A 54,741-nucleotide genomic window follows, 5' to 3' on the forward strand; every position below is an offset into this window, starting at 1 on the left:
CACGACGGCGCGGGGCACGACGGCGCGGGGCACGACGGCGCGGGGCACGACGGCGCGGGGCACGACGGCGCGGGGCACGACGGCGCGGGGCACGACGGCGCGGGGCACGACGGCGCGGGGCACGACGGCGCGGGGCACGACGGCGCGGGGCACGACGGCGCGGGGCACGACGGCGCGGGGCACGAGAGCGCGAGAGCACGGAATGAGAGGTTCGGCCCGCTTGGGGCTCGTGGGCCCGGCAGGATGGCGATGTCGACTTAGACTCCCGCTGCGTCGATTTATGCGTCGATTCTTGGAGTGAGCGCGAATGTCCGGACGACGGGGCTTCGGCCGGGCCACGCTGGTCGCGGTGGTGGTCGTGCTGGCCTGGTTGGTGATCGGCGCGGTGGCCGGCCCGTACGCCGGGCGGCTTGGTGAGGTCTCCACCAACGACAATGCCGCCTTCCTGCCCACCGACGCCGAGGCGACCCGCGCCCAGGATCTCGCCGGTGGGTTCGTCGACCGGCAGACCACTCCGGCGCTGGTCGTCTACGAGCGGTCGTCGGGGATCACCGACGCCGACCGGCAGCGGGTCGCCGCCGACGCGGCCCGCTTCGCCCGGGTGCCGGGCGTCGTCACTCCGCTGCCGCCGCCGATTCCCAGCGAGGACGGTCAGGCATTACAGGTCGTCGTGCCGGTGGACGACGCCGAGGGTGAGCAGATCGGCGCGGTGGTCCGACAGGTGCGCGACATCGCCGGGGGCGACCGGGACGGGCTCACCGTGGACGTCGCGGGCCCGGCCGGTCTGCTCGCCGACCTGATCGAGGTGTTCTCGGCCATCGACGGGCCGCTGCTGCTCGTCACGCTTGTCGTGGTGCTGGTCATCCTGCTGATCGTCTACCGCAGCCCGGTCCTGTGGGTCTTCCCCCTGCTCGCCGCGGGGATGTCGTACGCCCTCGCCGCGGTCTTCGTCTACCTGCTCGCCGACGCCGACATCGTCAAGCTCAACGGGCAGGCGCAGGGCATCCTCACCGTGCTGGTCTTCGGCGCGGGCACCGACTACGCGCTGCTGCTGATCGCCCGTTATCGGGAGGAGTTGCACCGGCACGACCGGCCGTGGGGCGCGATGCGTGCCGCGTGGCGGGGTGCCGCGCCGGCCATCATCGCGTCCGGCGGCACGGTCATCGTCAGCCTGCTGTGCCTGCTGCTGTCCAGCCTGAACTCCAACCGGGCGCTCGGCCCGGTCGCCGCCATCGGCATCGCCGCCACGCTGCTGGTGATGCTCACCTTCCTGCCCGCGCTGCTGGTGCTGGGCGGTCGGTGGGCGTTCTGGCCCCGGCGTCCCCGGGTGGACCAGGCCGACCCGCAGGCCGAGCATGGCATCTGGAGTCGGATCGCCGGCTTCGTGGCCCGGCACGCCCGCCCGATCTGGTTGAGCACGGCTGTCGTGCTGGCGGTGCTCACGCTCGGCCTCACCCAGCTCGGCGCGACCATTCTCGGTCAGTCCGACCTGTTCACCCAGCGCACCGACTCGGTGGACGGTCAGGAGGTGATCGCCCGGCACTACCCGGCCGGTACCGGCAGCCCGGCCGCCGTCTTCACCACCGAGCAGTCCGCGCAGCGGGTGGCCGCAGTCGCGCAGGGTGTGCCCGGGGTGGCTGCCGTCCGCCCGTTCAGCGGCGGCCAGCAGGGCGGGCCGCCGGACGGCAACGCCGCCCCGAAGGTCGTCGACGGTCGGGTGCAACTGGAGGCGACCCTGACCGACCCACCGGACAGTGACGGCGCCGAGCGGACCATCCGTGACCTGCGGGAGGCCGTACACCGGGTGCCCGACGCGGACGCCGTGGTGGGCGGCTTCACCGCGATCAACGTGGACACCTCGGACGCCGCGAAGCGCGACCAGAACGTCATCATCCCGGTGGTGCTGGTGGTCATCGCGGTGATCCTGGCCCTGCTGCTGCGTGCCCTCCTCGCGCCGCTGCTGCTCATCGGCACGGTGCTGCTCAGCTTCGCGGCCACCCTCGGCCTGTGCGCGCTGCTGTTCCGCCACGTCTTCGGCTTTCCTGGCGTGGACTCGTCGTTTCCGCTGTTCGCGTTCGTCTTCCTGGTCGCGCTCGGCATCGACTACAACATCTTCCTGACGAGCCGGGTGCGCGAGGAGTCGGTCAAGCGGGGTACCCGGGCCGGTGTGCTCGCCGGTCTCTCGGTCACCGGCGGGGTGATCACGTCCGCCGGCATCGTGCTCGCGGCGACGTTCTCCGCCCTCGCCGTCCTGCCGCTGGTGGTGCTCGTCGAGTTGGGTACGGCGGTCGCGATCGGGGTACTGATCGACACGATCATCGTCCGGTCGCTGCTGGTGCCCGCGCTCGCGTACGACATCGGGCCGAAGATCTGGTGGCCGGGCCGGTTGTCCCGGACGAACGGCGAGCGGGAGGCGCGCGATGCTGGCTGAGACCGACGTGGTGGTCGTCGGCGGTGGCCTGGCGGGTCTCGCCGCCGCCCGCCGGCTGCACCGCGCGGGCGTGCCCTGGCGGCTGCTGGAGGCGGGTGGCCGGCTGGGGGGTCGGGTCGCCACCGACGTCGTCGACGGGTACCTGATCGACCGCGGTTTCCAGGTGCTCAACACCGCCTACCCGAAGCTCGGCACGCTGCTCGACACGGACCGCCTGAACCTCGGATACTTCACCTCCGGCGTGCTGGTCCGTCGGGGCGACGACCTGCTGCGGCTGGTCAACCCGCTGCGCGAGCCGACCGGCGGCCCGCGTACCGCCCTCGCCGGCGTCGGTTCGTTGCTCGACCGGATCCGCTTCGCCGCGCTCGCCACCGGCGCCGCCACCCTGCCGGCGTCCCGCCTGCTCGCCGCGTCGGAGACCACCACGGAGACGGCGCTGCGCCGGGCCGGTCTCTCCGACGCGATCATCGAGGAGTTGCTGCGGCCGTTCCTGTCCGGTGTGTTCATCGACCGGGAGTTGGCGACCTCCAGCCACGTGTTCGCGATGGTGCTGCGCTCGTTCGCCCGGGGGCGCATCGGCCTGCCCGCCGAGGGGATGGCCGCGCTGCCCCGGGCCATCGCCGAGCCGCTCCCGGTCGACCTGCTCGACCTGGACACGCCGGTAGCGCAGGTCGCGCCCGGCCTGGTCCGCACGCAGGCCGGCGACATCAGCTGCCGGGCCGTCGTGGTCGCCGTCGACCCGCCCGCCGCGGCCGCGCTGCTGCCGGCTCTGACGAGGGTACGGATGCACAGCTACACGACGTACTACCACAGCGCTCCCGAACCGCCGCTTCGCGAGCCGATCCTGCTCGTCGACGGTGACCGTCGGGAGATCGTGGCGAACACGGTGGTGCTCAGCAACGCCGTGCCGACCTACGCCCCGGCCGGCCGGCACCTCGTGGCCACCTCGGTGGTCGGCCCGACGGCCCCGCCCGAACCGACCATCCGGGCCGAGTTGACCCGGCTGTACGGACGATCCACCGCCGACTGGACGCACCTCACCACCGTGTCCGTACCGGACGCGCTGCCCGCCGCCCCACCCCCGCAGGGACGGCTGCGCAAGCCGGTCGCGCTCGGGCAGGGGCTGTTCGTGGCCGGTGACCACCGGGACAGCCCGTCGATCCAGGGCGCTCTCGCCAGCGGTTGGCGTGCCGCCGGCGCGGTCCTCGAGGCCCTGCGCGCCGGCTGACCTCGCGCCTCGAAAGGGGACACCGCAGCCGTAGTTGATCACCTATGATCGCCGCCATGCCCGCCACCCTCCCGGCGCCCACCTTCGACGTCGCCGACGCGTACCCCGAGGTCAGCGACCTGCACAAGGCGCTCGACGCCGCCGACTGGCCCGCGGTGCGGGCGGTGTTCGCGGACCGCGACCCGGACGGCCGCACGCTGCTCGTCGCCGCGGCCGGCGACAAGCCCGGGACCGAGCCGTTCCTACGCCAGGTGTACGACGCGGACCCCACCGACCCGCTCGCCGGGACCCTGCTCGGCAACCACCTCATCCGCGCCGGCTGGCGGATCCGCAGCGGCTACCGGGCCCGGTACGTCAGCCGGGAGCAGTTCGACCAGTTCCACGACCATCTGCGTCGCGCCGAGCGGGTGCTCATCGACGTCACCGCCCGGCACCCCGACGACGCGGCCGCCTGGACCCAGCGCATCACCATCGCCCGAGGTCTGCAACTGGGCCAGAACGAGGCGCGTCGCCGCTACGACCGACTCGCCCAGCACTACCCCCACCACGCGCCCGCCCAGGCGACGCTGCTTCAGCAGCTCTGCCCGAAGTGGAGCGGCGACTGGGACCGCGCCTTCGCCTTCGCCCGCGAGTGCGCGCAGACCGCGCCCGTCGGCGCGCCCAACGCCGTGGTGCTCGCCGAGGCGCACCTGGAACGCTGGCTCGACTTCGACACCGAGCGGGAACGCGCCGCGTACGTGCGCAGCGCCCCCGTCGTGGACGAGATCATGCAGGCCGGGCAGCGGTCCGTGCTGCACCCGGACTTCGTCGACCGGCCCGGCTGGGTCTGGGTCCGCTCGTCGTTCGCGCTGGTGTTCAGCCTCACCGAGCAGTGGTCCGCGGCGGCCAGCCAGTTCAGAGCGCTCGGCAACCTCGGCTCGGAATTCCCCTGGACGTACGCGGACGACGCCGAGGGCTACACGAAGTACCGCGCGAAGGCGTACGCGAAGGGTGGCCAGTCGTGATCCAGCACCTGAACGTGGACGGGGTGCCCACGCTGCTCGCCCCCACCGGTGGACCGATGCGCGCCGGGCTGACCTTCCGGGTCGGCACCGCCGACGAGACCCTCGCCCGCGCCGGCACCACCCACCTCATCGAGCACCTCGCGCTCGCGCCGCTCGGCCTGGCCGACTACCACGTCAACGGCGTGACCGCGCCAGCGTTCACCATGTTCCACACGCAGGGCTCCGAGACCGACATCGCGGCGTTCCTGACCGCCGTCTGCGGGCACCTGTCCGACCTGCCGCTCGCGCGACTCGACGTCGAGAAGGACATCCTGCGCACCGAGTGGAGCAGCCGGGGCGCCGCCGCGATCGACGACATCCCGCTGTGGCGGCACGGGGCCCGCGACTTCGGGCTCAGCAGCTACCCGGAGTAGGGCCTGGGCGCGCTGACCGCCGACGACCTGCGCGAGTGGACGGCCCGCTGGTTCACCCGGGAGAACGCGGTGCTGTGGATCTGCGGCGACCGGGTGCCCGCCGGGCTCCGGCTGCCGCTGCCGACCGGGGTACGCCAGCCGGTCCCGGCGGTCTCGTCGGCGCTGCCGCAGACCCCCGCGTACTTCGTGCACGGCGCCCGAGCCGTGGTGCTCGACGCCGTGGTGCGGCGCAGCGCCGCCGCGGCCGTCTTCGCCGGCGTGCTGGAACGGGAGCTGTACCGGTCGCTGCGCCAGGAATCCGGTCTCTCCTACACCGCCACCACCGGGTACGACCCGCGCGGCGACGGCAACGCCACGCTGCGGGCGCTCGCCGACGCGCTGGCGGAGAAGCAGGACGCCGTTCTCGGCGGCTTCGTCGACGTGCTCGCCAAGCTGCGGGTAGGCCGGATCGAGCAGGCCGACCTGGACGCCACCGTGGCCAAGCGCGAGGACCTGCTCGGCACCGCCGAGGTCGATGCCGCGCGACTTCCCGGGTACGCCCTGAACGTGCTCACCGGGGAACCCAACCTCACCATCGACGAGCACCGGGCCGAGTTGAAGGCCATCAACCTCGCCGACCTGCACGAGGTCGCCGGCGAGGTGATGGGCTCCGCGCTGCTCATGGTGCCGCGAGGGCTCACCGCCGACTGGGCCGGCTTCGTCGCCGCGCCCACCCACTCGACGGAGATCCTGGAAGGCACCGGCTACTCGGCGAAGGAGGGCAACGCCGCCCTGCGGATCGGCGTCGACGGGGTGACCCTGCTCCAGAGCGACAAGCCGCTGACCGTCCGCTACGCCGACTGCGCCGCCATGCTCACCTGGCCCGACGGAGCACGGCAACTGATCGGCGCGGACGCCATCGTGCTGCACATCGAGCCGACGATGTTCCACCTGCACCCGGCGGCGCTCCCGGTCATCGACGCCCAGGTGCCGGCCGACCGGCACATCAGCATGCCGGCACGTACGCCGGACGAGATCCCGCAGCCCTCCGCGCCGGAGAAGCCGGCCCGCGCGCCCGGCGACCGCCCCTGGTGGGAGGTCGCGATGATCGTGGTCAGCGGCGTCGCCGTTCTCGTGGCGGGCGCCGTGAGCCTGCTGGTGACGTACGTCATGGTCGCCGCCGGCACCGAGCCGGGCGAAGAGTGGCTCGGGGGCGTCGTCGTGGCAGGCTGGCTGCTCACTGTTATCCTCGCGTTGCCCATCGTGCTGCTGTGGCGACGGCGGCGGTGATGGGACGGGGCCGCATCGGCGCTGGCCCGTGATCCACCGGGCGGGATAAGATCCGCGCGGTTCCGGGGCGGTAGCTCAGCCGGTTAGAGCAGGGGACTCATAATCCCTCGGTCGCGGGTTCGAGTCCCGCCCGCCCCACCACGTACCTGATGTGCGCGTCACCGTTGGTCGCTCTCAGCCGGCCTTCTGGCGGCGAGACGTGCGGACGCGCCGGTGCCCGGGGTCATGCCATTAATTGAGGCAGTGAACGTGGACGGCGATGTGCTGTGGCTGGGCGCTGCCCGTGTCTCGGTGTAGGACCTCAAGCTCGACACGGTGCCGGTCCGCTGAGGCGGGCTCGTTCTCCTCGCCGACCAGGCAGGTGGGATACGTGCCGTCGTTGTGCAGTGTCCCGCGCGCGTCCTGCCAGCTTTCGGCGATTACCGAGTAGATCGTGTCGCCATCGAGAGGGCCCCGCGGCGCCCCGTCTTGCGCAAACGCGATGGACCTGGTCTCGTCGTTCGACCAGGTGACCGTCCCGACGAGCAGCTCCGCCTTGGCAGTGTGCGGATCATCGCCGAGCTTGGCCGCCCCGAAGCCGCCGATCAGCCCTACGGCGACCAGCGCCAGAGAGAACGCAACCGTGGCGAGGCGGCGATGTGGTGGAGTAGGGGCCGCCGCCTCCTGCATCGTGTCGGGGAATGGCACTGGCATGGGTGCAAGGTACGCGATCGGCGCCTACCGGGCTGGCCCAGAAGTTTGTCTCCTGCCGCCATCCGCGCTGACGTCGCGGTTCGGTTGGCGGACGACTGTCGCACGACAGCCGACGGAGGGCAGCCATCGACGGCTTTGTCTAGTCTCACCTGATGCTTGACGGTTGGTCTGGACAGCCAGCCCTCCGTCGATACTGTTGGTCGCCATCGACCCCCTGATGGCTGCCGAAGGCCGCACACCGGTCGACCCTGCGGATTCGGCCGGTGTGCTCAGGCGATGCGGAGGTGCTTGATGGTGGTTCGCCGGCGCTGGCTGTTCTGGGGTGCGGCCGTGGTGGTGCTGGCTGGTTGCAGCTCGGAGGTGAACGACCCGCATGAGGGTGCACTGCCCAAGGGGGAAAGCTTGGGGGAGATGCGCCAGCAAGCGGGTGAGGCCCTGGCCCGCTATGAGCAGGCGGTTATCAACGCTGATGGTGCAGCCACCGTCACCGTGACGCCGCCGCCATGGAACTCCCCACCCGGCATCTCCATCGAATCAGCCACCAGTGCCAGGGCCAGCACCCGGTTGACTGTCACCTTCACTGGCACTCGGGAGCCGGCAACCAGACCGTGCGGTGCCGACTACCACGCTGAGGCGGTCGAGTCTGCCAACGCCGTCGTCGTCATCGTTATCGCCCAGCCTCACGCCGCCAACGAGGTATGCACGCTTGTCGGCTACCGACGAACTGCCAATCTGAACTTGGCTCAGCCTCTGGGTCAACGGGTAGTCCTCGAAGCGAGGCAAGGGCAGCGAGTTCCCCTGACCACTGCCGAGTGAGCACCGCAAGGCGGGTCGCGCCGGCACGGCCCCGGCCTCATGGCGGAGATGGCTCCAAGGCCCGCAGTGTGGCCGCAGGAGCAGGCGACCGTTTCTGATGGGGAGACGAGGCTCTGGCCGAGGGCGCCGCCTGTTCGCTCGATCGCGTCCGTGGTCAGGAGGTCGTCGCGACGTGGCCCCGAGGGGCTGTTTCCCAACGCACGCCGGGCGGAACGAGGCCGAACCAGGCTCCGATGGCGGCCATCGAGGCGACGAGGTACGCCGCCCACCACCCGAGCAGCGCCCACATACCGTGGCCGACGAGGTCGGCCAGGCCGAGCGCGAGGAACACGAGAAAAAGGTAGGCCAGACGGCCGTACGAGAGGCTCCCGCTCTTCGGCAACTCATGGGCCTTGCGGAACGGAATGAGGCTGACCCCGTAGGGACGACGGAGCAGCGTGAAACTCGCGGGCCAGAGCCGCCCGTACCCGGCCACGTCGACCACGCTGACGCCGGGCCCGTGCCGGATCGTAGCCGGACGCGACCTGGTCAGCTCGCGCAACCACGGTTCCCAGACGACACGTTGGTGTAGGACGACGCCCCTGCCCCGGCCGCCCACCGTCAGCCACACGGAGTATCCCTTGGGGCTGGTGTCGGACCCGCCGGCGGCGTTTACGGCGTGCGCCGCAGCGGTGACCCGCCCCGCGCTTCCCGGCTGCCCTCCCTGCGCCAGATGCGCGGTCACCAGGACCCGCCTCGCGGGAGCACGAGCGGCACCCCACCACTGAATTAGGCGGACGAGCCAGGACAGCACCAGAAAGGCTCCCGGAGCCAGCACCACGCGGATGACGCCCGCTTCGTGCCCGACCCGCGGGTCGGTACTCAGCCGGTACCCCAGCGCGATGAGGGCGACCAACGCCACGACGCTGCCGATCACGAACATCGGCGCGCGAGCCCGCCGATTCGCCGAGCTAGCTGTACTTCCGCTGCTGGCCATGGCGTCCGTCCTGCCTGTTCGCCCTCAGACCTAGCCACGACGCTAGCAACGCCGAGCAAGGCTCACATCGAGCGTCCGTTCCAGATCTCCACCGGTGCAGTGCAATGCAGTGCGGTCGCGGACGGGCCCTGAGCCGATCGCGTCGAGCCGATGATGAGCGGGCGGTTGGCAAGGATGCCGGTCCAGATCAATCCTGGATTGGATCGGCCGGCGTGAGTACGACGCGTCGGGTGTGATCCAGGTGGCGCGTGATCGTGTACCTGCCGGTGGCGCCAACCATCGGGGCCTCGCCGGTCCATTCCAGGGCTGATGAGCAGTCTTCGAACCGCACCACATACTCCCTGTTCGAGGTGAAGACGTGGGTGACGGTGGCGGTGACCGCAGAGCCGATCGGGAAGCGCATCTTGAGGACCAGCCACTCCTCGTTGCTCGTGCTGGCGGGGAGGTAGGTCCGGGAGCGGAACGACGCGTCGAGTGGGAAGAGACGCACCTGGCCTGGCCGGTGCTGGAGAACCTCGAACGTCATCACTGCGCCGACCGAAGGCCACTCGGCCGGGTCATGAGGCAGGACGAGGACGTCAACGAAGCCCTCCAGCTCCTGGCCCAGGTCCACGAGCAGCCCGATCGCTCCGGGCCTCGGTACACGGACGACCTGGCCCGTGATGTGTTCACCCACGGGCAAGCGACGTCTGGCCACATCGAGCTCATCCCGCTCTGCCACGGGCGACAGCCTCCTCAGACGCCTCGGATCCATGCCTCCTACAGCCACTCCATGTCGATCTTGCCGGAGTAGACGCGCGCAACCCGATAGTCGGGACGTCCGAACAGCTCCGCTTCGCCGTTGTAGATCGCGATCAGAGAGCCTGCCCCATGCCACCAGGTGTCGACAATGCCGGCCGTCTCTGGCACGGGTCGCATATCGGAGAGGTCAAGGTCGGCAACCGCGTCGCCAGAAAGCCTGGTAACCGTCTCTGCGATCTGCTCTGCCGACTGGGCGAGTGCCAGTGACTCGACCCAGCCTTCGATGCGGACGTGCAGAGGCACCCAACTGTCCATGGCGATGCCGAAGCTTCCGTCAGGTCCGATCAGGAAGGAGTACGGCAACGCCGTTCGTTGCGGTCCTGCCTCGAACCACCAGTCCGGCTCGGGGAGGTCGTTCTCCCACTCCGGTGTGTCGGCACGCAGCATTCGCGGCCCTCCGTCGTAGCTGAACGACGGAGGTAGGGCGAGTCCGCCCCAGCGAGCCTGATAGCTCTCCGCCCGGTCGACGACTTCCGACGGAATGCCGTTGGCCTCCCACTGCTCGCGCCAGTCACTGACAGAGGGCACGTCGAGCCAAACTCCATGGACCGCCACGAAGCGGCGAGCCCGGACACTCAGGTTGGACGGTGCGTCACGGACGTGTCGCGTCACGCGGGCAGCTTATTCGATCTTCCGTGCGCCGCTGGCTTGGCAGCGAACGCCTCGGATCCATGCTTGCGGCAGGCGGTGGTTTCTGCGAGCGGCCAGGCTAGGGCAGCAAGACCTCAAGGCTCTGCCCCTCCCTACTCCAGGGACGGGGGATCCACGTACTCGCCGAACGGCTCGACCGATCCGTCCCAGCCGAGCCAACCCTGCTGGGTCATCCGTCCGTCGGCGTAGGTGTAGGACCAGTGGGCACCGTCCTCACCGTCGAAGTGGACGACGCCGGAGCGAACGAACGGCGCGATCGCGACGTAGAAGGCGATGGCCTGGTGCGACCACTTGGGGTCGCCCGCGTCGTCGTGATCGAACTCGATCCAGTCCCCGTCGCGGGTGATCGAGGCCCTGGCCTCGCTCGCTATGTCGACGATCCGGTCACTCACGTCAGTCATGTCGGGCTCGTACCAACGACTCTGTTCGGCCATGGCTGCCTTGGCGGCGGCCGTTGCGGCGGCGTCGTCCGACTCCGGTAGGTGCAGACGGCCGGAAGGCCACACGGAATATCCCACGGCGGGCAGTCTACGGTCGTCGATGTTCCGTACACCGACCCGAACAGCGCGCCAGCGCCGGGTCAGTCCGATGGCGGCGGCCAAGCGGGCCACGTCGGCTGTTGCCGGGGTCGACGTTCGCGATTCCACGGCTCCGGATGCCGGGGTGTTGAGTTTCGCGCCGGCCGCCTGGTCGGCGTTCATCAGCAGCGCCAAGCAGCCTCGCTGACTGCGGCCCGTTAACGCCCGGCCGGGGCCTCTTCGCCCTCGAGCAGTCGGCCCAGGCCGGTCAGGCCGGGGCCGATCCTCTTGATCTGGTCGTTGAAGAGCAGATAGATCGTGCCCTCCTCGTCCATGGCCAGGCTGGCGTGCCCGTCGTGTTCCTCGCCGAGCGGGTAGAGCAGACCGGCCGTGGATCCGGAGAGGCTGTCGAACCAGACCTTCTGACCGAGGCACAACAGTGGGTCGAGCCGTAGACCGATGCGGGCCGAGTCCCGACCGGGACCGCTCACCGGCACGACCAGTCCACCGAACTCGGTGAGGAAAGCTCGCGCGGGAGCGTGCATGGCAAAGCCCTCCGGGGCGAGCGCCGACTCCCACTCGCCGACGTCCATTCGGCGGCGTGGTGACCAACCCGCCATCCTGAGGGCTTGCGCCGCACGGTCCGGCAGTGCGCGGTCATCTCCCCGCATCACAGCACCTCTCTCAGGTCGAACTCGTTGCGCAACGACTTACAACTGTTGCAGCACGGGTTGTGCGCGCCGTGTCCGGGGTTACCCGGAGCGCGAATCCGTGCGGCCCCAATCGCGCCACCGCGCGGGTCGATGCCCCGGTCCAGCAGCTTTGACAACGACTGCGGTAACGCGCAGTTGCCGTGCCACGGCGCGCGAAGGTTCTGCGGCACCCGGTCGAGCGCACCGGCCACCTCGCGGTTGTGCGGATAGATCCGGTCGGGGCCGTCGCTCACCGAGACGGCGGTGTGCCGCCCATCAGCCGTGGTCACGGCCTCGGCGGTGCCATTGACCCGTCCGTTGCGCTGCTGGCGGTCGGCCTCCTGACGGGCACGGTACGAGGCCTGCCGCGAGGGAGACGCGTTTCTGGTCGGCCGTGCGTCCGGATTTCCGCGGCGTCGCCGCTTGACCTTCTTGAGGTCTCTGACCCATTCCCGGGCGAACTTGGCGGCGATCTTGCCGGTGCGGTTCCTAACCATCGGCCAACCGCCAGAGGGCTTCCTGCATCAGGTTGCCGACGATGGTGCGGGTCAGCGTCTGGAACACCGGAATCTCCAGCAGCGAGGCGCCGAACGTCGGGCCAGCGGTGGCGATTGCTTGCGCGATCTGGATCGCCAGCAGGACCAGTTGCACAATGACCGCGATCTTCAGGGCCAGTACGATCGCGGCAGCGATCATGAGTCCGGCACCGCCGACCAGCGCGCCGGTGCCGTTGCTCTGAAGGCTGTCGACCGGGCTCTCCTGTTGGCCCCACCAGGCACGGAATGCCTCGATATCGGCACCCTCGTTGCCGCTCAGCGCGGCTTTGGCGGCCGTCTCCGCCTGCTGAATGAACTCGGCCACGTCACTGCTGAATTCGCACCAGGCCTGGCCGAGCTCAAAGAGCTTCTGCTCGTCAGAAGCTGGCCAGGTGTAGCCCAGGATGTCGAGCAGGCTGCGCAGCTCACCCGGAATCTGCAGACCCACCCGTCAGCCTTCCATTCGTTTGAGCAGCACGCGAAACAGGTCGCCGGTGTCGGCCTCGTTGGCTTCGTGGGCACGAGCCATCCCGGTCAGGTCGTCGCCAGCGAAACCGACCTCATCGAGCGCCTCGAGCAGTGACTCGAAGACGTACGCCGCCGCTTCGTCGTATGCCACGCCGAGCAGTGACCCGGTCTCGTCGTCGCCGAACGCGGGACCGATCGATGCCAGTCGGGCCTGGAAGGCGGTCAGCTTGTCGGCGAAACCGTCCGCCAACGACCGCATGGTGGTGCCGGCAGCCGAGATGCCCTCCGGGTCGATCTGCACGGCGCCGTCACCCGCCTCGGCGGCCCAGCCGGTCCTGCGCGTCGGCGAGCCCGTCGAGGAACGTGGTGAACTGCCGGGCGGCATCCCGCTGAATCTCGGTCAACTGCCGCCCGAGGTCACTCAGGTCAACCTGTTCCGTGGTGGACGTCGTCGCCTGCTGCAGGTCTGCCATGGCGTCGTTGACGGCGGTGAGGATGTGCTCGGTCAGGGTCGTGAGGTCGAGCCGCCGGAGGCCTGGGTCGACCTCCAGTGCGGTCAGCCGGCCCGGCGGCGCAGCGGTGGCCCGCACCATCCCGTCCGCCGCCTCGCCGTGACCCTCAGGCTGGGGCACGTCCGCCCCGTCCGCCCCGCCGGACTGCTGTGCGGACAGCGCACGCAGCGTGTCGGTGAGCACTTTGTCGATCCCGTTGGGGTTCGTCGATGTCACCTCAGCCCCCCGGATCTGCGTTCAGTGCTGCCCACGAGATTTTAGAAGACAACGCCGTCGCCCGCCGTCCCCCGGGGGCGTGCGCCGGCGACGGCGAGGGCCTCGCATCACTGTGGACATCAGAAGTACCGGATGGACCAGTCGAACATGCGTACCGGCAGGAGTACGAGGACGACGGTCGCGGCGACGGCGAGCAGCACGCGCACGGTGCGAAGACCTCGCCACCACGGGATGATCCATAGCAGCAGCCACATGGTGCCCGCGATCGCCACATGCACGCCGATCACTCTGAGGCTGGTTTCCTCGCAACTGTTGTCGGCGATTGCCTCTTTGCACAGCGTCGGCGGGCCGTTGCTGTCTCCGATGTTTCCCAACACTCCGACTATGCCAGCCAGCACCGGTGCCGCCACGAGGGTGAACAGTGGCGTCACCAACCATCCGGCAAGATCGCGGCGCCGGTCCATAAGCCGCCCCATCAGCGAGACGATACAACCGGATCGACACACACCACGCCCCGTCGCCGCGGCGGACGATTGATCGACTCGGCCTCCGGGAAATCGGGGTATCAGGACGCCGTTTTCGGACCGACTTCCAGGAACCCGAGTGGATCAGGCAGTCCTAGGCGTCGATGAACGTCGTACCGTGTTCCGATGGTCTCGGACGCGGTGCGGTACTACGACGACTTCCTCACCGGGCGGGACTGGCTCGCCGAGGGGTTGAGCTGGGCTGTGGTGCAGCCGGCGAGTACCGAGGCCACCGTCGACGGGATCATCAAGCGGCTGCGGGCCAGGCGTGTCGAGCCGGGTGACGACCAGTCGGGCGAGCTTGCCGACCTAGCCCAGATCGGCCCGAACGTGCTGGTGTTCCAGGACAATGGCTGCGCGTTGAGCCGGCCCGAGGTGCTGCGCTGGCTCAGCGACGGCACGCGGGTGCACACCGTCGAGTGGACTGTGAACGGCAACGGCGGCCTCACGTACGCGGTGTACGGCCGGGTGCTCGCCTGGATGGACCTGAACGACCCGGAGCGGCGGCACGGCGACGACCCGTCCGCGTTCGCCGACGACCTGGACGACGTACGCGCCGCGCGCGGAACCGGGTACGTGCGGTCGGCGGCGATGGCGTTCGTCGAACGGCGGACCGGGGTGCGGCTGCCGGCCGAGTGGATGAGCGACGAGGGGGTCGACCCGCAGGCCGGGCCGTGGGTGACGGTGCGGCTGCCGCACATCCCGGCCGACCCGAGGCCGCCGTCGAACTTCGGTCACTACGAGCCCGACCTGGACGCTCGGCTGCGGTCCGCGCCGGATGAGGTACGGCGGGCGGCGGTGGCGCACGCCGTACGGGCGGTGATCATGCGGCTCCGGTTCAGCGACGACGAGCTGGCGAGGCAGGCGGTCGAGGCCGTCGAGCGGGGGCTGACCGTGGACGAGGAGACCCGGTGGAGGATCGTCCGCCTCACGGCGCAGGGCGGTGATGTCCGGGCCGGCGCCGATGCCGTGCACGCCCTGCACGCGGCGCTGGGCGCGGAAATGGCCGGCGTCGACGCGCTGGGCGCCGCGCGGCACGCGCTCGGCGACGGTTGGCCGGCGGTGCGCCAGGACCTGTACCGCCTCGTGCGGGAGACCGGCTGACGGGGTCGGATCGACGCCAAGATCTGCACAACATCCCCGATGTTGCTGCCTCAGCCGCGCCGGAGACAGCAACATCCCCGAAGTTGCTGTCACACCACACCACACCACGAACACCACGCCACGAACAGCAGATCGGCGGGCGGCGGGATTTTTTCCGGCCTGGCGTCGAATCGAGGGCTGCTCGTTCGTGGTACGGGTGGAGGCGGTCGGCGAAGGCCGCCCGGGAGACGAGGAGTTCTGAGATGGCGCGGTACCTGATCTCGTTCAACGACGGCGCGATGGACCACATCCCCGCCGAGGAGTTGCCCGAGGTGGGCAAGGCGGCGCACGCCGTGCTCCAGGAGGCCGTCGACGCGGGCGTCTGGGTGTTCGGCGGCGGCCTTCAACGGCAGCGGGCCAACATCGTGGCCACGGACGGGTCGGTCACCGACGGCCTCTACCCGGAGACCAAGGAGGTCATCGGCGGGTTCGTGGTCGTCGACGTGACCACCCGCGAGGAGGCGCTCGGATGGGCTGCCAAGTTCGCCGCCGGCTGCCGCTGCGCCCAGGAGGTCCGGGAGATCATGGCCGACCCCGAGATGGAGGAGATGCTCCGCCGCGCCGACCGTCGAGGGTGACCTTCATCGGGAAGATCCTGGTGGTCTGCGTCTCGCACCACGACGGCACGACATGGAAGTGCTCGTCCCGCCCCTGAAGCGGGTGGTTCTAGGTGTGCTGAAGTGCGGTATGCCTCAGAGGTATGAACATTCCACTGAGGTATACCGCTCACCACCGCCGCTGTGGTTGGTCGAGCAGACCCGGCCGGCCGGGTAGCGCAGGCTGTACCGGCAGGAGGGCAGCTGCGGGGATCGTCCCCGGATCGGAATTCTTGAACCCTTGATGGCGTCAAGCGTTTCCGAGACTCCAGGGAGCAGTCATGCCGCCGCACGCCGTTACGTCCACGCGCCGCCCAGCCCTGCGGGCGGTCGCCGCGACACTGGCCGCCGCCACCATCCTGACCGGGTCCGCCGCGTTCGCCGCCACCGACAGTGGTCGCCCGGCCGGGCCACCCGATGCCGTGCAGCGGCAACTGGACGGCCTGGTCAGCGAGAGTGGCTTCCCCGGCGTCCTCGCCTCCGTACGGGGGGCCGACGGCCGGGTCCGCGACTACACCGCCGGGGTCGGCGACCTCCAGACGCGTCGCCCGGTTCCCCGGGACGGCCAGGTCCGCATCGGCAGCAACACGAAGACCTTCACCGCGGTGGTCGTCCTGCAGTTGGTGGGGGAGGGGCGCATCGACCTGGATGCCACGGTCGAGCACTACCTGCCCGGAGTCGTGCGAGGTCACGGCAACGACGGCAGCGCGATCACCGTACGTCAGCTGTTGCAGCAGACGAGCGGCCTGGCGGACTACGACGACGTGCTCTTCACCAAGGCGCAGGACCTCATCGACAAGAGCCACTCGTACTACCAGCCGAGGCGGCTGGTGGATGCCGCGCTGACGAACGCGCCGCACTTCGCGCCCGGCGCGAGGTGGGAGTACAGCAACACGAACTACGTCCTCGCCGGGCTCATCGTCGAGCAGGTCACCGAGCGTCCCATCGGCGAGGAGATCACCAACCGGATCATCAGGCCGCTCGGCCTGCGCGACACCTACTGGCCGGGAGTGGGGGAGCAGTCTCTTCGGGGTACGCACCCGCACGGCTACGTCGCAGTGGGCCCCGGCGCACCGTGGGTGGACGTCACCGACATGGACCCGTCGCTGGGCTGGGCCGCCGGCCAACTGGTCTCCACCCCGGACGAGCTGCGGACCTTCTTCCAGGCGCTCGTCGACGGCCGGCTGCTCAAGCCCGCGCAGCAGAAGGCGATGATGACCACCGTGCCCGCGCCCGGCTTCGAGCCGACCGGCGAGTACGCGTACGGGCTCGGCATCGCCAGCCACGAGTTGCCCTGCGGCGTCGAAGCCTGGGGTCACGGCGGGGACATCCAGGGGTTCGAGACCCGCAACCTGGTCACCCGCGACGGCCGCGGTGCCGTGGTCGCCGTGACCGGCCTGCCGACCGGTGAGCAGATGCTCGCCGAGGTGAACGAGAGCGTCGAGACGGCGCTGTGCGGCACCGACCACCGAGCATCGTCGGTCCGGTGACATCGCACGCGGACCTGCGCGGCTACCTTCCGGCCGCTACGGCGAGCCGACGCCGTAGGAAGGCGGCTCCCAGCGGGTACCGGTAATCCCGGCCGCCTGTTCGTGCGCGCGGTTGAGGATCGACTCCGCCTCCCGCCGCGCGGCGGTCACGATGCTCTCCGCCTCGAGTCGCGCGACGGCGCGGTGGTCCTCGGCCTGCTTCTCGGCGAGGTCGAGGATCTGCTCCACCCGGGTGCCCAGGCCGCTGAGGGTCGGCGTCTCCCGCTTGCGCCGTCGCGGAGCGGCGGCGGCCTGGTCGTCCTCCCCCCGGTCGGCCAGGCCGTCCTCGACGAGGTGGGACTCGCCGGTGCCGATCAGGGAGAGCGCGACTCCGATCGCGGCGACCGCGACACCGGACCAGACGGCGGCCGGCCCGAGGGCCGGACCGACCGCGCCGCCGACGCCGAGCCCGACGAGGACGGCTGCGGTCCTGGCTGGCTTGCGCACGGGTCCTCCAACGACGGTACGGGCGCGGGCATCGGGTTCCAGCATGACGATCGAGTCAAGCTCGCCGGCCCCGAACACTCCATCGTGGATTGAGGTCGGTCACCGTGCGGGGGGCTGGATTCCCGCCAGGGAAAGGGCCAGGAGTCGTTCCGCCTTCGTGGCGTCGGCCGGCTGGGCGGCGAGTGAGATGGCGTTGGCGAGGGTCATCACGTCCGCCATGACGACATCCGCGCGTACGGTTCCCTGCTCGACGGCCCGACGCAACAGCTTCTCGCCCGCCGCGCAGAGCGTCGCGCCGCAGGTCTCGTTCTCCTCAGGTGGCGCGTTCAGCAGTGTCACCGCGAGCCCACGGGTCGTCGTGGCGTACACGGTGACCTCCCGCAACCAGGTGGTGAAGGCGGCGAGAGCGTCCGGCTCGGCCAGCAGGTCCTCGGCGCGGCCGGCGAGGTTCTGCACGCAGGTCCGGAAGACGGCCTGGAGCAGGGACCACCGGGACGGGAAGCGCCGGTGCAGGGTCGCCGAGCCGACCCCGGCGGAGCGGGCGATCTCCTCCAGCGAGGCGTACGCGCCATCGCGGGCGATCGCCTCGGCGGCCGCCTTCACGATGAGGTCGTAGTTGCGTTGTGCGTCGGCTCTCATGGCCCGCCCTTGCCAAAATGGGGTGGTCCCCCATATCTTAGCCGGTGACAAGTGGGGGGACGCCCCACTTATTTGGAGGCATCATGGCTGTCCTCGTCATCGGCGCGACCGGCAAGCAGGGAGGGGCTACCGCCCGAGCGCTGCTCGACCGTGGCGTCGTGGTCCGTGCCCTGGTCCGCGACGTCGCCACCGACAGCGCACAGGCTCTGGCCGCGCGCGGCGCCGAACTGGTCAAGGGCGACCTGGACGATCCCGCGTCGCTGCTCGCCGCGGCCCAGGGGATGGACGGCCTCTTCTCGATCCCGTTTCCCGACGTGGCGAACCTGCAGGGCGACGCCGAGCTGACTCGCGGTCGGAACGTCGTCGAGGCCGCCCGCCGGGCCGGCGTGGCACACGTCGTACACAGCAGCGTGTCCGGCGCGGGCGACTTCCACCGCAGCCAGCCCGGCTGGGCCGAGGGCCGCTGGGACCGGCACTACTGGGAGAGCAAGGCGGCGATCGACGAGATGGTCCGCACCGGTGGCTTCGCGCACTGGACCGTCCTGGCGCCCTCGACGTTCATGGAGAACCTGGTCGGCTGGTCGTACCTCTTCGGCGACTGGTCCAGCGGCACGATCATCACCGGCTTCGCGGCGGACGCCCAGCTCCCCTGGGTCGCCGTCGACGACATCGGAGAGGCCGCGGCGATCGCGTTCACGGACCCGGGACGGCTCGACGGCCTGGACGTCGAACTCGCCGGCGACCTGCTCACCATGACCGAGGTGGCCGCGATCCTCAGCGAGGTCACCGGCCGGACGATCTCCGCGCCCGTGCTCACTCCGCGGGAAGCCGTCGAACGCGGACTGCTTCCCGCCATGGTCAATTCGGTCGAGCGGATCAACGAGAACGGCAGTCCCGCCCGTCCCGAGATCACCCGGGCGCTCGGCCTGCCCACGACCGACTTCCGGACGTGGGCACGCCGCACATTCTCCTGAGGGGTCACATCGAGGCGGTGGCCCGCGTCCGGGTCGCGACGACCCGGCGGCGGCGCACCGGGTACGGGATCGGGTGGGAGATCCCCCAGGCGGCGCCCTTGCAGACGACCTCCTTGTAGCGGGCCGCCAGCCGCCCGGTCAGCTGGGACGGCTTGGCCCGGTCGTCGGCGGTCACGTACTGAATGATGCCGTCGCGGCGGCCGAGACTGATGCACTGGTTGAAGTAGCGCAGCGGGGCATTCGGCATCTTCGTCCGGCCGGTCAGGCGCGCGGCGATGGCGTCGGCCGCCTGCCAGGCCATCGGAGTTCCCGAGGCGCAGGACATCCGTAGCGGCTTGCCGCCCGGCCCGGCGGCGAGTCCGGCGTCGCCGACCGCGTACACGTCCGGGTGCGAGACGGACCGCATGGTGTCGTCGACGATGATCTGCCCGGTGGCCGCGACGGTCAGACCGGTGGCGGCGGCGATGGGGTGGACGGCGAAGCCGGCCGTCCACACGGTCACCGTGGCCGGGATCGTGCCACCGTCGGCGTTGACCACGCCGGCCGGCTCGACCCGAACGACGTCGGTGTGCTCGTGCACCGAGATGCCGAGCCGGTTCGTGACGCCCCGCAGGTGCTGTCGCGCCCTGCCGTTCAGCCAGTCACCGAGACCGCCGCGGACGGCGATCGCGACGTCGAGGTCGGGCCGGGCCTCGGCGATCTCGGTGACGGCCTCGAGGCCGGTGAGACCCCCGCCGACCACGAGCACCTGCTGCCCGGCGGCGAGGTGGGCGAGACGGTCCCGCAGCCGCAGCGCCGACGGTCGGCCCGCGAGGTCGTACGCGTGCTCGGCGACGCCGGGAACGCCGTGGTCGGCCGAGGCGCTGCCGAGGGCGTAGACGAGCGTGTCGTACGCGATCTCGTTGTTGCCGTGCGGGTCGGTGAGCGCGACGGTGCGGCGGTCGACGTCGACGGCGGTGACCCGGGCGACGCGGACCCGCACGCCGGTGCCCGCGTACACCCGGCTCAGCTCGCGGCGCGTGAGGTCCTGGCCGGCGGCGAGCTGGTGCATGCGGACCCGCTCGACGAAGTCGGCCTCGGCGTTGACAACGGTGATCTCGATGTCGTCGGGGTGCAACCGGCGGGCGAGGCGGCCGGCGGCGGTCGCTCCGGCGTAGCCGGCTCCGAGGACGACGATGCGGTGCTTCATGGCGGCGCTCCTGTCTCGGCGATGGTCGCTACCTGAACCGGGCAGCGACGCCGTTGCTGACAGGAGGCGGCTATGACCTGGGTCACCAGACGTGCAGGAGCGGCTCCGAGTGCGCGGTGACGGACCACTGGCGGGTGACGCGTTCGAGCTTGTCGGGGTTGACCTGGACGCGGATCGCCGCGACTCCCTCGGGGGTCATCTCCAGGGACATGACACCGACGACCTGCTCGCCGGTCACGACGACGACCGCGGGCCCGCCGTTGACGACCTCGGCGTAGAGGGCGGGGCTGCTGCCGCCCACCAGGTTCCGTTTCACGTCGCTGGGCCGGAAGAGGCCGCGCAGGAACTTCGCCACCGCCAGCGCGCCGACGACCGGCGTGGTGCGGGCCGGGATCTTGCCGCCGCCGTCACCGACGCTCGTCACGTCCCCGGTCAACAACTCCACCAGCCGCTGGATCTGGCCGCTGTTGGCCGCCGTGAGGAACTCGCTGACGATCTGCCGGGCGGCGGCGTCGTCCACCTCGCCGCGCGCCCGGCCGGCGGCGACGTGCTGCTTGGCACGCCGGTAGATCTGCTGGCAGTTCGACTCGGTGAGGTCGAGGATCTCGGCGATCTCGCTGTGCGGGTAGCCGAAGGCCTCGCGCAGCACGTACACCGCGCGCTCGTTGGGCGACAGCCGCTCCATGAGGGTGAGCACCGCCATCGAGACCGATTCGCGCTGCTCGACGGTGTCGACCGGCCCGAGCATCCGGTCCCCGGCGAGGACGGGCTCGGGCAGCCAGGTGCCCACGTAGGTCTCGCGCCGGGCGCGCGCCGAGGTGAGCTGGTTGAGGCACAGGTTGGTGAGTACCCTCGTCAGCCAGGCCTCGGGCGTCTCGACGCGCTCCCGGTCGGTGGCCTGCCAGCGCAGGAACGTGTCCTGGACCGCGTCCTCGGCGTCGCTGGCCGAGCCCAGCAGTCGATAGGCGATCGCCTCCAGGCGGGGCCGGGAGCGCTCGAACACCTCGATCTCGTCGGAACGCAGTGGCATGGCTCGACAGTAACCGCGCCTGTCGCGCGGCTCGGCGAGCCGGTTGCGCGGTGATTCGGCGCGCTCGGTAGGCGCAAACCGGGACGTCAGCGGCCGCAGATCCCACTACTGGCCATTAGGATGTGGGCCATGAGCGCCGAGGCCGTAGGCATGTACATGCCCGCCGTCGTGACGCTCGACGACGTCGCGGCGATGAACTCCGCCGATCCGAATGGCCACCGCTACGAGACCAGCCCCGAGGGGGTCCTGTCGGTCATGCCGCCGCCCGATTCGGAGCACGCCACGATCGCGAGTCGGCTCTTTGCCTGGCTGATTATGGCTGGTTGGCCCGCCGAGCAGGTGCTTCAAGCCGTCGGTGTGCGGATCTCCGGCCCGGGTGGTGACGGTGGCCGAATTCCCGATCTCAGCGTCTGGCGCAAGCCGCCGGGCCGCAGTGTCTGGGCGTCGGTGACCGAAATCGCGCTTGTAGTGGAGATCGTCTCGCCGGGTTCGGAGGCGATGGACTCGGTGACCAAGGTCCGTGAGTACGCGTCGGCCGGCATCTCGCAGTACTGGGTCGTGGACCGCGACGGGGCGCAGACGGTCACCCTCTACCGGCTGGGTGGAAACGGGTCGTACGAGGAGCACGCGAAGATGCCGTTGGCGTGGCTGCTCCAGTCGGTCCCCGCCGACCACCTCGACCAGAGCCTCTGACACACGTCCCTACTGGTCGACGAGCGCCGTCAGGGCCGCGCGTTGTGGCCAGGCCTCGTCGGTCATGCAGTCGGTGAGGCAGGAGAGACCGAAGGCAAGCGGCCACGAGGCGCTGTGCCGATTCTCGGCGGGCAGCAGCGCGAGAGGGTCGTCGGGATCCCACTGTGCGGTGGTCGGAACGGGTACGGCGAGCACCTCACCCACGTACGGCCGTTCCGTCCAGAGGACGGCCCGCCGCAGCACCTCGTCGGCAGTGACCTTGAGCAGGGTGACCGTGCAGAACTCCGGCACGCCGCCCCGACTGATCCACCGCCCGAAGCCGAGGACCACGCTCTCGGCTATCTCGTGTGGTTCGAGGTGGCACTCCTCGCGCAGTTCGCGCAGCGCGCCAGCGACGATGACCTCCTGAAGGCTGGGCGCGGTAACCGTCGCCGCCGCGTCCCCGGGCTCCAACGAACCGGATCCGGAGGGTGCGATGAGCCCGGGGCTGCCCACGTTGTCCCGGGTCTGTGCGACGAGCAGCAGCCGTCCGTCGAGGGTGAACGCCAGGGTGGAGATGCCCACCACGTTTGCCAGCCGACTGTCGGCGAACCGTCGCAGCCGGTCCCGGTGGTCGAGGATCAGGTCACGGCCACGCATCGGTCGGGTGTCCCGACCTGCCTCGTAGACGTCGTACGGCGCGAGCAGGTTGCTGCAGAAGAAGTCGAAGTAGTGCGCCGGCCGCAGCGTGACGACCGGGTCGTCGGCACCGGTCGGCAGGTCGTCGGCGAGGCCCAACACCGCTCCGTTGTACATGGCGGCCGTCCGGGCGTGCCGGGCCAGGAAGTCGAACGACCAGCGCCGCAGGTCCCGGCCGAGGACGTAGCTCGTCGGCGAGACGGCGCAGCGGATGCGCTGGCCCCGCAGCCGGGAACTCTCGTCGGTGGGGATGATGCCGGTGCTGTGGGCACTGGTGAGGACCCGCCTCGGGTACCGGACCTGTTCGACGATGTCCCGATAGTCGTCGCCGTCGCGGGGATGGAAGCGGAACTGTCGAGTCCGTCGACGGTTGGCGAGGATCTCCAGGGTCGAGACCAGGAGACCCGCCGTGGCCGCCGCGACGCTGAGCGCCAGCGGTGGGCTCTGGGTGGCGGTCGCCGCGCTCAGGATCGCCAGGCCGACGCCGGCGGCGGTCAGGCGGTACCGCCACAGGCCCTGCCGCCAGATGCTCATCGTCGTGCTGACTCTTCTCGCCGTCCTGAGCACTCGGCACCTTTTCGGTCGCACCTGACGGAGACGACCGCATGGTATCCGCAGTAGAAACCACCACATTTACGCCGAGTTGCCGTCCAAGTTTACGAATGTGTCAGCGCTCGCGGCGTGCGCCGCGCCGCGGTGGCCAGCGGCGGCGCAGGTGAGCAATCCGTCCGTCGAGGACAGATGTCGCTAACCGGACAAGACGGTAAAGCCCCTGGTAGAGGACCCTTAAGGCAGGCGAGAGGGCGAGGGATGTCGGGCCACATCCCCACCCGCGGGCCCGGTACGGACAGCATCGTCCGCTCCGGTGCCGCCCTCGCCGGCCCGGCCCCGCCGGTGCGGGCCCGGCACCGCCGCCGGCCCCGACGAGGCGCACGGCTCGGCCGTCCCACACCGCTGGAGGCGCCCGCAGCGGTGTCACCGTCCACCGCCGGCGACGTCGCCCACCGGCACGTCGCCCACGTGCCCTGTCGACCACACGCATCGTGGATCCCGCCCTGTTCGGCGTCGCTCACCCGCGCGCCGGGCCGGGCGACCGAATCAGAGAGGCCCTGTCATGGCGGCTCCCACCGCGACCGCAGCCCTGAACGCATCCGTCTTCTCGCCGGGTGACCAGATGCTGCTGACCGTCACGTACTCCGACGCCGACACCAAACCGCTGACCGTCACCATCGTGGTCACCGACGCGCAGGGCAACAGCAGCGCGCCGGTCAAGGTCACCGCGGTCATCGACCCGCTCACCGTGACCGTCTCCGACAACTCCGGGCGTACCTGGACCCGGGTCTCCGACAACGGCTCCGTCGCCGTGTACCGGGCGGTGGCGTGATGCCCCGGGTCACCGTCCAGGTCCGCGACGCCGCCGGACACACGGCGACGGCCGGGGTCGACTACACCGTGCGCCAACCGGTGCTCGGCGGCTACTACCTGTCCGGCGGGGCCGACCCCACCGCCGACATGGCCGGCGGCAACTTCCGCTCGTTGACCCAGTACCGCAGCTTCGCCGACGGGTACATCTTTCCCGGCTACAACCGGCCATGGCTGGTCAACCTGGGCAAGGCCGGCGTGCAGATGAACATGGTCCTGGAGCTGAAGCACTACGGCGCCGGCGACGCCGGGCCGCAGACCTTCACCGTGGACGGCGTCACCTACACCGTGCCCGCGCCGTCGATGACGATCCAGCAGCGTCCGGGCACCAGTTGGCCGAAGGCGTACGGCTACACCCAGGTGCTCAACGGCCAGTGCGACGGGTTGTTCGCGCGGGCCCTGTCCCAGTACCGGACGCTAGGCTTCGGGGTGAACATCCAACTCGCGTCCGAGTTGGACACCGACCACGAGTTCGGTACGACCGAGGCCGGCAAGGCGTACACCTGGGCCGAGTCCGACGCGCGGGCGGTGCAGGCTGTGTCGTACATCGTCACCTGGTTCAAGGCCCGGACCTTGCCCACCGGCACGACCTTCTCCGTGGGGGTGGGCGGCTTCGACCGGGCGTGCTTCCAGCGCACCCACACCGAGGCGCTGATGTCCCGACTGGACTACCTCCAGTGGAACGCCTACGCGACCGCCTCCGGCCAGACCGCGCTGGCCCGCTTCCGCCGGACCAAGGACTGGGCGGTGGCGGACCTCGGCCCGGTGGCGCTGTCCCGGCCGGTGATCATCGCGGAGTACGGGGTGCGGTCCGCCGAGATCCCCGACCAGGCCGCCTGGATCGCCACCGTTCCGGCGGCGATCGCCCAGCTCAACGCCGAGCGGGGTCCCCTCATCGCGCGGACCAACTACTTCAACTCCGGGTGGGGCACCCTGTCGCCGAAGGCGGCCGGGCTGGCCGCGCTGCGCACCGCGTACGCCACCCGACCGTACGTCTGATCGACGCGGTCACTCCGCTTCGAGCCGCTCGGCGTACGCGTCGCGCAGTGCGGGCCAGCCGAAGTCCTTGGCCTCGGCGCCGCGGATCGGGCCGACCGGGTCTCCGTCGAGCAGCCGGTCGGCCACGTCGAGGCAGAGGTGCCAGCCCGCGGCGACCATCGGCAGCGCGCCCGGCTCGGCGACGGTGTGTCGCAGGGTGAGCCGGGTGCCGCTACCCGAGGCCGTCAGCTCCCACCGCAGCAGGTCGTCGCCCCAGGTGTACTCGAGCAGGTGAGGCGGCTCGGCTCGGCGTACGGCCGCGGTCTGCTGCACCGACGTCTCGCCGTCGACGAGGGTGAGCACGGCGGCGCCGGGGCTGCCGAGGTCCCGGTCGGCGAGGAACGGCGCCCACTGCGCGAGCTGTGCCGGATCGGTCAGCGCCGCCCAGACCGCGCCGGGTGGGTGCCGCAGGTCGCGGACGAACACCAGGGTCGCACCGCCGTCGGCGTGTTCGGCGCGCGCCTCGGCGGGTGGGCTCGGGCGGAACGTGTCGCGGTCCATGTCACTGCTCCTGACTGTCGAGGTGCCGTTGTAGGGCGTCCAGGTGACGACTCCACAGCTGGCGGTACGGGTCGAGCCAGCCGTCGACCGCTCGCAGCGGACCCGGGTCGAGGCGGTAGATCCGCCGCCGGGCGGCGACCCGGCAGGAGACGAAGCCGGCCTCGCGCAACACCCGCAGGTGTTTGGAGACGGCCGGCTGGCTGACACCGAGCCCGTCGACCAGCTCGTTCACGCTGCGGTCGGCGTCGCGGAGGGCGTCGAGGATCCGGCGTCGGGTGGGCTCGGCGAGGACGGTGAAGGCGTCGCTGGACACCCGCTCAATATGCCCCTGCCGTCATATGTCTGTCAAAGTATACGACGGTGGCGGCCGTCCCGGAGCGGCATCGGGGACGGCTACCTATGCTCGGAGCATGGAACTGCGGATCTTCACCGAACCCCAGCAGGGTGCCACCTACGACCAGTTGCTCGCGGTCGCCCGCCGCGCCGAGGACGCCGGCTTCGGCGCGTTCTTCCGCTCCGACCACTACCTGAAGATGGGCTCGGTGAGCGGCGACCCGGGCCCCACCGACGCGTGGACGACGCTGGCCGGTCTGGCCCGCGACACCAGCAGCATCCGGCTGGGCACGCTGATGACCGCCGCCACGTTCCGGCTGCCCGGCCCGCTGGCGATCACGGTGGCGCAGGTCGACCAGATGAGCGGCGGTCGGGTGGAGCTGGGCATCGGCACCGGTTGGTACGGCGACGAGCACACCGCGTACGGCATCCCGTTCCCGGCCCTGGGCGAGCGGTTCGACCGACTGGAGGAGCAGCTCGCGGTCATCACCGGCCTCTGGTCCACCCCGGCGGGCGAGACGTTCAGCCACCCGGGCCGGTACTACCCGGTCACCGACTCGCCCGCCCTGCCCAAGCCGGTGCAGCAGCCCCGCCCGCCGATCCTGCTCGGCGGGATGGGGCCGAAGCGGACGCCCCGGCTGGCCGCCCGCTACGCCGACGAGTTCAACCTGCCGTTCGCCTCGCCGACGGACTCGGCGGCGCAGTTCGAGCGCGTCCGCGCGGTGTGCGCCGAGATCGGCCGCGACCCGGCGGAACTGGTCTGGTCCAACGCCCTGGTGCTCTGCTGCGGACGCGACGACGCCGAGGTGGCCCGCCGGGCCGCCGCCATCGGCCGGGACCCGGACGAGCTGCGGGCCAACGGCATCGCCGGCACGCCCGACGAGGTCCTGAACACCATCGACCGGTACGCCAAGATCGGCAGCCAGCGGATCTACCTCCAGGTGCTGGACCTGGCCGACCTCGACCACCTCGACCTGGTCGCGAGCGAGGTGCTGGCGAACCTGTGACCCGTCAGGCGCGGTGCTGCGCGTGCCGGCCCGGCTCGCGCAGCACCGTGTCCAACCGGCCGTCACGGTCGCTGTCCACATAGGTGATGTCCGGTACGCCGTCACCGTCCACGTCGATCTGGACGACGTCGGCCACGCCGTCACCGTTGAGGTCGGTGACGATCTCGACCGACCCGTCCAGGTGGCGCGTCACGATCGACCGCGACTCGCCGGCGGGCTCGCGGGGCGGTGGCCCCGGCGACGGTACGGGCGTCGGCGCGGGAGCGGGAGCGGGCGTCGGCCGGGGACCGGGTGTGGGCGCCGGGTGGTTCGGCAACCGGACGTTTGGCGGCGCACTGGCCGGCTCGACCGCGCTGCCGGTCGGGTCCAGCTCCTCCTCCGACGGGAAGACGTCGCCCCGCGCGGCCGGATCACGGTAGCTGCTCATGGGCGTAGGGTTCCCCGCCGACGGCGAGAACAACCGTGCCCGATCGTCCGGTGTCCTCGGTGCCCGGTCTGGCGGAAGATGTCGGGACCGACGCCACGGTCATGAAACGGGGGTCCACGGGTGGAATTGCGCCGGAATCGGGGGGCCCGTGCGCTCGCCCTGGCCTGCGTACTCGGTGGGGTAATCCTGCTGGCCTATCCCAGCGACCGCGCCCTGCTACGGACGATCATCGCGGTGGGTGTCATCGCGCTCGGCGCGGTGGCGCTGGTCAGCGCGTTGCGGCCGTTCCGGTTCGGGATCCACGCGGACGGGCTGAGCATCCGGCGGCCGGGCCTGCGCCGGGAGTTCCGGTGGGCCGAGGTCGACACGGTGGTCCTCGACGAGCCGCCTCGACAGGATGGCTACCCGACCCCGCCGAGGCTGTTGCTGGTGCCTGTGCAGGGTATGCCGCGTGAGCTGGTGACCTCCCGCCACCCGCTCGACGGCCGGCCGGCCATCGAGCTGCTCGTTCTCGACCAGGTCCGCGAGCAACCCGAGCAGGTGTCCGAAGCGCTCACCCGGCATGCCGGAGACCGCTTCGTCGACCTGCTCGCTCTGCGGCGCGCCGCCTTCGCCGTCCCGGACATCGCGGTGGGCCTGCGCGGCTACGCCATGGACCGGGTCGATCGGCTGATCCGGCGCGGCCAGGACGCCCTGCTGTCCGGCGACGCGGCGGCCCGGGAGGCAGCCCGCGTCGAGATCGAACGCGCCAGCGCGGCCGGTCTGCCGCGCGCCCAGCGTGGTTACCACACGTTCCAGGTGGATACGGTTCTAGACGCCCTCATCGCCGCTCTGAGCGACCAGCAGTCCACCGATCGGGAGACCGCCACGTGACCACCCCGGGACCGAACGCCACGTCGACCGCAGCTTCCGAGGTGCCACGCCGCAACTGGGCCGGCAACGTCCGGTACGCGGCGCGGGCGTTCCACCGACCGACCTCCCTCGACGAGGTGCGTCGCCTCGTCGCCGGCAGTCGGCGCGTCCGCGCCCTCGGCACGGGGCACTCCTTCAACCGCTTCGGCGACACCGCCGGCGACCTCGTGAGCCTGGCCGGTCTGCCGCCGACCGTCGAGGTGGACCGCGAACGGGGCCAGGTCACCGTGAGCGGCGCGATGCGCTACGGCGACCTCGCCGGACACCTGCACAACCAGGGGTACGCGCTGGCCAACATGGCCTCGCTGCCGCACATCTCGGTCGCCGGCGCGGTGGCCACCGCAACCCACGGCTCCGGCCCCACCCACGGCAACCTGGCCAGCGCCGTCGCCGGCCTGGAGCTGGTCACCGCCGACGGCGACCTGCTGCGGGTCGACCGCGACGACGACACGTTCGCCGGCATGGTGGTGGGGCTCGGCGCGCTCGGCCTGGTCACCCGGGTCACCCTGGACCTGGTGCCGGCCTTCGAGCTGCGCCAGTACGTACGGCTCGACCTCGACCCGGCCGCGCTGGACGAGGCGCTCGACTCGGCGTACAGCGTGAGTGTCTTCACCGACTGGCGTAGGCCGCGACTGCGGGAGGTGTGGCGCAAGCAGCTCGCGGACCAGCCGCCGCCGGAGGCGGACTGGCTCGGCACCACCCCGGCCGACCAGCCACGGCACCCGGTGCTCGGCATGCCGCCGGAGAACTGCACCCCGCAACTCGGCGAGCCGGGCCCGTGGCACGAGCGCCTGCCGCACTTCAAGCTCGGCTTCACCCCGAGCAGCGGTGACGAGTTGCAGTCCGAGTACCACCTGCCACGTACCGCCGTCGCCGACGCGCTCGCCGCCCTGGCCGACGTGGCGCACCTGATCGCCCCGGTCCTGCACGTGTGCGAGCTGCGGACGGTGGCGGCCGACGAGCTGTGGCTGAGCCCCAACCACCAGCGGGACAGCTTCGTCGTCCACTTCACCTGGGTCGACGACACCGACGCGGTGCTACCCGTGCTGGCCGAGGTGGAGGCGCGACTGGCCCCGTTCGCTCCGCGCCCGCACTGGGGCAAGGTCTTCGTCACCGACCCGGAGGACCTGTCGGGCCGCTACCCGAGGTACGCCGACTTCACGTCCCTGCTGACGAAGCTGGACCCCAAAAACAAGTTCGGAACCGACCAGCTGAACCACTACTTCCCCCGCTAGCTCCCCGCGCCGCCCTACCCACGTCGATCATGGAGTTGTGGTGCCCGTTCAGGGGGCTTCGAAGCCGTTTTGATCCCACCGCAACTCCATGATCGACGCGGCGTGGGCGGGCGGGAGAGGGGCGTTAGCCGGAAGGGGCGGGGGTGGGGGTGGGGGTGCGTAGGGTGGCGCGTTGGACTGCGCGGCTGATGTCGCTGGGGGAGACTATTCCGGTCAGGCGGCCGTCCTCGGCTACCACCAGGGCTCGGCCGTCGGCGCACTCGGTGAGCCGGGGGAGCAGGTCGTTGAGCTGTTCACCCGGCTGGGCGAGCACCAGCTCGTCGGCCCGGCAGGCCACCTCGGCCAGCGTGGTCGACGTGCGCCGCTCGGCCGGTACGCCCCGCACCCGGTTTACGGTGACCAGGCCGGTCGGCCGCCCCTGGTCGGTCAGCGGCAGCGCCGAGTGCCGGTACGCGAAGAGGTAGTGGTCGACGAAGTCGGCGACCGTCATGTCCGCCGACGCGGTCTGCGGCTGCGGTGTCATCACGTCGCCGACCCGGATTCCGCGCAGCGCGGTTCCGGTGCGGGCCTGTCGCTCCTCCACCCCGGCGGCCCCGATCAGGAACCAGCCGATCAGCGCCAGCCACAGCCCGCCGAAGCCGACGCCGGACAGGAACTGCCACAGCCCGAGGCCGATGAGCAGCGCGCCGAGCACCCAGCCGGCCCGCGCGGCGACCACTGACGCCCGGGTGCGGTCGCCGGTGGCCTTCCACACCGCCGCACGTAGCAGCCGACCGCCGTCCAGCGGCGCGGCCGGCAGCACGTTGAAGATCGCCAGCAGCACGTTGATGCCGGCCAGCCAGGCAATCGCCCCGAAGAGCAGCCCGCCCTGCCCGGCCAGCGCGAACAGCAGCGCGATGACGCCGAAGAACGCCCCGAGCAGCAGACTGACCAGCGGGCCGACGCCCGCGATGCGCAACTCCGCGCCCGGGTCACGCGGCTCGCCCTTCAGCTCGGCCACGCCGCCGAACAGCCACAGCGTGATGCCGTCGACCTCCAGCCCGTTGCGTTTGGCCACCACCGCGTGCGACACCTCGTGGGCGAGCAGGCCGACGAAGAAGACCACCGCCGCGGCCAGGCCGGCGAGGGTGTACGCCACGGCGGAGCGATCCGGGTACGAGCGGGGAAACTGGTTGGCGGCCAGCCCCCACGCGATCAGCGCGAAGATGACCAGCACGCTCCAGTTGACCCCGACCGGCACCCCCGCGATCCGACCGATCCGGAAACTCGCCCTCATCCCGGGCTCATACCCACGGTCAGCCGAGCCATGCGACACGCGGCGCTCAGGTCGTCGCTGCGGAAGGTGCAGCAGCTGAGATCGGGCGCGGATGCGCCTTGGTGACAGAAGGTCGATCAGGCTGTCGGCGTCACCGACAAGCGTATGGCGTTGTAGATCAGCTACACCTGCCGAGCGAGCGTCGTCGCCTCGCGCAGGAGCGCATCCAGGTCGCTGGCGGAGATCGCCCCGCCGCCGAGCGTGTGGAGGATGGTCAAGCCCTGGATACGACCCGCAACCTTCGGATCAACGTCAGCGTCGATGCTCGGATCGAGGGCCGCGCTGATCAGCCTCTCCGCGCTGGTGGCGTCGGTTTCGGCACCACCGTTCGTCGTGCTTCGCATGTGGCTGACGAACCGGATCACCTCTTCCGGACTGGCGCCGTCGGGGAAGCGACGGTCGACCGCGAGGTAGAAGACCGCGCCGAGCAGCGTGGCGAAACCTTCCCAGCCCTGACTGTCGAGGCGAGCCTCGACGCGGTCGTTCTCGGCGTGGTCGCCCGTCACCATGGTGCGGATGTAGGCGACCATGTCAGGACTGATCGTCAAGATGCTTCCCTTCACGATGCTTCTTGGTCATGTTCCACAGGCCCTTCAGGCCGACGACTACGGCTCCGGCTGCCATGATGACGGAGCTGACTGGGTGTTCCAACTGTGGTCGATCTGGCGGCGGGGCGGGCCTGGGAGCGGTGGTGGAGGTCGCGGTGCCGCCGGGGCCGCTCTTGATCTGATGCATCAACTCACGGAGCCCGGCCGTGGTGGCCTGCTCGGCGTCCTGAAGGTTGCCCTCGGTCTCGTCCGCCTTCTTCACGTGACGCCGGAGGAAGGCTTCGGCTCGGTTGCCCCTGGCTTCTGCCTCTGCGACCACCCGTTCACCCGTTGGTGATCCGCGGTCTTCGTCGAGGCGGGTGGGGGCAGATCCAGGGGCGATCACGTTGACGTAGTTGGCGAGATGTTGTGCGGCGTTGCTACTCAGTCGGCCGAGCCGGCCGGCCTTGTCGACAGCGGTGCCGCTCTTGCTGATCGCCAGGCCGAGCTTCGGGTTCTCGCTTCCGCTAGCGAGTTGGTGGAGATTTCGCCGAGCCTCGGCGACGTCCTGCTGGGCGTGGCCCGCTTTAACGGCGAGGGCGTCCAACTTGTCGATCGCGGCGTTAAGCTGCGCCACGACCTGGGCCAGAAGCCCAGTCATCCGAGTGACTCCCGATAGCTGCCGGCGTTGTCCTTGACCACTGTGATCACGTGGAGGGTCAGTTCCACCTCGCGTTGGGCCGAAATGAGGTCAGCACGGACCTTGTTGGCCTCGGCGTGCTGGCTGTCATGCAGGGTGGCGAGGGCGAGGCCGGTCGCCTCGTCGAGCTGAGTGCCGATTTCCCTGACTGTGGCGGCGGCTTCGCTGAGCGAGCGGTCGGCTTCGTAGAGGATCGCTTTGATCTCGCCGATGCTCACGGTCAGCCCAGCACGCTCATGTACTGTCGCGCTGCTTGACTGCTGCCCTGCAGGGTGGTTGCCCCTTCGACCAGCCGCTGTTTGCTCTGCTCGGCGCGAGCGATGGCTTCGGCGAGCGTCGGGTGGCCGGTGCCGGCGGCGCGCAGCCGGACCAATACCTGTTCGATGCTGGCCATGCTGTCCTCCCCGCTCGACCACGCGCGACGCGAGCCATCTTCGTACGTTCCGTGGAGGGACGAACACTAACCGACATCACGCGCCGTTCGCAGCCCCGGACGTAGATGCCGGCGAGCGGATTACCTCTGGCCGGGCGTCAGCGGCGGGGGGTCTCGCTGGCGATGGTCGCCTCGCGGGGCAGCGCCGCCGCCCGCATCGCCCAGTCCAGCGCGTAGTCGGCGATCTCCTCCCAGCCGGGCGCTCCGACCGTGAAGTGCGACCGGCCGGGAAACTCCTCGTACGCGGTGAGCGCGCGGGACTTCTGGTAGAGCCCCGCGTTGGCGCGGACCACCGACGCCGGCACCACGTGGTCCTGCCCGCCGGCCATCAGCAGCAGCGGCGCCCGGTCGACGCGTCCGGTGTCGACGCGGGCGGGCGAGCGCGGGTCGACGTTGGCGAACGCGCCCTCGAAGAACACCCGGCCCGCTCCGGGGACCGCGTACCGCTGCCAGGCCCGGTCGGACTCCTCTCGGCTCAAGGTGTTGCCGAAGGTGTAGGCGAAGTCGTCCGGGGTGAACGGGACGGCCTTGCTCCGGTTGGCGGGGCTGCGCAGGATCGGGAAGCCGGAGCGCAACTGGCTCAACGGCACCTTGAGCACCCCCTTGATCGCCGCCGGATGTACCCCCACCACCGCCGCGCCGAGTCCCCGGTCGGCGAGGACCTGGGCGAACAGCCCACCGAACGAGTGGCCCATGATGATCGGCGGACGCGGGAGCGCCCGGATGATCCGGTCGTAGTGGGCGACGATCGTCGCCATGCTCTGCTCGGCGATCGGGCTGGGGTCGTCGCGCAACTGCTCGACGGAGCGGTCCATGCCGGGCCACGCGGGAGCGATGACGTGCATGCCGCGCTCGGTGAATCGTTGGGCCCACCCCTCCCAGCTCCGTGGGGTCATCCAGAGCCCGTGGATCAGCACGATCGTGTCGACCTGGCCCTGCGGTGTGGCACCCATCGCGTCCTCCCGGTGTCGCGGCGTCCGGCGGCGCGCTTACCCGCTGCCGGACCCGGAATGCCTGTGTCGGGGGCGGATGTGCCGGTGGGCGTGATGACTCAGGGGCATCTTGATGACTGGGTGGCATCACGCTCGTCGGGGTCCTCGCCCGCCGGCCCGTCACGCTGCGTGCCCGCCGGGCTCTGAGCCGTGCCGTCCGGCCCTGACAAATGTCACGGTCGGAACGTGACGGCCGCTTCAGGAGTCGAGGTCCGCGACACCCCAGGATCAATGCCATGACGAGTACGCATCCGGCCGTCGAGCTGAACGGCCTCACCAAGACCTTCGGTACGGTCACCGCAGTCGACGGACTGAGCCTGCGGGTGCAGCCCGGCGAGGTGGTGGCGTTCCTCGGCCCCAACGGGGCGGGTAAGACCACCACGATCGACATGCTGCTCGGCCTGGCCCGCCCGGACGCGGGCACCGTGCGCGTTCTCGGCGGCACCGCCGACGAGGCGGTTGCCCGGGGGCGGATCGCCGCCGTGCTCCAGACCGGCGGCCTGCTCAAGGACCTCACCGTGGGCGAGACGGTACGGATGACCGCGCACTTCTACCGGCGCACCCGACCGGCGGCCGAGGTGCTGGCGCGCGCCGGTATCGCCGACATCGCCGACCGGCTCGTCGGGCGGTGCTCGGGCGGTCAGCAGCAGCGGCTGCGCTTCGCGTTGGCGCTGCTGCCGGACCCGGACCTGATGGTCCTCGACGAGCCGACCACCGGCATGGACGTCGAGGGTCGGCGGGACTTCTGGCAGGCCCTGCGCCGCGACGCCCGCGACGGCAGGACCGTCATCTTCGCCACCCACTACCTGGACGAGGCGGACGCGTACGCCGACCGGATCGTGCTGGTCCGCCAGGGCCGCGTCGTCGCGGACGGCACCACCGCCGAGATCAAGAACCTGGCCGCCGGCCGTACGGTGCGGGCCACCCTGCCCGGCGCGGACCAGGCCGCGCTCGCCGCGCTGCCCGGCGTCGACGCCGTGGAGGTACGCGGCGACAGCGTGCTGGTGCGTACCGGCGACTCGGACGCGATCGCCCGGCACCTGCTCACCCGGACCGCCGCCCGGGACGTGGAGATCACCTCCCGCAACCTCGAGGACGCCTTCCTCGCCCTGACCACCGAACGTATCGGAGCCTGACCCATGACCACCCTGCCCGCACCGGCGGTTCTCGGCATCGAGCTGCGCCGGGTGCTGCGCAACCGCCGCACCCTCGCCTTCACGCTGATCATGCCGGGCGTCTTCTTCCTCATCTTCGGTCTGCCGCAACGGGGGCAGACCCTCGACAACGGCCGGCCCGTCACGGCGTACGTCATGATCAGCCTCGCCGTGTACGCGGCGATGGTGGCGACGACCAGCGCGGGTGGCGCGGTCGCCACCGAGCGGGCGTTGGGGTGGAGCCGGCAGCTCCGGCTCACGCCGCTGCGGCCGACCGCGTACGTGGCGACGAAGCTGGCCACCGCGATGACCCTCGGCCTGCTCGCGGTGGTCGTGGAGTTCCTGGTGGGGGCTGCGGCCGGCGTCCGCCTCCCGCTGGACGTCTGGCTGCTGTCCGGGCTGGCCGCCTGGGTCGGCTCGCTTGTGTTCGCCGCGTTCGGCCTGTTCATCGGCTACCTGGTGCCGGCCGAGAACGTCATGCAGTTCATCGGGCCGATCCTGGCGGTGCTGGCCATGTTCGGCGGGCTGTTCGTGCCGGTCGACGTGCTGCCGCACGTGCTCCAGCAGGTCGCGAAGTTCACCCCGGTGTACGGCATGGGTGAGCTGGCCCGCTCGCCACTGACCGGCGACGGCGTGAGCATGGCGGCGGTGGCCAACATCGTCATCTGGACCCTGGCCTTCGGTGTCGGCGCGACCCGGCTGTTCCGCCGGGACACCGCTCGGGTCTGACCGGTCCGACCGCTAGCGTGAACCCGATGGACCTCCCGACGGGGCAGCCCCAGCCGATGAACCGCCACTGGCGGTACATCGGCTGGCTGCTGGCCGCCGTGTGGCTGTTCTTCCTCAACGTGCCGATCTCCACCGCGCTGCACCAGTCGGAGCCGTGGCGGCGGTTCGTCGGAGTGACCGCCCTCGTCGTCTTCGGACTGGGTTACGTGCTGCTGTTCCAGTGGGCCCGTCGGCTGCGTCGGCTGCTGCTGCCGATTCCGGCGGGGCGAGCACGTCTGGGCCTGCTGGTGCTGCTCGGGGTGGGCCTGGCCAGCATCCCGGGCACCGGCGGCGACTGGCTGGCGACCCTGGTCTACGTGGCCGCGGCGGGGGTGTTCCTGCTGCCGCTGTCGGAGGCGCTGGCCACCGTGGCGCTCTGCGCCGTGACCCCCGCGCTGGCGTCCCGGCTGGTGCCGGGGTGGGAGGCGGAGAACGGCATCGTCTTCGCGGTGCTGCTCGCCTCGTTCGCAATGTTCGGCGTGTCCGGGCTGGCCCAGCGCAACAGCGAGTTGCAGGCCGCGCAGCAGGAGATCGGCCGGCTCGCGGTCGCCGAGGAGCGGGCCCGCGCCGCGCGCGACCTGCACGACATCCTCGGGCACTCGCTGACCGTGGTGGCGATCAAGGCCGAGCTGGCCGGGCGGCTGATCGAGGTCGACACCGTCCGGGCGGCCGCCGAGATCGCCGAGGTGGAGAAGCTGGCGCGGGCGGCGCTGGCCGACGTGCGGCAGACCGTCGGGGCGTACCGGGAGGTCACCTTCGCCGGGGAGTTGGCCGGCGCGCGATCCGCCCTCGCCGCGGCGGGCATCGCGGCGGAGTTGCCGGCCGAGATGCCGGAGCTGCCGCCCGAGTGGGACCGGCTGTTCGGGTGGACGGTACGCGAAGGGGTGACAAATGTGGTCCGGCACAGCGGGGCGCGGTGTTGCACGATCCGGGTCCGCCCGGACGGGGTCGAGGTGAGCGACGACGGTCGGGGACCGTCCACGCCGGACGTCGACGCCGCCGGGTACGGGCTGGTGGGCCTGCGGGAGCGGGCCCGCCGGTTGGATGCCGTGGTGACCGTGGGTCGGCGGCGGGACGGCACCGGTTTCCTGCTGCGGGTGCACGCCCCGGCGGAGGCCCGGTGAGCGGCCCGTCCACGCCGATCCGACTGCTGCTCGCCGACGACCAGGCGCTCGTGCGTGGCGCGCTGGCCGCGCTGCTGTCGCTGGAGCCGGACCTGACCGTCGTGGCCGAGGTGGGCCGGGGCGACGAGGTGGTGTCCGAGGCCCTGCGGCACACGCCCGACGTGGCCCTGCTGGACGTGGAGATGCCCGGCCTGGACGGGATCGCCGCCACCGCCGCGTTGCGGGCCGCGCTGCCGGCCTGCCGGGTGCTGGTGGTGACCACGTTCGGTCGGCCCGGCTACCTGCGTCGCGCCATGGAGGCCGGCGCGAACGGCTTCGTGGTCAAGGACACCCCGGCCCGGCAGCTCGCCGACGCCGTCCGCCGGGTGCACGCCGGACTGCGGGTGGTGGATCCGACGCTGGCCGCGGAGACCCTGGCCACCGGGACGAGCCCGTTGACCGAGCGCGAGACCGAGGTGCTGCGCGCGGCGCGGGGCGGCGGCGCGGTCGCCGAACTGGCGAAGACGCTGCACCTGTCCGAGGGGACGGTGCGTAACCACCTGTCGGCGGCGATCGGCAAGACCGGTGCCCGCAACCGCGCCGCGGCCGTGCACATCGCCGAGCAGAACGGGTGGCTGCTCGGCGACTGAGCGGCCCGGCTCAGGCGGTCGACGGCGGGGTGGGGAGCTGGTCGACGACCACCAGGCTGCTGCCGGGCCGAACCTCGGCGAGCAGTTCCCGCTGACCGCTGCGGGTCACCCGGATGCAGCCGTTGGTGGTGTTCTCGCCCAGTTCGTCGTCGTTCTGCCAGGTGTGCAGGCCGATGTGCGCGCCCCTGAGCCCGGTCGGCACCGCCTCCGGGTCGTCCGGCACCGAGCCGAGGGCGTAGATGTCCACGCCGCCGTAGACCTCCTCGGGTGGCGGGGTGCGGCCCAGGATGAAGGTGCGCCCGAGCGGCGTCTCCTGCCCCGATTGGCCGAGGCTCGTCTTCCAGGAGCGCACCGCCTTGCCGGCCCGGTACCAGGTCAGCCGGTGTGCCCTGCGCTCCACCACGATCTGGTCGCGCAGCGCCACGGTGTCGAACCCGCCCGGCGGCAGCCAGGCGAGCTGCCGGTTCGCCGACGGCAGCAGGACGGCCGTCCAGCCGGCCCGCCGCTGGGCGATCGGCACGGTCAGCTCGGCCCCCGCGAGCGTCGGCTCGACGAAGGCCAGCGGCCGGCCACCGGGAGCGTCGTACGCGGCGATCCGCCGGGTCGGGTGCACGCCCTCGGCCAGTGGCGTGGTGTCCATCGTGGCCGGGTCGGCGGGGAAGCCGCTGGGCGCGGGGTCGTAGTCGAGCACCGGCAGCCCGTCCGGAGCGGGCGCGGCCGGCGGGACCGACTCCTGGAGGCTCTGCTCGACGCTGCTCGGCGTCGGGTCGGCGATCGCCGCGTTCTGGTCGTCGGGGGCCGTCGAGCGTGGGGTGAGAGCCTGGCCGGTCAGCAGCGCGGCGACCAGCAGCACGGGTACGGCGACCGCGCCGACGATCCAGCCGGCGCGACGACGGTACGGGGACATTCGGTCAAACGGCACTAAACCACTCTAGGGCGGTGAACGGTCCGGGGCCCCCGGTTCGGCGATACCCGCCGCCTGGAGGCCCCGGGAGTCGGTCAGAGCCGCGCGCCGATGTGGATGGCCACCGCGTCGTGCGCCGGCACGTTCGCGGCGAACCAACCGTTGCCGTCCACGGTGATCACCGGGCCGCTGCACGATCCGTTCGCGTACGTGCCGTGGATGACGTCGCAGTACCGGCCGGCGGGTAGTCCGGTGTAGTACGAGCGGCCGTTCACCGCGGCGTCCTCGTCGTTGACGGTGACGTAGCCCTTACCGCTGCGGCTGAACGCGATGTGGTTGTTGCCGTTGTCGTACCAGTTGGCCACGCCGGCGCCCTCGGTGGCGTTGCGGAAGCCGACCATGTTGGCGATCACCGGCCAACGGTGCTCGCACTCCCAGCCCGAGTAGCAGGTGGTGTTGAGAGTCTTGTTGCTGCCGTCCGAGGGCGGGCCGGCGTCCCGGTCGCTGAAGGTGTAGCTGGACATGACGGTCGGCGACCCGTACGGCCAGGCCAGCATGAAGGCGTTCGCGAGGGCGTAGATCCCCCGGTCGCGGTAGGTCAGCACGCCGCTGGAGTCGCGCTGGGTGTCGTGGTTGTCCACGAACACCGAGGCCGAGCCGGAGGGCAGGTGCCCCCAGCCCTCGCCGAAGTTCTTCAGGTAGGCGAGCCGCTCGGAGCGGAACACCCGGGCCAGGTCCTTGCCGTAGCGGAACTCGTGCACGTCGCCGTTGCCGGTGTACTCGGTCGGCTGGACCGGCTCGCCGGCACCGTAGATGACCTCCTGCACGACGTACGCCGAGCGGGACAGCTTGCTCCTGATGGCGGCGATGTCGGCGGCCGGCATGTGCTTGCTGGCGTCCATCCGGAAGCCGTCCACACCGAGGGACAGCAGGTCGTTGAGGTACGACGCGATCTTCGTACGGACGTAGTCCGACTCGGTCTTCAGGTCGGACAGGTTGACCAGCTCGCAGTTCTGCACCTCGTACCGGTCGTTGTAGTTGGCGATGTCGTCGCCGCCGTTGCGTCCGCAGTGGTGGAAGTCCTGGGTCTGGTAGATGCCCGGGTAGTCGTAGTGCGCGTACGACGAGCCGGCCCAACCGGTGCCGCCGTTGTCCTGGCCGGACATGTGGTTGATGACGGCGTCGACGATCACCTTGACGCCGGCCGCGTGGCAGGTGTTCACCATCGACTGGAACTGCGCCCGGGTGCCCTTGCGGGACTCGATCCGGTAGCTGACCGGCTGGTACGCCATGTACCACTGGTTGCCCCGCACGTGCTCCTGCGGGGGCGAGACCTGCACGTAGCCGTAGCCCTTGGGGCCGAGGGTGCTCTGGCACTCGCTGGCGACCGACGGCCAGTTCCACTCGAAGAGCTGGACGATGACCTTCTTGGCGCCGGACGGGCTGGCGGCGGCCGGGGACGCCGTCGCGGTGAGGGGAACCAACAGGCTGGCGACCAGGCCGAGGGCGAGGATCGCCGAGCCGCGTCGACGTTGGCGCATCGGGACTCCTGACGGGAGCGGGGGTGGGGGTGGTGGTGCCGGGGGAGCACGGGACTGCTCGGATCTTGCAATACGTGCTGAAAATTTGCCGAAAGGTTACAAGCGTGTTGCAAGGACTGTCAATGCATGGACCTGCGTCACTGCCTGCCACGTGCGGGGAGCGTGCACAACGCACCGGGACGTCACTTGGTTCGATGGCGGCCCAGAATTTTTTCCCCCCGGGTGATCCGCGCGCGCCGTCGGTCCGTACTGGATGGGGGAGCAGGGGTCGGCCAGTGGTGCGCCGCCGCGAGACGATCGAGGAGCAGATGGCCCGGGCAAAGCAGAACCAGAAGGCCGCCGAGGTCCGGACCAGCACCAGCAGTCGGGGGGTGCGGACGCGGTCCCGCTCGGCGACGACGATGCTGATCGCCTCGTTGCTCGCCGCCTTCTGGGCGGCGACCATGCTGACCGGCGCCGGTCAGATGGCGTACGCGTACGGCTTCTTCTTCACCGAGTTCTTCGCGGGCGTGATCGCCCTGGTGTCGCTGAGTCTCACCGTGATGCTGGGACTGCTCGCCACCGACCGGCTGGTGCTGAACATCTCGCACCGCGTGCTGATGCAGTCCGCGCACCGCGCCACCGGCGTCCTGGGTACGGCCGGACTGGTCTTCCACGTGCTCACCAAGATCGCCACCGGTCGGGCCGCGGCGACCGACTCACTCGTGCCGTTCATCGGTGGCCGAGGGCTCTACGTCGGCCTCGGCACCGTGGCCGCCCTGCTCATGGTCAGCGTGATCTGGACCGGCATCATCCGGGCCCGCTTCGCCGGCGTCGGTCCGAAGTGGCTGTGGCGCACGCTGCACTCCGCCGCCTACCTCGCCTGGCCGTTCGCGATCTTCCACGGCCTCAACGCCGGTCGGGCCGCGGCGTCCTGGGTGGTCCTCAGCTACTTCGCGTGCGTCCTGCTCGTCGTGTTGGCGCTGCTGGTGCGGCTCTCGGTCACCATCGGCCGGCGCAGTCGCGAGCAGCAGCAGGCCGCCGTGCGCAACGCGGCGATGGCCGGACGGGCCACCGACGAGGGCCGTGGACGCTCGTTGCTGGCCGGCCTGGGTCGCCGCCGCGAGAAGAGTGAGGACAAGCGTCCGGCCTGGGCGGAGGCCACCACCGCCACGTGGACGGCGCCGACCGGTCCGCGGCGGCGGGACCCCGAGCGGTTCACCGTTCCGGTGGTGCCCGAGCCCGGTTCGCTGGTTGAGCCGGTCCGGCCGAGTCGCCGTCGCCGCGACGAGGAGCCCGCCGCCCGGCAGGACCGCCGCGAAGAGATGGAGACGACGGCGACCCGCCGCTCCGCCCGCCGCAACGACGAGGAGGAGATGGAGCCCGTGACCCGGCGGCGCGCGTCGCGCAGCCGCGACCGGGACGAGGAGACCGCCCCCACCCGGCGGCGGCGGGCCGAGGAGCCGGCGGCCGAGCGGAGCGGACGACGGTCCCGCACCGAGGACGAGGGCACCCGGTACTCCGCCCCGCCCCGGCGGGCCACCGACGAGCCCGAAGAGCCGTGGGACAGCCCGCGCCGCTGGCAGGCCGCCGAGCCGATCTCGGCCGGTCCGGTCTCGGTCGAGCCGATCTCGGCCGGCCCAATCTCGAGCAGCCCGATCTCGGCCGGTCCGATCTCGGCGGCGCCGCGCAGCGGCAGCGGCCGGCACAGCGCGGAGGACGACCTGCCGGAGGAGCCGGACTACTGGCGTCCGCCGGCCCGGTACGTCCCCGACGAGGTTCCGCCGCCCGTCGACGACACCCCGACCCTGGTCGACCTGGCATCTCGTCGCGCGCGGCGGGCCGAGGGCCGGTCCGCCAAGCGCCGCAAGGCCAGCGCGGACGCCGTGGACGGGGCGTACTGGGCGGGTCTGCGGGGTGAGGCCAAGTGATGCGGACGACCGTGCCTCCGGTGGCCTGCGTCGGTGAGCCTCGACTGACCGCCGGGTTCGCCGAGTTCGGACGCCTCGACCTGGCCGCGCACGAGGAGGTGCACGGACCGATCGGCCCGATGGAGCCGGCGCAACTGTTGCGGCTCGCCGAGGGCATGCAGCTCAAGGGCAAGGGCGGCGCGGGCTTCCCGTTCGCCCGCAAGATGCGCGCCGTGCTGGAGTCGTGCGAGCGGCAGGACCTCGCCGCGGTGGTGGTGGTAAACGCCACCGAGGGCGAGCCGGCGAGCTGGAAGGACAAGGTGCTGCTGACCCGCGCCCCGCACCTGGTCCTCGACGGCGCGGCGCTGGCCGCGTACGCGCTGGACGCCGACGAGATCGTCATCGGCGTGGCGGACGACGGGGTCGGCCGGGACTCGCTGATGGAGGCCCTCGACGAGCGCCGGATGCCGGTGCCGACCACCATCGTCACCGTGCCGCACCGGTTCATCTCCGGCGAGGGCGGCGCCCTGGTCAACGGGATCAACGGGCTGCCGCACATTCCGCCCGGCACCAAGAAGCGCTCCAGCGACTCCGGGGTCAGTGGCCTGCCCACCCTGCTGTCCAACGCCGAGACGTACGCCCAGCTCGCGGTCGGCGCGCGACTCGGCCCGTACGAGTACGCGGCCCTCGGCACCGACGACGAGCCGGGCACCGTGCTGCTCACGGTGACCGGCGCGGCGGCCCGGCCGGCCGTGGTGGAGTGCACCGCCGGCATGCCGCTGCGCGACGTCCTCGACCTGTGCGAGGTCCCGGACGTGCAGGGCATCCTGATGGGCGGCTACCACGGCAAGTGGATCACCGCCGAGGCGGCCGAGAAGGCCGAGGTCTCCCGCAAGGGCCTCGCCGCGGTCGGCGGCACCCTGGGCGCGGGCATCATCATTCCGATCGGCGTGGACACCTGCCCGCTCGGGGAGGCCGCGCAGGTGGTGCGCTACCTGGCCGGCGAGTCCGCCGGCCAGTGCGGCCCGTGCAAGATGGGCCTGCCGGACCTGGCCCGCGCGGTCGACCTGGCCGTGGCCGGCAGCCAACCGGCCGACGTCGTCCGCGCGGCCGCGGGCGAGGTCAAGGGCCGGGGCGCGTGCAGCCACCCCGACGGTACGGCCCGGTTCGCGCTCTCGGCGATCGAGGTATTCACCGAGGACCTGCGGCTGCACAGCACCGGCGACGGCTGCGGTCGGCGGGTCAAGGGCGTCATGGGGCTGCCCGGCGCACCCGACCCGAACCCGCAGAAGCTCACCCTGGACTGGTCCCGCTGTGACGGGCACGGCCTCTGCGCGCACGTGGTGCCGGACTTCATCCGGCTCGACGCCAACGGCTACCCCGCCTTCCCCGCCACGCCCGTGCCGACGTGGCTGCGCGAGGGCGCCCTCAAGGCGGTCAAGGTCTGCCCGGAACTCGCCCTGCGCCTCGCCAAGGCCGAGTAAGGAACGGCACCTTTTTACCGCCTCGTGTATAGCAAGGGGCCCTTCCTTACGACTGTGGAGGAGTACGGATGCGCAAGCGGATCGGGCCGGCGGCGGCAGCAGTACTCGTCGCCGCCCTGCTCGCCACGACGGCCTGTACCGGCACGGTGCCGCCCGACGCTGCCGCCGCCGGGACCGCGCCGGCCCCGACCAGTTCCCCGACCCCCTCGGCCGGGGCGTCGTCGGCCCCGGCGGCCCCGGTCCCGGACACCCTGCGCTTCACCGGCACGACCCTCGCCGGCAGCGCCTTCGACGCGACGCGACTGGCCGGCCGACCGGTGGTGCTCTGGTTCTGGGCGCCGTGGTGCGCCACCTGCGCCAGCCAGGCCTGGACGGTGGCCGAGATCGCCCCGAAGTATCGGGACACCGTGCCGATCGTCGGCGTCGCCGGGCTGGGCGAGCAGCGCGACATGAAGAACTTCGTCACCGAGTTCGACCTCGGCGACATGCCCCAGATCGACGACCGCAAGGGCGTGCTCTGGAAGCGGTTCAAGGTCACCGAACAGAGCATCTTCGTGATCATCGACCGCGACGGCAAGGTCGTCCACCAGGGCTTCCTTGACGGTGAGTCACTCACCGCCCGGGTTAGCGCGTTGGCCGGGGCGTGACCGGCCCGCTGCTGCTCGCGTTGACCGCCGGCATGCTCGGCGCGGTCAACCCGTGCGGGTTCGCGTTGCTGCCCGCGTACCTCTCACTGTTGGTCGCCGGAGCGTCGGACGCCCGCGGCGCGGTCGGCCGCGCGCTCACCGCGGCGGCCGGGCTCACCCTGGGGTACGTGGTGGTCTTCGGCGCCTTCGGTCTGGCGCTCGCGCCGCTGGCCGGCTGGCTGCGACCCCGGCTGCCGTGGCTGACGGTGGTGCTCGGGCTGCTGCTGGTGGCGGCCGGTTGCTGGCTGCTCGCCGGCCGGCGACTGCCCGCGCCGGGCTGGACCGCTCGGGCGCCCCGGCTGACCAGGTCGTGGCCGTCGATGGCGCTGTTCGGGGCGGCGTACGCGCTGGCCTCGCTGGGGTGCGCCATCGCGCCCTTTCTGGCCATCGTGGTGACGAGCCTCCAGGCCGGCTCGACCGGGCGTGGGCTGGCGCTGTTCGGCGCGTACGCCCTCGGGATGGGTCTGGTGGTCGCGGTCGCCGCGGTCGGGGTGGCGCTGCTGCGCGATTCGCTGGTGGCCCGGCTGCGCGTCGCGGGCGCGCTGGTGCCCCGGCTCAGCGGCCTGGTTCTGCTGCTGGCGGGCGGCTACGTCGCCTGGTACGGCTGGTACGAGCTACGGCTGGCCGCCGGCCGGCGAGAAGCCCTCGAAGACCCGGTCATCCAAGCAGCCGCGCAGGTGCAGCACGCCCTGTCGAACACCGTCGACACCCTGGGCCCGGCGGTGCTCCTGGCCACCCTGGCAGCGCTGCTCCTCCTGGCAGCCCGCACCGCGCGCTCCCGCCGTCATGCCCGCGATCTTGCACTTTCTGTCGCCCCAAAAGACGCGGATCGGGGCATCGAGACGACAGCAAGTGCAAGATCGGCGGGGTGAGCTGGTCTAGCGCGCGGGGGGGGTATGGGTCTTGACATCCGGAAGTGATCGTCGGAGCCTGGCTGACAACGTTGTCACCACCGAAGGGCCACCATGCGTATCTCCGAATTCGAGCTGAGCAGGCGGCGGCTGCTCATCCTCGGCGGCGCCATCGGCGCTGGACTCGCCATCGCCCGACCCGCCGCCGCCCAGGCCGCGTCGGCCGCCCCCACGCCACCGGCCGCGGCCACCGGCCCGGTTGCCCACACCTACCACTCGCTGCTGCTCGCCCACACCCGGTGGGCCGAGGAGCAGTGGGATCCGGCGATCAACGCGTACCGCCTCGCGGACTTCAGGTTCGCGGTCGTCCTCGGTAACGCCGTTCTGCTCATCTCGCCCGGGTACGACCCGGCGGCGGCCGGCGTCGACCGGGACACGCTGCACGCCCGTACCATCGCCACCATCCGCCGGTTCGCGGCCACCAACCGGCTCGCCGGCGGCACCGAGTGGGGCCGACAGCTCTTCTGGGACAGCACCTTCGAGCTGTACTTCGTCCTGGCCGCCCGACTGCTCTGGTCCGACCTGGACGAGGTGACCCGCACCAACGTCGACCGCATCGCCCGGGGACAGGCCGCGTACGCCCACTCCCTCGGCACCGGTAACGACCCACTGAGTGGCAGTTGGACGCCGAACGGCCGCACCGGTGGCTGGATCGGTGACACCAAGCTCGAGGAGATGGGGGTCTACGCACAGGCGATCGCTCCCGGCCTGGCCTGGGCGCCGGACGACCCCGCAGCCGCGGCGTGGCGCGAGCGGTTCTCGATGTGGACGCTCAACGCGACCGGACTACCGGCGGCCGACCGCGCCAACCCCGCCGTCGTCGACGGGCGGGCGATCGCGGACTGGAACACCGCCCACAACATCCACGACACGTTCCTCGTCGAGAACCACGGCTCCTTCGGCCCGCACTACCAGGAAGAACTGTGGCGCACCGGGGGTCGTACCGCGGCGCACTTCCTGACCGCCGGCCAACCGCTTCCCGAGGCACTCACCCGGCAGCCCAGCGGCGACCAACTGTGGCGGACCATGCGGCTGCTGGCCAGCGACGCCGGCGAACCCTTCATGCCGATGGTCGCGGACCGCTACCACCTGTACGGCCGTGATGTCCTACCGCTGGCCTTCCTCGCGCAGGTTCAGGGCGACCGGCACGCCGCCCGGGCCGAGGCGGACCTCGCCGACCGGCTCATGCCCTACCTGAACTACCCACCCGAGAATCGGCTCACCAAGTTCAGCGGCGAGCCGAAGTACGAGCCCGAGGCCCGGGCCGAGATCGCGATCAGTTACCTGTTCCACTCCTGGCGGGCAGCCAACGGCGGCGTGGTCCAGCCGGTCGCCAGCACCACGTTCTTCGCGGCGGCTGCGGGCACCCGGGACTTCGGGGAGCAGGCCGGGCTGACCGCCCAACAAACCCCGGCCGCGTTCGCCGCGGCGGTCAGCAAGACCGGATTCGTCTCGTTCCAGTGGGCGCCCGCCCACGACAACTGGTTGTTCGACACCCGGGCCGCCTCGCTGCTGCCGAGGCAGTCCGCGCCGGTCCTCGGCCGTACCTCCGCCGCGTACACCGTGGCCCGGGACGGTGTCGACGCCACGGCGACCGTTCTGCGCGTCGCCGACGGCACCGCCGGATACGTCACGCTACCCACCGGTACGGTCGTGTACGCCACCACCGGCATCAGTGCCGACGAGGGCACGCTCACCCTGTTCAACCTGGACATGCCCGGCGTACCCGGGCTCACCGGCAGCCGTACCTTCACCGGCGAACAGGGATCCGTCACCCTGGCCGGACAACCGGGCGTCGGCGACGGCGGAACCGACCAGATCAGCTTCGCGCCTCGTTCCGCCCGGTACGTGCGGATGCTCGGCCGTTCCCCCGCCACCCAGTACGGCTACTCCCTGTTCGCCTTCGCCGTGCTCGACGCCGGCGGGGTCGACCGCGCCGCCGGCCGGCCCACCACGGCCTCGTCCGCCGACCCCGCCTACCCCGCGGCGCGGGCGACCGACGGCAACCCCGGCACCCGCTGGGCAGTCGCCCGGGAGGAACGCGCCCGCGCGGACAGTTGGGTCGCCGTCGACCTCGGCGAGCCGATCGACATCAGCGGCGTACGCCTGGACTGGGAGTCCGCGTACGGCACCCGCTACGTCATCCAGACCTCTCTCGACGGCTCCGACTGGAGCGACGCGGCGGCGGTGCCGGACAGCCCCACCATCGCCGGCTCCTGGCTGGACATCGACGGACGAGCGGGTCTGGTGGTCCACAACGCGCAGAACCCGATCACCGTGACCGCCACCACCGTCACCCTGTCCAGCGGGCCGGCCACCGGCAGCACCCGGCTGATCATCGAGGGGTACGCGGGCGCGAGCCGGCCGGCCCTGGCCGCCGCGGCGTCGCGAACCCTGCCCGGCGGCGGTCCGGAGGCGTTGCGGGTGAGTGACGCGGACGGATACCTGAGCCTGTTCAACCTGTCCGACAGCGCCATCACGGCGGCGGCCGTCACGCTTTCGCAGCCCGCCACGCTGCGGCTGTACCACGGAAGCCAGGTCACCGGATCGGGGACCACGACCTACCAGGTCGACCTTGCCGCCGCGACCGCACGCGTCGAGCCGCCCCGCTTCACCGTGACCGCGGCACAGCCGGAGAAGGCGATTCCCGCCGGTACCCGGTTCGACGTCACCGACTCGCACCACCTCCGAGTCACCGCGCCCGCCGGGCACATCGTGAAGGTGCAGGTGGAGTCCGCGGCCGGCGGCGCCCGCCAGCGGCTGACGGTTCCCGCCGGACACAGCAAGGACGTCGCGTTCGCGGGCGCAACGGTGACGCCGACCAGCGACCTGGCCCGGTCTCGGACGACCTACCCGACGTCACCGCTGCCGGCCGGCATGACCGACCCGTCGGCCGCCGTCGACGGCGACCCGGGGACCGCCTGGCAACCGGGCCCGAACGGCCGAATGGTGATCGACCTCGGATCGTCGCGGGAACTGGCCTCGGTCCGCCTGACCTGGACGCCCGGTCGGCGGCGGCCGATCACCGTGGCCACCTCGGCCGACGGACTCGGCTACAAGACGGTCGCCTCGGTGCCGAAGCCGAAGCCCGAGACCACCGTCACGACCACGTCCTCCGCGCGGTACCTGGCGGTCGCGGTCGCCGACTGGCAGCCCGGTGACGCCCGGCTGACCTCCGTGGAGGTGTTCGCCGCCTGAAAGTTCGAACAAACGACGGCGGGGCTGGTGCGGATCGCACCAGCCCCGCCGCCGACTGACTCAGCGCAGGGGGGTCAGCCGGTCGGTGCCCAGGCGGTCCTGGAGGACCTTGGGGACCAGGACGCTGCCGTCGGCCTGCTGGTACTGCTCCAGGATGGCCGGGAAGAGGCGGCTCGTGGCCAGGGCGGAGCCGTTGAGGGTGTGCACGAAGCGGGTCTGCTTGCCACCCGGCTCGCGGTAGCGGATGGCCGCCCGACGCGCCTGGTAGTCGCCGGCCCAGGAGACCGACGAGACCTCCTTGTACTTGCCCGTGCTCGGCATCCACACCTCGATGTCGAGGGTCTTCTTCATCGAGGCGCTGGCGTCGCCGGCCGAGAGCAGCGTGCGCTGGTAGTGCAGGCCCAGCCCTTCAACCAGGCTCTCGGCGTGGGCGAGCATCTCCTCCAGCGCCGCGTCCGCCTGCTCGGGCAGGGTGAACTGGAAGATCTCCACCTTGTTGAACTGGTGCCCGCGCACCGTGCCGCGCTCGTCCGAGTGCGACCCGGCCGACTCCCGCCGGTAGCACGGCGTGTACGCGAACGCCTTCAACGGCAGCTTCGTGGTCTCCAGGATCTCGTCCTGGTACGCGCCCAGGATCGCCGTCTCCGAGGTGGGCAGCAGGAACTGCCCACGCGGCGCGGAGGCGGCGTCCAGGTGATAGACGTCGTCGTAGAACTTGGGGAACTGGCCGGCGGCGAACCCGGCCGAGTCGAGCAGCAGGTGCGGCGGGAGCAGGAACTCGTACCCGGCCTTGATGTGCTGGTCGACGAAGTAGTTGAGCAGCGCCCACTCCAGCCGGGCGCCGACACCCGTGTAGATCCAGAAGCCGGAGCCGCCGAGCTTGACGCCGCGCTCGTAGTCGACCAGACCGAGCGCCCGGGACAGCTCCACGTGGTCGCGGACCTTCTCGATCACCGGTGGCTCACCGAAGGTCTTGACGACCCGGTTGGCCTCCTTGCCGCCGGGGAGGATGTCGTCGGCGGGCAGGTTCGGCAGCTCGCTCATCGCGTCGCGCAGCCGGGCCTGCACCTCGTCCAACTGGGACTCCAGGTCGGCGAGCTGCTTGCGCTCCGCCTCGGGGGCGGAAACCTGCGGCTCGGTGCCGGCGCGCTTGGCCTGCGCGTACGCCCGGGCCTCGGCCTTGCGGCGTTGCCGCTCGGCGTCGATCTCCGTGATCAGGGCGCGGCGTTCCTGGTCGAGCCGCTGGATCTCGTCCAGGGATCGGGTGACCTCGGCGGGATCCAGTCGCTTCGCCAGCGCGGTCGCCACCGCCTCGCGATCCTTCCGGATCAACTCCATGTCGAGCATGCTGCTCCGTACGCCTCCGTCCGGGGTTCACTGGTGAACCATCAGATGTTACCGTCGCGCACGTTTCCACCCGGGGACGGGGAGCGCGAGAGGTTTCTACAACCGGATCGGCATCAGGACGGAGAAGGTGTCCTCGTCGTCCGGGCGGCGTACGGCCAGCGGGGCGATCGGCCCGTCCAGCTCCAGCACCAGTTGCGGGCCGCCGGCCGCGTCCAGCGCGTCGAGCAGGTACGCGCCGTTCACCCCGAACCGCAGCTCGCCGTTCGGATCGGCGGGCAGCCCGGTCAGCTCGGTGGGGTGCAGCAGCCGCAGGCCACCCGCCTCGTCGAGGCCCAGGACGGAGACCGCCAGCGGCGTGCCTGCGTACTCGCGGGCGAGCGTGGGTGCGGCCGGGTCGCGCAGCGCGGCGCGCAGGGCCACCACGTCCACCGGGATGCGGTACGCGGCCGGCCGCACGCCGACCGCCTCGCGCAGCAGCCGCCGGTAGTCCGGGAAGTCGTACGGCAGGGCGACGCCCGTGAGCATCCGGCCGGCCGCCATGACCCGCAGCTCAGGCCCGGCCACCGTCAGTCGTACCGGCCCGTCGTCGGTGTCCAGCAGCCGGCGCAGCCGGTCGACGAGGTCCACCGGCAGCAGCACCCGCACCGGCGGCCCGTCGACGGCGGCCCCGGCCCGGGCCAGCGCGAGGCGGTGCCGGTCGGTGGCGACCAACCGCACCGCGTCCGGCTCGACGTCGAGCAGCACCCCGGACAGGGCCGGCAGCTCCGGGTCGACGCCGACGGCGAAGCGCACCGCGTCGAGCGCGGCGGTGAGCTCGGCGGGGGAGAGCAGCAGCGTGGTCACCACGGCCGGGCCCGGATCGACCAGGGTACGCAGCCGCGTGATCTCACGGCGTGCGTCGGCGAGCCCGTCGGTCAGCCGGCGCAGGTGCGCGTCGAGCAGCCGGTGCACCTCGGCCGGCTCGGCGCGGACGGCGGCGGCGATGTCGGGCACCGGCATACCGACCCGGCGCAGCCCGGCGACCAGCCGGGCCGGGGCGACCTGCGCGTCGGTGTACCAGCGGTAGCCGGTCACCGGGTCGACCAGGGCCGGCGTCAGCACGCCCGCCGAGTCGTAGAAGCGCAGCGCGCTGACGGTCAGGCCGCTGGCGCGGGCCAACTCGCCGATGCTGTGCAGGTCGCTCACCACGTCGGGCATCCTGCCCCCTCGACCTGGTTGAGGGTCAAGCGGCCGGCCCGGTCCCACGCGCCGCCGTGTCGCGTGTCGCTCCGGCCGCCGCATCGCGTGTCGCTCCCGCCGCCGACGAGCCGGCTGCGACCTCGTCCCGTTTCAGCACCCGGAAGGTGAGCCCGGCGCGGACCAGCCGGTCGAGCAGCGCGTCGCCCATCGCGGTGACCGGGGTGAGCTGGCCGGCGGTCGGCGGCAGGTCGTCGAGCGCCAGACAGAGCGCCGACTCGGCGAGCATCTTGGCTGTCTCGTCGTAGCCCGGGTCGCCGCCGGCGACCTCGGTGACCACGCGCTGCCCGCCCCCGGTGCCGACGAACCGGACCCGGAACCAGGACGACGCCCGCTGCTGCGCGCTGGGCCCCTGCCCGGAGGCGAGCCGCCCGAGCAGCCACCGCCGGGTGGGCGGCACCTTCACCAGGCCGAGCAGCGCGCCGAGCCCCACCGCGCCGACGAGCACCGTCGGCAGCCGCTTCAGCGCCGCGAAGTGCCGGTAGCGGAAGTCCGGCCCGTACTCCGGGCGGGCCGCGGCCGACCGGCGGACCACCTGCGGATCGATGGTGGGCAGCGGCACGGTCCAGCTGCCCAGCTCCGCCGAGCGGGCCAGCCGGCCGGGCACCGCGCGGACCCGGCGGTCGGTGGGACGCGGCTCGACCGCCCGGCGGGCGCGGGCGGCCCGGCTGGCCTGCCCGGTCCGGGCGAAGGCGGTGAGCGCGGAATGGTAGGTGCCACCGGAGAACCGGGCGCCGGCGCGCACGTAACCGTCCACGGTGATCGGTTCGCCGGCCGGCAGGTGCTTGACGGTGAACCAGACGCCCAGGTCGTGCGGGACGGAGTCGAACCCGCAGGCGTGCACCAGCCGGGCGCCCGTGCGGGTCGCCTCGGCGTGGTGGCGGACGTACATCAGGTCGACGAACTCCGGCTCGCCGGTGATGTCCAGGCAGTCGGTGCCGGCGCGGGCGCAGGCCGCGACCAGCGGCTCGCCGTGGTGGACGTACGGCCCGACGGTGCTGGCGACCACCCGGGCGCTCTCGGCCACCACCCGCAGCGACCCGGCGTCGCCCACGTCGGCGTGCAGCAGCGGCAGGTCGACCAGCGCGGGTTCGATCGCGGCGAGCCGGTCCCGCACGGCGGCCAGGCGAGCGGGGTCCCGCCCGGCCAGGGCCCAGCGCAACCCGGGCGGCGCGTGCCGGGCCAGGTACTCGGCCGTCAGCCCGCCCGTGAAGCCGGTCGCGCCGAACAGCACCACGTCGTACGCCCGCTCGCCAGTCATCCTCCGAGTCTGCCACCGGTCATCGTCGCGCGCCGATCCGGCGAGGGCGGGTCACGGCGTGAACACGACCCGGACGCAGCCGTCGGCGCGGTCGGCGAACAGCGCGTACCCCGAGGGGCCGTCCGCGAGCGGCAACCGGTGGGTGGCCAGGTGCTCGGTCCGCAGCTCGTCGCGGGCCATCCGGTGCAGCAGCATCGGTACGTCCCGCAGGTCCGGCCGGCGGGCCCCGCGCACTGTGAGCCGCTTGTCGGTGACCGTGCCCAGGGCGAACCCGTCGACGGACCCGTCGGTGCCGCCGAGCACCACCACCACGCCGTCCTTGCGGCAGGCGTGCACCGCCTCGCGCACCGGGTCCGGGCGGCCACCGCCGGCCAACCGGTCGACGACCGAGCGGGGCGGCGGCGGACCGACCGCGACCACGCACACGTCCGGGCCCCGCCCACCGCTGCGCTCGCGCAGCTCGGCCGTCACATCGGCCCGGCGGTAGTCCAGCGGCTCCGCCCCGGCGTGCCGTTCGGCCATCCGCAGGCGCTCCTCGTACCGGTCGACGACGAGCACCCGGGCCGCGCCCCGCAGCACGGCGGCGTGGGCGGTCAACTGGCCCACCGCGCCGGCCCCCCAGACCGCCACCACGTCGCCGGGTCGTACCTCACCCAGTTCGGCCGCGAGCCAACCGGTCGGCGCCGCGTCGGCGGCGAAGAGCGCCCGGTCGTCGTCGACCGCGTCCGGCACCCGGAACGCGCCGACGTCGGCGTACGGCACCCGCACGTACTCGGCGTGTCCACCGGCGAAGCCGCCCGCCGCCCGGGGCCGGCCGAAGCAGCCGGCGTCCGGACGTTCCCGGCCCGGATCGACGCTCGGCACGTCGACGGCGGAGTTGTCGCAGCACGAGTGCCGCCCCTGGCGGCAGTACCAGCAGCCGCCGCACGCCACGCCCGCGCCGACCACCACCCGGTCGCCGATCCGGTGCCGCCGGATCGCCGGCCCGGCCTCGACCACCTCGCCCACGAACTCGGCCCCCAGCACGTCACCGGCGCGCAGCAGCGGGTCCCGCCCCGCCAGCAGGGGCAGGTCACCCCCGCAGGTGGCGCTGCGGCGGACGCGGACGATGACGTCCCGCTCGTTGCGCAACTCCGGGTCGGGCACCTCGCGTACCGCCAGCTCGTCGGCGGCCACCCAGCACAGCGCCCTCACCCGGGGACCCTCAGGCGGTCCAGCGCCGAACGGTCCGCGCGCAGCACCTCGCCGGCCTCGGCGCGCTGCTTCACCTGGCGCAGGGTCCGCCGGACCAGCAGGCGCGGATCGTCGCCGACGAGGTGGGCGGCGAGGCCTGCCGTCGCGGCGGCACGGGCCAGTGGCCGGGCGGCCAGCTCGGTGCCCCGCTCACCCGGCGCCTGCCGCACCCGCACCTCCACCACGCCGTCCAGGCGGCGCAACGGCTCCGGCCACCGGCCGTCGGGAAGCACCTGCTCCGGGGGGCGGTCCACGGTCACCACCTCCCACCCGGCCGCGGTGAGGTCGCGGTCCGCGCCGGACCGGCCACGCCACCGGGGTACGCGCAGCAGCCGTGCCGCCCCGGCCAACGCGCCGCCGCCGAGGGCCGATCCCGCCCGTGCCAGCCGTCTCCTGCGTCCCATCGGTCCTCCCGGTCCACGTCCCCCGATCGTCGGTCGGGCCCGGGTGAAGCGGGCTCGCCCGGAAGGGGTGAACCGGCCCCCGCCGGGTAACCGCTCGCCGACCGGGGGGCGGAACGCGGGCGGTGGGGGTGGGGGCCGGGTGCCGGAACAGCAGGATTCCGCACGGGTCGGCACGGCGGCGGTGCGGCCGGGGGAGCAGCGTCCGCTGCTGTCGTCGCGGCTGACGCCGACCGTGCCGCCCGAGCCGGTGGTGGCCCGGCCGCGCCTGCTGCGCCGCCTCGACGAGGGCAGCGCCGGGCCGGTCACCCTGGTTGTCGCGCCCGCCGGGTGGGGCAAGACGACCCTGCTCGCCTCCTGGGTACGGCTGACCGAACCCGAGGACGCCCCAGCGCCGGCGTGGGTCTCGGTGGAGGTCGGCGACGACGGCGACCGGCTGTGGGCGTACCTGGCGGCGGCCCTGCGCACGGCCACCGGCGCGGCGGACGACGACCTGGTCGCCCCCCTGCCGACCGGCCCGCCGCGCCCCGACCAGCTGGAACTGCTGGCGGCCGGGCTGGCCGCCGCCGAACGACCCGTACTGCTGGTCCTGGACGATCTGCACCGGATCACCGACCCGGCCGCGCTGAGCGGGTTGGAGTTCCTGCTGCGGCACTCCGAGCAGCGGCTGCGCCTGGTGGTCGGCGCGCGGGCCGGGCTGCCACTGGCCCTGCACCGCCTACGCCTCGCCGGCGAGCTGACCGAGGTCGGCACGGACGAGCTGGCCTTCACCGACGACGAGGTGGCCGACCTGCTGACCGCGCACGGTGCGCCGCTGCCGGCCGCCGCCGTACACCGGCTTCGCGAGCGCGCCGGAGGCTGGCCGGCCGCGCTGCGGATCGCCGCGCTGGCGTTGCGCGGCCAGCCCGACCCGGAACGGTGGGTGGGGCAGTTCGGCGGCGACCAGCCGGAGATCGCCGGCTACCTGCACGAGGAGGTGCTGGCCGCGATCGACCCGGCCGATCGGGACCTGCTGCGTCGTACGGCCCTCGCCGAGAGCGTCTGCGCCGAGCTGGCCGAGGCGTTGACCGGCCGCGCGGACGCCGAGCAGGCGCTGGCAAACCTGGCCGGGGCGGGCGGCCTGTTACGCCGGGAGGACAGCCGACCACCCTGGTACCGCTGCGACCCGCTGCTCGCCGACCTGCTCCGCGCCGAGCTGGCCCGGCTGCCCGGCGACGAGGTGCGGGAGCTGCACGCGCGGGCGTCCGACTGGTACGCCGGCGCGGGCCGACCCGCCGACGGCCTCCGGCACGCCCTCGCCGCCGGCCGCTGGGACCTGGCCGCCGAGCTGTTCGTCGCGCACTGGCCGGAGCTGACCCGCTACGACCACGATCCGGTCGGTGGCCCGACGCCGCCCGCTGCGCCCCCGGAGGCGGTCCAGGCCGATCCGGAGGTGGCCCTCGCCAGTGCCGCCGAGCGGGCGTACGC

At 71.9% G+C, this 54,741-nt stretch carries 60 protein-coding genes and 1 tRNA gene (1 of these 61 only partly in view); 28 read left to right on the forward strand and 33 right to left on the reverse strand.

Features of this window, described 5'->3' with window-relative positions; all coding sequences use genetic code 11:
- Positions 1-183: hypothetical protein (locus tag ACIBTX_RS28140; protein WP_396833200.1), on the reverse strand; the 183-nt coding region annotated here is incomplete at its 3' end.
- A gap of 124 nt (positions 184-307) precedes the next feature.
- Between ACIBTX_RS28140 and ACIBTX_RS28145 the strand changes: the two genes are divergently transcribed.
- From ACIBTX_RS28145 to ACIBTX_RS28170, 6 genes are all read left to right on the forward strand, one after another.
- Positions 308-2,431 carry an MMPL family transporter gene (locus ACIBTX_RS28145; protein WP_396833201.1) on the forward strand — a complete coding sequence of 708 codons (2,124 nt, stop codon included), beginning with the start codon at positions 308-310 and terminating at the stop codon, positions 2,429-2,431.
- Positions 2,421-3,659: an FAD-dependent oxidoreductase gene (locus ACIBTX_RS28150; RefSeq protein ID WP_357132289.1), complete on the forward strand. Its 1,239-nt coding sequence runs from the start codon at positions 2,421-2,423 to the stop codon at positions 3,657-3,659. Before ACIBTX_RS28145 ends, ACIBTX_RS28150 begins: the two co-directional genes overlap by 11 nt.
- 56 nt (positions 3,660-3,715) lie before the next feature.
- The gene (locus tag ACIBTX_RS28155) at positions 3,716-4,663 is read left to right on the forward strand and encodes a hypothetical protein (protein WP_363661035.1); all 948 of its coding nucleotides are present in this window, start codon (positions 3,716-3,718) and stop codon (positions 4,661-4,663) included.
- Positions 4,660-5,076 carry a hypothetical protein gene (locus ACIBTX_RS28160; RefSeq protein WP_396833202.1) on the forward strand — a complete coding sequence of 139 codons (417 nt, stop codon included), beginning with the start codon at positions 4,660-4,662 and terminating at the stop codon, positions 5,074-5,076. Before ACIBTX_RS28155 ends, ACIBTX_RS28160 begins: the two co-directional genes overlap by 4 nt.
- Before the next feature lie 69 nt (positions 5,077-5,145).
- Entirely contained in the window at positions 5,146-6,345 is a 1,200-nt protein-coding gene (locus tag ACIBTX_RS28165; protein ID WP_396833203.1) for an insulinase family protein, read from the forward strand.
- A gap of 64 nt (positions 6,346-6,409) precedes the next feature.
- A tRNA-Ile gene (locus ACIBTX_RS28170) sits at positions 6,410-6,486 on the forward strand.
- 90 nt (positions 6,487-6,576) lie between these two features.
- Here ACIBTX_RS28170 and ACIBTX_RS28175 read toward each other — a convergent pair.
- Positions 6,577-7,038 (reverse strand): hypothetical protein, encoded by a 462-nt coding sequence (locus tag ACIBTX_RS28175; RefSeq protein ID WP_396833204.1) that lies wholly within the window; start codon positions 7,036-7,038, stop codon positions 6,577-6,579.
- A gap of 291 nt (positions 7,039-7,329) precedes the next feature.
- Here ACIBTX_RS28175 and ACIBTX_RS28180 point away from each other — a divergent pair, with 291 nt between their 5' ends.
- On the forward strand, positions 7,330-7,854 hold the full coding sequence (locus ACIBTX_RS28180; protein ID WP_357173533.1) for a hypothetical protein: 525 nt from the start codon (positions 7,330-7,332) through the stop codon (positions 7,852-7,854).
- A 154-nt stretch (positions 7,855-8,008) separates the two neighbouring features.
- Here ACIBTX_RS28180 and ACIBTX_RS28185 read toward each other — a convergent pair whose 3' ends face one another.
- From ACIBTX_RS28185 to ACIBTX_RS28200, 4 genes are all read right to left on the reverse strand, one after another.
- Positions 8,009-8,830, reverse strand: coding sequence for a hypothetical protein (locus tag ACIBTX_RS28185; protein WP_396833205.1), 822 nt, complete (start codon positions 8,828-8,830; stop codon positions 8,009-8,011).
- Between the two features lie 187 nt (positions 8,831-9,017).
- The gene (locus tag ACIBTX_RS28190) at positions 9,018-9,584 is read right to left on the reverse strand and encodes a hypothetical protein (protein WP_396833207.1); all 567 of its coding nucleotides are present in this window, start codon (positions 9,582-9,584) and stop codon (positions 9,018-9,020) included.
- A 5-nt stretch (positions 9,585-9,589) separates the two neighbouring features.
- Complete coding sequence (locus ACIBTX_RS28195; RefSeq protein WP_396833208.1) at positions 9,590-10,243, reverse strand: hypothetical protein; 654 nt, start codon at positions 10,241-10,243, stop codon at positions 9,590-9,592.
- A gap of 131 nt (positions 10,244-10,374) precedes the next feature.
- Positions 10,375-10,800 carry a hypothetical protein gene (locus ACIBTX_RS28200; RefSeq protein ID WP_357132314.1) on the reverse strand — a complete coding sequence of 142 codons (426 nt, stop codon included), beginning with the start codon at positions 10,798-10,800 and terminating at the stop codon, positions 10,375-10,377.
- A gap of 70 nt (positions 10,801-10,870) precedes the next feature.
- Between ACIBTX_RS28200 and ACIBTX_RS28205 the strand changes: the two genes are divergently transcribed.
- A complete protein-coding gene (locus tag ACIBTX_RS28205) occupies positions 10,871-11,008 on the forward strand; it encodes a DUF397 domain-containing protein (protein WP_357132317.1) in 138 nt (45 codons plus the stop codon).
- 10 nt (positions 11,009-11,018) lie between these two features.
- Here the strand turns inward: ACIBTX_RS28205 and ACIBTX_RS28210 are convergent, their stop codons facing one another.
- The 6 genes from ACIBTX_RS28210 to ACIBTX_RS28235 all read right to left on the reverse strand — a co-directional run bounded on the left by ACIBTX_RS28210 (position 11,019) and on the right by ACIBTX_RS28235 (position 13,700).
- Entirely contained in the window at positions 11,019-11,471 is a 453-nt protein-coding gene (locus tag ACIBTX_RS28210; RefSeq protein WP_357132320.1) for an SUKH-3 domain-containing protein, read from the reverse strand.
- Complete coding sequence (locus ACIBTX_RS28215) at positions 11,471-11,989, reverse strand: hypothetical protein (RefSeq protein WP_357132323.1); 519 nt, start codon at positions 11,987-11,989, stop codon at positions 11,471-11,473. The genes ACIBTX_RS28210 and ACIBTX_RS28215 overlap by 1 nt, the downstream gene beginning before the upstream one ends.
- Entirely contained in the window at positions 11,982-12,476 is a 495-nt protein-coding gene (locus ACIBTX_RS28220; RefSeq protein WP_355619480.1) for a hypothetical protein, read from the reverse strand. Before ACIBTX_RS28220 ends, ACIBTX_RS28215 begins: the two co-directional genes overlap by 8 nt.
- A gap of 3 nt (positions 12,477-12,479) precedes the next feature.
- Entirely contained in the window at positions 12,480-12,746 is a 267-nt protein-coding gene (locus tag ACIBTX_RS28225) for a hypothetical protein (RefSeq protein ID WP_357173555.1), read from the reverse strand.
- A gap of 58 nt (positions 12,747-12,804) precedes the next feature.
- Positions 12,805-13,224, reverse strand: a complete 420-nt coding sequence (locus tag ACIBTX_RS28230) for a YbaB/EbfC family nucleoid-associated protein (RefSeq protein ID WP_357132329.1) — start codon at positions 13,222-13,224, stop codon at positions 12,805-12,807.
- Between the two features lie 119 nt (positions 13,225-13,343).
- Positions 13,344-13,700 (reverse strand): hypothetical protein, encoded by a 357-nt coding sequence (locus ACIBTX_RS28235; protein WP_357173561.1) that lies wholly within the window; start codon positions 13,698-13,700, stop codon positions 13,344-13,346.
- Positions 13,701-13,874: 174 nt separating this feature from the next.
- On the opposite strand from ACIBTX_RS28235, the gene ACIBTX_RS28240 reads away from it, so the two are divergent.
- The 3 genes from ACIBTX_RS28240 (at position 13,875) to ACIBTX_RS28250 (ending at position 16,977) form a co-directional block, all read left to right on the forward strand.
- Positions 13,875-14,852, forward strand: a complete 978-nt coding sequence (locus ACIBTX_RS28240; RefSeq protein ID WP_396833209.1) for a DUF6461 domain-containing protein — start codon at positions 13,875-13,877, stop codon at positions 14,850-14,852.
- 242 nt (positions 14,853-15,094) lie between these two features.
- Positions 15,095-15,469, forward strand: coding sequence for a YciI family protein (locus ACIBTX_RS28245; RefSeq protein ID WP_357132338.1), 375 nt, complete (start codon positions 15,095-15,097; stop codon positions 15,467-15,469).
- 299 nt (positions 15,470-15,768) lie between these two features.
- Positions 15,769-16,977, forward strand: coding sequence for a serine hydrolase domain-containing protein (locus ACIBTX_RS28250; protein ID WP_396833210.1), 1,209 nt, complete (start codon positions 15,769-15,771; stop codon positions 16,975-16,977).
- Between the two features lie 36 nt (positions 16,978-17,013).
- On the opposite strand, the gene ACIBTX_RS28255 is transcribed toward ACIBTX_RS28250, so the two are convergent.
- Both ACIBTX_RS28255 and ACIBTX_RS28260 read right to left on the reverse strand, forming a co-directional pair.
- Positions 17,014-17,463 carry a hypothetical protein gene (locus ACIBTX_RS28255; RefSeq protein ID WP_357173569.1) on the reverse strand — a complete coding sequence of 150 codons (450 nt, stop codon included), beginning with the start codon at positions 17,461-17,463 and terminating at the stop codon, positions 17,014-17,016.
- A gap of 99 nt (positions 17,464-17,562) precedes the next feature.
- Complete coding sequence (locus tag ACIBTX_RS28260; RefSeq protein ID WP_357173572.1) at positions 17,563-18,102, reverse strand: helix-turn-helix domain-containing protein; 540 nt, start codon at positions 18,100-18,102, stop codon at positions 17,563-17,565.
- A gap of 83 nt (positions 18,103-18,185) precedes the next feature.
- Between ACIBTX_RS28260 and ACIBTX_RS28265 the strand changes: the two genes are divergently transcribed.
- Positions 18,186-19,076, forward strand: a complete 891-nt coding sequence (locus tag ACIBTX_RS28265) for an NmrA/HSCARG family protein (RefSeq protein ID WP_357173575.1) — start codon at positions 18,186-18,188, stop codon at positions 19,074-19,076.
- A gap of 4 nt (positions 19,077-19,080) precedes the next feature.
- Here the strand turns inward: ACIBTX_RS28265 and ACIBTX_RS28270 are convergent, their stop codons facing one another.
- Both ACIBTX_RS28270 and ACIBTX_RS28275 read right to left on the reverse strand, forming a co-directional pair.
- Entirely contained in the window at positions 19,081-20,265 is a 1,185-nt protein-coding gene (locus ACIBTX_RS28270) for an FAD-dependent oxidoreductase (RefSeq protein WP_357393277.1), read from the reverse strand.
- A gap of 82 nt (positions 20,266-20,347) precedes the next feature.
- Positions 20,348-21,295 carry an RNA polymerase sigma-70 factor gene (locus ACIBTX_RS28275; protein ID WP_357132353.1) on the reverse strand — a complete coding sequence of 316 codons (948 nt, stop codon included), beginning with the start codon at positions 21,293-21,295 and terminating at the stop codon, positions 20,348-20,350.
- Positions 21,296-21,424: 129 nt separating this feature from the next.
- Here ACIBTX_RS28275 and ACIBTX_RS28280 point away from each other — a divergent pair, with 129 nt between their 5' ends.
- Positions 21,425-21,988: a Uma2 family endonuclease gene (locus ACIBTX_RS28280; RefSeq protein ID WP_357173581.1), complete on the forward strand. Its 564-nt coding sequence runs from the start codon at positions 21,425-21,427 to the stop codon at positions 21,986-21,988.
- A gap of 9 nt (positions 21,989-21,997) precedes the next feature.
- Here the strand turns inward: ACIBTX_RS28280 and ACIBTX_RS28285 are convergent, their stop codons facing one another.
- The gene (locus ACIBTX_RS28285; protein WP_357132359.1) at positions 21,998-23,200 is read right to left on the reverse strand and encodes a hypothetical protein; all 1,203 of its coding nucleotides are present in this window, start codon (positions 23,198-23,200) and stop codon (positions 21,998-22,000) included.
- Between the two features lie 580 nt (positions 23,201-23,780).
- Here ACIBTX_RS28285 and ACIBTX_RS28290 point away from each other — a divergent pair.
- Both ACIBTX_RS28290 and ACIBTX_RS28295 read left to right on the forward strand, forming a co-directional pair.
- Complete coding sequence (locus ACIBTX_RS28290; protein WP_355051350.1) at positions 23,781-24,050, forward strand: hypothetical protein; 270 nt, start codon at positions 23,781-23,783, stop codon at positions 24,048-24,050.
- Positions 24,050-25,087, forward strand: a complete 1,038-nt coding sequence (locus ACIBTX_RS28295; RefSeq protein ID WP_357132362.1) for a hypothetical protein — start codon at positions 24,050-24,052, stop codon at positions 25,085-25,087. Before ACIBTX_RS28290 ends, ACIBTX_RS28295 begins: the two co-directional genes overlap by 1 nt.
- 9 nt (positions 25,088-25,096) lie before the next feature.
- Here ACIBTX_RS28295 and ACIBTX_RS28300 read toward each other — a convergent pair whose 3' ends face one another.
- Both ACIBTX_RS28300 and ACIBTX_RS28305 read right to left on the reverse strand, forming a co-directional pair.
- The gene (locus ACIBTX_RS28300; protein ID WP_357132366.1) at positions 25,097-25,627 is read right to left on the reverse strand and encodes an SRPBCC family protein; all 531 of its coding nucleotides are present in this window, start codon (positions 25,625-25,627) and stop codon (positions 25,097-25,099) included.
- Position 25,628: 1 nt separating this feature from the next.
- The gene (locus tag ACIBTX_RS28305) at positions 25,629-25,940 is read right to left on the reverse strand and encodes a metalloregulator ArsR/SmtB family transcription factor (RefSeq protein ID WP_357132369.1); all 312 of its coding nucleotides are present in this window, start codon (positions 25,938-25,940) and stop codon (positions 25,629-25,631) included.
- Between the two features lie 97 nt (positions 25,941-26,037).
- On the opposite strand from ACIBTX_RS28305, the gene ACIBTX_RS28310 reads away from it, so the two are divergent.
- Positions 26,038-26,967, forward strand: a complete 930-nt coding sequence (locus ACIBTX_RS28310) for an LLM class F420-dependent oxidoreductase (RefSeq protein WP_363660260.1) — start codon at positions 26,038-26,040, stop codon at positions 26,965-26,967.
- Between the two features lie 4 nt (positions 26,968-26,971).
- Here ACIBTX_RS28310 and ACIBTX_RS28315 read toward each other — a convergent pair whose 3' ends face one another.
- Positions 26,972-27,394, reverse strand: coding sequence for a hypothetical protein (locus ACIBTX_RS28315; protein WP_357132374.1), 423 nt, complete (start codon positions 27,392-27,394; stop codon positions 26,972-26,974).
- Between the two features lie 120 nt (positions 27,395-27,514).
- On the opposite strand from ACIBTX_RS28315, the gene ACIBTX_RS28320 reads away from it, so the two are divergent.
- Together ACIBTX_RS28320 and ACIBTX_RS28325 are read left to right on the forward strand one after the other, a co-directional pair.
- On the forward strand, positions 27,515-28,267 hold the full coding sequence (locus ACIBTX_RS28320; protein ID WP_396833211.1) for a hypothetical protein: 753 nt from the start codon (positions 27,515-27,517) through the stop codon (positions 28,265-28,267).
- A complete protein-coding gene (locus tag ACIBTX_RS28325; protein WP_396833212.1) occupies positions 28,264-29,541 on the forward strand; it encodes an FAD-binding protein in 1,278 nt (425 codons plus the stop codon). Before ACIBTX_RS28320 ends, ACIBTX_RS28325 begins: the two co-directional genes overlap by 4 nt.
- A gap of 124 nt (positions 29,542-29,665) precedes the next feature.
- On the opposite strand, the gene ACIBTX_RS28330 is transcribed toward ACIBTX_RS28325, so the two are convergent.
- The 6 genes from ACIBTX_RS28330 to ACIBTX_RS28355 form a co-directional block, all read right to left on the reverse strand.
- On the reverse strand, positions 29,666-30,817 hold the full coding sequence (locus tag ACIBTX_RS28330) for a site-2 protease family protein (protein WP_396833213.1): 1,152 nt from the start codon (positions 30,815-30,817) through the stop codon (positions 29,666-29,668).
- Positions 30,818-30,978: 161 nt separating this feature from the next.
- A complete protein-coding gene (locus ACIBTX_RS28335; protein ID WP_396833214.1) occupies positions 30,979-31,386 on the reverse strand; it encodes a hypothetical protein in 408 nt (135 codons plus the stop codon).
- A 1-nt stretch (position 31,387) separates the two neighbouring features.
- On the reverse strand, positions 31,388-32,044 hold the full coding sequence (locus tag ACIBTX_RS28340) for a hypothetical protein (RefSeq protein ID WP_396833215.1): 657 nt from the start codon (positions 32,042-32,044) through the stop codon (positions 31,388-31,390).
- Complete coding sequence (locus tag ACIBTX_RS28345; protein WP_363660262.1) at positions 32,041-32,301, reverse strand: hypothetical protein; 261 nt, start codon at positions 32,299-32,301, stop codon at positions 32,041-32,043. Before ACIBTX_RS28345 ends, ACIBTX_RS28340 begins: the two co-directional genes overlap by 4 nt.
- Positions 32,302-32,303: 2 nt before the next feature.
- Positions 32,304-32,477: a hypothetical protein gene (locus tag ACIBTX_RS28350; RefSeq protein WP_363660263.1), complete on the reverse strand. Its 174-nt coding sequence runs from the start codon at positions 32,475-32,477 to the stop codon at positions 32,304-32,306.
- 137 nt (positions 32,478-32,614) lie between these two features.
- A complete protein-coding gene (locus ACIBTX_RS28355) occupies positions 32,615-33,469 on the reverse strand; it encodes an alpha/beta fold hydrolase (RefSeq protein WP_357132393.1) in 855 nt (284 codons plus the stop codon).
- A gap of 275 nt (positions 33,470-33,744) precedes the next feature.
- Here ACIBTX_RS28355 and ACIBTX_RS28360 point away from each other — a divergent pair, with 275 nt between their 5' ends.
- From ACIBTX_RS28360 to ACIBTX_RS28375, 4 genes are read left to right on the forward strand one after another with little or no spacing between them, the layout of a single operon-like run.
- Complete coding sequence (locus ACIBTX_RS28360) at positions 33,745-34,644, forward strand: ABC transporter ATP-binding protein (protein ID WP_357173598.1); 900 nt, start codon at positions 33,745-33,747, stop codon at positions 34,642-34,644.
- Between the two features lie 3 nt (positions 34,645-34,647).
- Positions 34,648-35,391 carry an ABC transporter permease gene (locus tag ACIBTX_RS28365; RefSeq protein ID WP_396833216.1) on the forward strand — a complete coding sequence of 248 codons (744 nt, stop codon included), beginning with the start codon at positions 34,648-34,650 and terminating at the stop codon, positions 35,389-35,391.
- Positions 35,392-35,417: 26 nt separating this feature from the next.
- Positions 35,418-36,554 (forward strand): histidine kinase, encoded by a 1,137-nt coding sequence (locus ACIBTX_RS28370; protein WP_357132402.1) that lies wholly within the window; start codon positions 35,418-35,420, stop codon positions 36,552-36,554.
- The gene (locus ACIBTX_RS28375; RefSeq protein WP_357132405.1) at positions 36,551-37,183 is read left to right on the forward strand and encodes a response regulator transcription factor; all 633 of its coding nucleotides are present in this window, start codon (positions 36,551-36,553) and stop codon (positions 37,181-37,183) included. Before ACIBTX_RS28370 ends, ACIBTX_RS28375 begins: the two co-directional genes overlap by 4 nt.
- A gap of 10 nt (positions 37,184-37,193) precedes the next feature.
- On the opposite strand, the gene ACIBTX_RS28380 is transcribed toward ACIBTX_RS28375, so the two are convergent.
- Together ACIBTX_RS28380 and ACIBTX_RS28385 are read right to left on the reverse strand one after the other, a co-directional pair.
- Positions 37,194-38,105, reverse strand: a complete 912-nt coding sequence (locus tag ACIBTX_RS28380; protein ID WP_396833217.1) for a L,D-transpeptidase — start codon at positions 38,103-38,105, stop codon at positions 37,194-37,196.
- A 77-nt stretch (positions 38,106-38,182) separates the two neighbouring features.
- Positions 38,183-39,628, reverse strand: coding sequence for an alpha-amylase family glycosyl hydrolase (locus ACIBTX_RS28385; RefSeq protein WP_357393292.1), 1,446 nt, complete (start codon positions 39,626-39,628; stop codon positions 38,183-38,185).
- A 275-nt stretch (positions 39,629-39,903) separates the two neighbouring features.
- Between ACIBTX_RS28385 and ACIBTX_RS28390 the strand changes: the two genes are divergently transcribed.
- The 5 genes from ACIBTX_RS28390 to ACIBTX_RS28410 all read left to right on the forward strand — a co-directional run bounded on the left by ACIBTX_RS28390 (position 39,904) and on the right by ACIBTX_RS28410 (position 47,796).
- A complete protein-coding gene (locus ACIBTX_RS28390) occupies positions 39,904-41,538 on the forward strand; it encodes a hypothetical protein (RefSeq protein WP_357132414.1) in 1,635 nt (544 codons plus the stop codon).
- Positions 41,535-43,001 (forward strand): NADH-ubiquinone oxidoreductase-F iron-sulfur binding region domain-containing protein, encoded by a 1,467-nt coding sequence (locus tag ACIBTX_RS28395; RefSeq protein WP_396833218.1) that lies wholly within the window; start codon positions 41,535-41,537, stop codon positions 42,999-43,001. The genes ACIBTX_RS28390 and ACIBTX_RS28395 overlap by 4 nt, the downstream gene beginning before the upstream one ends.
- 68 nt (positions 43,002-43,069) lie before the next feature.
- Entirely contained in the window at positions 43,070-43,648 is a 579-nt protein-coding gene (locus ACIBTX_RS28400; protein WP_357132421.1) for a thioredoxin-like domain-containing protein, read from the forward strand.
- The gene (locus ACIBTX_RS28405) at positions 43,645-44,559 is read left to right on the forward strand and encodes a cytochrome c biogenesis protein CcdA (protein WP_357132424.1); all 915 of its coding nucleotides are present in this window, start codon (positions 43,645-43,647) and stop codon (positions 44,557-44,559) included. Before ACIBTX_RS28400 ends, ACIBTX_RS28405 begins: the two co-directional genes overlap by 4 nt.
- 93 nt (positions 44,560-44,652) lie before the next feature.
- Positions 44,653-47,796, forward strand: a complete 3,144-nt coding sequence (locus ACIBTX_RS28410) for a discoidin domain-containing protein (protein WP_396833219.1) — start codon at positions 44,653-44,655, stop codon at positions 47,794-47,796.
- A gap of 60 nt (positions 47,797-47,856) precedes the next feature.
- Here ACIBTX_RS28410 and serS read toward each other — a convergent pair whose 3' ends face one another.
- The 5 genes from serS to ACIBTX_RS28435 all read right to left on the reverse strand — a co-directional run bounded on the left by serS (position 47,857) and on the right by ACIBTX_RS28435 (position 53,277).
- The gene (serS, locus tag ACIBTX_RS28415) at positions 47,857-49,143 is read right to left on the reverse strand and encodes a serine--tRNA ligase (protein WP_396833220.1); all 1,287 of its coding nucleotides are present in this window, start codon (positions 49,141-49,143) and stop codon (positions 47,857-47,859) included.
- A gap of 96 nt (positions 49,144-49,239) precedes the next feature.
- Positions 49,240-50,340, reverse strand: a complete 1,101-nt coding sequence (locus tag ACIBTX_RS28420; RefSeq protein WP_396833221.1) for a MerR family transcriptional regulator — start codon at positions 50,338-50,340, stop codon at positions 49,240-49,242.
- Between the two features lie 25 nt (positions 50,341-50,365).
- Complete coding sequence (locus ACIBTX_RS28425) at positions 50,366-51,640, reverse strand: saccharopine dehydrogenase family protein (protein WP_396833222.1); 1,275 nt, start codon at positions 51,638-51,640, stop codon at positions 50,366-50,368.
- A gap of 51 nt (positions 51,641-51,691) precedes the next feature.
- Entirely contained in the window at positions 51,692-52,834 is a 1,143-nt protein-coding gene (locus tag ACIBTX_RS28430; protein WP_357132439.1) for an alcohol dehydrogenase catalytic domain-containing protein, read from the reverse strand.
- Positions 52,831-53,277 carry a hypothetical protein gene (locus ACIBTX_RS28435; RefSeq protein ID WP_357132442.1) on the reverse strand — a complete coding sequence of 149 codons (447 nt, stop codon included), beginning with the start codon at positions 53,275-53,277 and terminating at the stop codon, positions 52,831-52,833. The genes ACIBTX_RS28430 and ACIBTX_RS28435 overlap by 4 nt, the downstream gene beginning before the upstream one ends.
- A gap of 67 nt (positions 53,278-53,344) precedes the next feature.
- Between ACIBTX_RS28435 and ACIBTX_RS28440 the strand changes: the two genes are divergently transcribed.
- Positions 53,345-54,741: the 5' end (the start) of a LuxR C-terminal-related transcriptional regulator gene (locus ACIBTX_RS28440; protein WP_396833223.1), read on the forward strand. Its footprint extends 1,432 nt past the window's final position; only the first 1,397 of its 2,829 coding nucleotides appear in the window; the start codon lies at positions 53,345-53,347; the stop codon falls past the right edge of the window.

This window comes from Micromonospora sp. NPDC049359, from assembly GCF_044466585.1.
GTDB lineage: Bacteria > Actinomycetota > Actinomycetes > Mycobacteriales > Micromonosporaceae > Micromonospora.

Coding starts and splice junctions, on each gene's coding strand:
- ACIBTX_RS28145 (WP_396833201.1), top strand. CDS start 308: ATGTCCGGACGACGGGGCTTCGGCCGGGCCACGCTGGTCGCGGTGGTG.
- ACIBTX_RS28150 (WP_357132289.1), top strand. CDS start 2,421: ATGCTGGCTGAGACCGACGTGGTGGTCGTCGGCGGTGGCCTGGCGGGT.
- ACIBTX_RS28155 (WP_363661035.1), top strand. CDS start 3,716: ATGCCCGCCACCCTCCCGGCGCCCACCTTCGACGTCGCCGACGCGTAC.
- ACIBTX_RS28175 (WP_396833204.1), bottom strand. CDS start 7,038: ATGCCAGTGCCATTCCCCGACACGATGCAGGAGGCGGCGGCCCCTACT.
- ACIBTX_RS28180 (WP_357173533.1), top strand. CDS start 7,330: ATGGTGGTTCGCCGGCGCTGGCTGTTCTGGGGTGCGGCCGTGGTGGTG.
- ACIBTX_RS28185 (WP_396833205.1), bottom strand. CDS start 8,830: ATGGCCAGCAGCGGAAGTACAGCTAGCTCGGCGAATCGGCGGGCTCGC.
- ACIBTX_RS28190 (WP_396833207.1), bottom strand. CDS start 9,584: ATGGATCCGAGGCGTCTGAGGAGGCTGTCGCCCGTGGCAGAGCGGGAT.
- ACIBTX_RS28205 (WP_357132317.1), top strand. CDS start 10,871: ATGGCGGCGGCCAAGCGGGCCACGTCGGCTGTTGCCGGGGTCGACGTT.
- ACIBTX_RS28210 (WP_357132320.1), bottom strand. CDS start 11,471: ATGCGGGGAGATGACCGCGCACTGCCGGACCGTGCGGCGCAAGCCCTC.
- ACIBTX_RS28215 (WP_357132323.1), bottom strand. CDS start 11,989: ATGGTTAGGAACCGCACCGGCAAGATCGCCGCCAAGTTCGCCCGGGAA.
- ACIBTX_RS28235 (WP_357173561.1), bottom strand. CDS start 13,700: ATGGGGCGGCTTATGGACCGGCGCCGCGATCTTGCCGGATGGTTGGTG.
- ACIBTX_RS28240 (WP_396833209.1), top strand. CDS start 13,875: ATGGTCTCGGACGCGGTGCGGTACTACGACGACTTCCTCACCGGGCGG.
- ACIBTX_RS28245 (WP_357132338.1), top strand. CDS start 15,095: ATGGCGCGGTACCTGATCTCGTTCAACGACGGCGCGATGGACCACATC.
- ACIBTX_RS28250 (WP_396833210.1), top strand. CDS start 15,769: ATGCCGCCGCACGCCGTTACGTCCACGCGCCGCCCAGCCCTGCGGGCG.
- ACIBTX_RS28260 (WP_357173572.1), bottom strand. CDS start 18,102: ATGAGAGCCGACGCACAACGCAACTACGACCTCATCGTGAAGGCGGCC.
- ACIBTX_RS28265 (WP_357173575.1), top strand. CDS start 18,186: ATGGCTGTCCTCGTCATCGGCGCGACCGGCAAGCAGGGAGGGGCTACC.
- ACIBTX_RS28270 (WP_357393277.1), bottom strand. CDS start 20,265: ATGAAGCACCGCATCGTCGTCCTCGGAGCCGGCTACGCCGGAGCGACC.
- ACIBTX_RS28275 (WP_357132353.1), bottom strand. CDS start 21,295: ATGCCACTGCGTTCCGACGAGATCGAGGTGTTCGAGCGCTCCCGGCCC.
- ACIBTX_RS28280 (WP_357173581.1), top strand. CDS start 21,425: ATGAGCGCCGAGGCCGTAGGCATGTACATGCCCGCCGTCGTGACGCTC.
- ACIBTX_RS28285 (WP_357132359.1), bottom strand. CDS start 23,200: ATGAGCATCTGGCGGCAGGGCCTGTGGCGGTACCGCCTGACCGCCGCC.
- ACIBTX_RS28290 (WP_355051350.1), top strand. CDS start 23,781: ATGGCGGCTCCCACCGCGACCGCAGCCCTGAACGCATCCGTCTTCTCG.
- ACIBTX_RS28295 (WP_357132362.1), top strand. CDS start 24,050: ATGCCCCGGGTCACCGTCCAGGTCCGCGACGCCGCCGGACACACGGCG.
- ACIBTX_RS28300 (WP_357132366.1), bottom strand. CDS start 25,627: ATGGACCGCGACACGTTCCGCCCGAGCCCACCCGCCGAGGCGCGCGCC.
- ACIBTX_RS28310 (WP_363660260.1), top strand. CDS start 26,038: ATGGAACTGCGGATCTTCACCGAACCCCAGCAGGGTGCCACCTACGAC.
- ACIBTX_RS28315 (WP_357132374.1), bottom strand. CDS start 27,394: ATGAGCAGCTACCGTGATCCGGCCGCGCGGGGCGACGTCTTCCCGTCG.
- ACIBTX_RS28330 (WP_396833213.1), bottom strand. CDS start 30,817: ATGAGGGCGAGTTTCCGGATCGGTCGGATCGCGGGGGTGCCGGTCGGG.
- ACIBTX_RS28335 (WP_396833214.1), bottom strand. CDS start 31,386: ATGGTCGCCTACATCCGCACCATGGTGACGGGCGACCACGCCGAGAAC.
- ACIBTX_RS28340 (WP_396833215.1), bottom strand. CDS start 32,044: ATGACTGGGCTTCTGGCCCAGGTCGTGGCGCAGCTTAACGCCGCGATC.
- ACIBTX_RS28350 (WP_363660263.1), bottom strand. CDS start 32,477: ATGGCCAGCATCGAACAGGTATTGGTCCGGCTGCGCGCCGCCGGCACC.
- ACIBTX_RS28355 (WP_357132393.1), bottom strand. CDS start 33,469: ATGGGTGCCACACCGCAGGGCCAGGTCGACACGATCGTGCTGATCCAC.
- ACIBTX_RS28360 (WP_357173598.1), top strand. CDS start 33,745: ATGACGAGTACGCATCCGGCCGTCGAGCTGAACGGCCTCACCAAGACC.
- ACIBTX_RS28365 (WP_396833216.1), top strand. CDS start 34,648: ATGACCACCCTGCCCGCACCGGCGGTTCTCGGCATCGAGCTGCGCCGG.
- ACIBTX_RS28370 (WP_357132402.1), top strand. CDS start 35,418: ATGGACCTCCCGACGGGGCAGCCCCAGCCGATGAACCGCCACTGGCGG.
- ACIBTX_RS28385 (WP_357393292.1), bottom strand. CDS start 39,628: ATGCGCCAACGTCGACGCGGCTCGGCGATCCTCGCCCTCGGCCTGGTC.
- ACIBTX_RS28400 (WP_357132421.1), top strand. CDS start 43,070: ATGCGCAAGCGGATCGGGCCGGCGGCGGCAGCAGTACTCGTCGCCGCC.
- ACIBTX_RS28410 (WP_396833219.1), top strand. CDS start 44,653: ATGCGTATCTCCGAATTCGAGCTGAGCAGGCGGCGGCTGCTCATCCTC.
- serS (WP_396833220.1), bottom strand. CDS start 49,143: ATGCTCGACATGGAGTTGATCCGGAAGGATCGCGAGGCGGTGGCGACC.
- ACIBTX_RS28420 (WP_396833221.1), bottom strand. CDS start 50,340: ATGCCCGACGTGGTGAGCGACCTGCACAGCATCGGCGAGTTGGCCCGC.
- ACIBTX_RS28425 (WP_396833222.1), bottom strand. CDS start 51,640: ATGACTGGCGAGCGGGCGTACGACGTGGTGCTGTTCGGCGCGACCGGC.
- ACIBTX_RS28435 (WP_357132442.1), bottom strand. CDS start 53,277: ATGGGACGCAGGAGACGGCTGGCACGGGCGGGATCGGCCCTCGGCGGC.